This window comes from Natrinema gelatinilyticum (assembly GCF_024266705.1).
Lineage (GTDB): Archaea > Halobacteriota > Halobacteria > Halobacteriales > Natrialbaceae > Natrinema > Natrinema gelatinilyticum.
On sequence record NZ_CP100756.1, the window covers coordinates 854,648 to 910,574 of the forward strand.

General features: G+C 62.4%; 58 protein-coding genes, 1 tRNA gene and 4 pseudogenes (1 of these 63 only partly in view). 24 read left to right on the forward strand and 39 right to left on the reverse strand.

Going from position 1 to position 55,927, the window contains the following annotated elements:
- Positions 1-761 precede the first annotated feature (761 nt).
- The 4 genes from citZ to NJU76_RS04175 form a co-directional block, all read right to left on the reverse strand.
- On the reverse strand, positions 762-1,910 hold the full coding sequence (gene citZ, locus NJU76_RS04160) for a citrate synthase (protein WP_254531522.1): 1,149 nt from the start codon (positions 1,908-1,910) through the stop codon (positions 762-764).
- Between the two features lie 355 nt (positions 1,911-2,265).
- The gene (locus NJU76_RS04165) at positions 2,266-2,619 is read right to left on the reverse strand and encodes a hypothetical protein (protein WP_254531523.1); all 354 of its coding nucleotides are present in this window, start codon (positions 2,617-2,619) and stop codon (positions 2,266-2,268) included.
- A 49-nt stretch (positions 2,620-2,668) separates the two neighbouring features.
- Entirely contained in the window at positions 2,669-3,043 is a 375-nt protein-coding gene (locus NJU76_RS04170) for a VOC family protein (RefSeq protein WP_254531524.1), read from the reverse strand.
- Between the two features lie 127 nt (positions 3,044-3,170).
- Entirely contained in the window at positions 3,171-3,818 is a 648-nt protein-coding gene (locus NJU76_RS04175; RefSeq protein WP_254531525.1) for a helix-turn-helix domain-containing protein, read from the reverse strand.
- A 127-nt stretch (positions 3,819-3,945) separates the two neighbouring features.
- Here NJU76_RS04175 and NJU76_RS04180 point away from each other — a divergent pair.
- A pseudogene (locus tag NJU76_RS04180) lies at positions 3,946-4,472 on the forward strand (RNA-guided endonuclease InsQ/TnpB family protein); the annotation flags it as partial.
- Between the two features lie 97 nt (positions 4,473-4,569).
- On the opposite strand, the gene NJU76_RS04185 reads toward NJU76_RS04180, so the two are convergent.
- Both NJU76_RS04185 and NJU76_RS04190 read right to left on the reverse strand, forming a co-directional pair.
- Positions 4,570-4,932: a cell division protein SepF gene (locus NJU76_RS04185; protein WP_254531526.1), complete on the reverse strand. Its 363-nt coding sequence runs from the start codon at positions 4,930-4,932 to the stop codon at positions 4,570-4,572.
- A 502-nt stretch (positions 4,933-5,434) separates the two neighbouring features.
- The gene (locus NJU76_RS04190; RefSeq protein WP_254531527.1) at positions 5,435-5,914 is read right to left on the reverse strand and encodes an RNA-binding protein; all 480 of its coding nucleotides are present in this window, start codon (positions 5,912-5,914) and stop codon (positions 5,435-5,437) included.
- A 133-nt stretch (positions 5,915-6,047) separates the two neighbouring features.
- Here NJU76_RS04190 and NJU76_RS04195 point away from each other — a divergent pair, with 133 nt between their 5' ends.
- Both NJU76_RS04195 and NJU76_RS04200 read left to right on the forward strand, forming a co-directional pair.
- Positions 6,048-6,338, forward strand: coding sequence for a DUF7562 family protein (locus tag NJU76_RS04195; RefSeq protein WP_254531528.1), 291 nt, complete (start codon positions 6,048-6,050; stop codon positions 6,336-6,338).
- Between the two features lie 128 nt (positions 6,339-6,466).
- Positions 6,467-7,756, forward strand: coding sequence for an RNB domain-containing ribonuclease (locus NJU76_RS04200; protein WP_254531529.1), 1,290 nt, complete (start codon positions 6,467-6,469; stop codon positions 7,754-7,756).
- A gap of 55 nt (positions 7,757-7,811) precedes the next feature.
- Here the strand turns inward: NJU76_RS04200 and NJU76_RS04205 are convergent, their stop codons facing one another.
- The 3 genes from NJU76_RS04205 to kdgK1 form a co-directional block, all read right to left on the reverse strand.
- The gene (locus NJU76_RS04205; protein ID WP_254531530.1) at positions 7,812-8,369 is read right to left on the reverse strand and encodes a GNAT family N-acetyltransferase; all 558 of its coding nucleotides are present in this window, start codon (positions 8,367-8,369) and stop codon (positions 7,812-7,814) included.
- A 61-nt stretch (positions 8,370-8,430) separates the two neighbouring features.
- Positions 8,431-8,820, reverse strand: coding sequence for a hypothetical protein (locus NJU76_RS04210; protein ID WP_254531531.1), 390 nt, complete (start codon positions 8,818-8,820; stop codon positions 8,431-8,433).
- Between the two features lie 214 nt (positions 8,821-9,034).
- Positions 9,035-9,994 carry a bifunctional 2-dehydro-3-deoxygluconokinase/2-dehydro-3-deoxygalactonokinase gene (gene kdgK1 / locus NJU76_RS04215; RefSeq protein ID WP_256566158.1) on the reverse strand — a complete coding sequence of 320 codons (960 nt, stop codon included), beginning with the start codon at positions 9,992-9,994 and terminating at the stop codon, positions 9,035-9,037.
- Positions 9,995-10,226: 232 nt separating this feature from the next.
- Between kdgK1 and NJU76_RS27320 the strand changes: the two genes are divergently transcribed.
- Together NJU76_RS27320 and NJU76_RS04220 are read left to right on the forward strand one after the other, a co-directional pair.
- Positions 10,227-10,475, forward strand: a complete 249-nt coding sequence (locus tag NJU76_RS27320; RefSeq protein ID WP_486642019.1) for a hypothetical protein — start codon at positions 10,227-10,229, stop codon at positions 10,473-10,475.
- Positions 10,476-10,733: 258 nt separating this feature from the next.
- A complete protein-coding gene (locus NJU76_RS04220) occupies positions 10,734-11,171 on the forward strand; it encodes a universal stress protein (protein WP_254531532.1) in 438 nt (145 codons plus the stop codon).
- Positions 11,172-11,315: 144 nt separating this feature from the next.
- Here the strand turns inward: NJU76_RS04220 and rtcA are convergent, their stop codons facing one another.
- From rtcA to NJU76_RS04235, 3 genes are all read right to left on the reverse strand, one after another.
- Positions 11,316-12,392 carry an RNA 3'-terminal phosphate cyclase gene (gene rtcA / locus NJU76_RS04225; protein ID WP_254531533.1) on the reverse strand — a complete coding sequence of 359 codons (1,077 nt, stop codon included), beginning with the start codon at positions 12,390-12,392 and terminating at the stop codon, positions 11,316-11,318.
- Positions 12,393-12,579: 187 nt separating this feature from the next.
- The gene (mutL, locus tag NJU76_RS04230) at positions 12,580-14,778 is read right to left on the reverse strand and encodes a DNA mismatch repair endonuclease MutL (protein ID WP_254531534.1); all 2,199 of its coding nucleotides are present in this window, start codon (positions 14,776-14,778) and stop codon (positions 12,580-12,582) included.
- A gap of 170 nt (positions 14,779-14,948) precedes the next feature.
- Positions 14,949-15,749, reverse strand: a complete 801-nt coding sequence (locus NJU76_RS04235; protein ID WP_254531535.1) for an SDR family NAD(P)-dependent oxidoreductase — start codon at positions 15,747-15,749, stop codon at positions 14,949-14,951.
- Positions 15,750-15,916: 167 nt separating this feature from the next.
- On the opposite strand from NJU76_RS04235, the gene NJU76_RS04240 reads away from it, so the two are divergent.
- The 3 genes from NJU76_RS04240 (at position 15,917) to NJU76_RS04250 (ending at position 18,266) form a co-directional block, all read left to right on the forward strand.
- Positions 15,917-17,212, forward strand: a complete 1,296-nt coding sequence (locus NJU76_RS04240; protein WP_254531536.1) for an MFS transporter — start codon at positions 15,917-15,919, stop codon at positions 17,210-17,212.
- 126 nt (positions 17,213-17,338) lie between these two features.
- The gene (locus NJU76_RS04245; RefSeq protein ID WP_254531537.1) at positions 17,339-17,827 is read left to right on the forward strand and encodes an MOSC domain-containing protein; all 489 of its coding nucleotides are present in this window, start codon (positions 17,339-17,341) and stop codon (positions 17,825-17,827) included.
- Between the two features lie 238 nt (positions 17,828-18,065).
- The gene (locus NJU76_RS04250; protein WP_254531538.1) at positions 18,066-18,266 is read left to right on the forward strand and encodes a DUF7534 family protein; all 201 of its coding nucleotides are present in this window, start codon (positions 18,066-18,068) and stop codon (positions 18,264-18,266) included.
- A 163-nt stretch (positions 18,267-18,429) separates the two neighbouring features.
- On the opposite strand, the gene mutS is transcribed toward NJU76_RS04250, so the two are convergent.
- From mutS to thiD, 5 genes and pseudogenes are all read right to left on the reverse strand, one after another.
- Positions 18,430-21,141, reverse strand: a complete 2,712-nt coding sequence (gene mutS, locus NJU76_RS04255; protein ID WP_254531540.1) for a DNA mismatch repair protein MutS — start codon at positions 21,139-21,141, stop codon at positions 18,430-18,432.
- A gap of 303 nt (positions 21,142-21,444) precedes the next feature.
- Positions 21,445-23,130 carry a methyl-accepting chemotaxis protein gene (locus NJU76_RS04260; protein WP_254531541.1) on the reverse strand — a complete coding sequence of 562 codons (1,686 nt, stop codon included), beginning with the start codon at positions 23,128-23,130 and terminating at the stop codon, positions 21,445-21,447.
- A gap of 1,033 nt (positions 23,131-24,163) precedes the next feature.
- Positions 24,164-24,487, reverse strand: a complete 324-nt coding sequence (locus NJU76_RS04265) for a tRNA-binding protein (protein WP_254531542.1) — start codon at positions 24,485-24,487, stop codon at positions 24,164-24,166.
- A gap of 78 nt (positions 24,488-24,565) precedes the next feature.
- A pseudogene (locus tag NJU76_RS04270) lies at positions 24,566-24,685 on the reverse strand (LLM class F420-dependent oxidoreductase); the annotation flags it as partial.
- Entirely contained in the window at positions 24,682-26,043 is a 1,362-nt protein-coding gene (gene thiD / locus NJU76_RS04275; protein ID WP_254531543.1) for a bifunctional hydroxymethylpyrimidine kinase/phosphomethylpyrimidine kinase, read from the reverse strand. The gene thiD and the pseudogene NJU76_RS04270, both read right to left, overlap by 4 nt.
- A 163-nt stretch (positions 26,044-26,206) precedes the next feature.
- Here thiD and NJU76_RS04280 point away from each other — a divergent pair, with 163 nt between their 5' ends.
- Both NJU76_RS04280 and NJU76_RS26505 read left to right on the forward strand, forming a co-directional pair.
- Complete coding sequence (locus NJU76_RS04280) at positions 26,207-26,359, forward strand: hypothetical protein (protein WP_254531544.1); 153 nt, start codon at positions 26,207-26,209, stop codon at positions 26,357-26,359.
- A gap of 5 nt (positions 26,360-26,364) precedes the next feature.
- Entirely contained in the window at positions 26,365-26,490 is a 126-nt protein-coding gene (locus tag NJU76_RS26505; protein WP_256566161.1) for a hypothetical protein, read from the forward strand.
- Positions 26,491-26,553: 63 nt separating this feature from the next.
- Here NJU76_RS26505 and NJU76_RS04285 read toward each other — a convergent pair whose 3' ends face one another.
- Positions 26,554-27,582, reverse strand: a complete 1,029-nt coding sequence (locus tag NJU76_RS04285; RefSeq protein WP_254531545.1) for an AIR synthase family protein — start codon at positions 27,580-27,582, stop codon at positions 26,554-26,556.
- A 160-nt stretch (positions 27,583-27,742) separates the two neighbouring features.
- Here NJU76_RS04285 and NJU76_RS04290 point away from each other — a divergent pair, with 160 nt between their 5' ends.
- From NJU76_RS04290 to NJU76_RS04300, 3 genes are all read left to right on the forward strand, one after another.
- Positions 27,743-28,846, forward strand: a complete 1,104-nt coding sequence (locus tag NJU76_RS04290; protein ID WP_254531546.1) for a putative sulfate/molybdate transporter — start codon at positions 27,743-27,745, stop codon at positions 28,844-28,846.
- 283 nt (positions 28,847-29,129) lie between these two features.
- Positions 29,130-29,603, forward strand: coding sequence for a DUF7384 family protein (locus NJU76_RS04295; RefSeq protein ID WP_254531547.1), 474 nt, complete (start codon positions 29,130-29,132; stop codon positions 29,601-29,603).
- 136 nt (positions 29,604-29,739) lie between these two features.
- Positions 29,740-30,867 (forward strand): guanosine monophosphate reductase, encoded by a 1,128-nt coding sequence (locus tag NJU76_RS04300; protein WP_254531549.1) that lies wholly within the window; start codon positions 29,740-29,742, stop codon positions 30,865-30,867.
- Between the two features lie 42 nt (positions 30,868-30,909).
- Here the strand turns inward: NJU76_RS04300 and NJU76_RS04305 are convergent, their stop codons facing one another.
- Positions 30,910-31,158, reverse strand: a complete 249-nt coding sequence (locus tag NJU76_RS04305) for a hypothetical protein (RefSeq protein ID WP_254531550.1) — start codon at positions 31,156-31,158, stop codon at positions 30,910-30,912.
- A gap of 186 nt (positions 31,159-31,344) precedes the next feature.
- Here NJU76_RS04305 and NJU76_RS04310 point away from each other — a divergent pair, with 186 nt between their 5' ends.
- Positions 31,345-31,809: a universal stress protein gene (locus NJU76_RS04310; protein ID WP_254531551.1), complete on the forward strand. Its 465-nt coding sequence runs from the start codon at positions 31,345-31,347 to the stop codon at positions 31,807-31,809.
- A 256-nt stretch (positions 31,810-32,065) separates the two neighbouring features.
- Here NJU76_RS04310 and NJU76_RS04315 read toward each other — a convergent pair whose 3' ends face one another.
- Positions 32,066-32,725 carry an SOUL family heme-binding protein gene (locus NJU76_RS04315; protein WP_254531552.1) on the reverse strand — a complete coding sequence of 220 codons (660 nt, stop codon included), beginning with the start codon at positions 32,723-32,725 and terminating at the stop codon, positions 32,066-32,068.
- Between the two features lie 199 nt (positions 32,726-32,924).
- Between NJU76_RS04315 and NJU76_RS04320 the strand changes: the two genes are divergently transcribed.
- Entirely contained in the window at positions 32,925-33,917 is a 993-nt protein-coding gene (locus NJU76_RS04320; protein WP_254531553.1) for an ABC transporter ATP-binding protein, read from the forward strand.
- 134 nt (positions 33,918-34,051) lie between these two features.
- Here the strand turns inward: NJU76_RS04320 and NJU76_RS04325 are convergent, their stop codons facing one another.
- Complete coding sequence (locus NJU76_RS04325) at positions 34,052-35,248, reverse strand: COG1361 S-layer family protein (RefSeq protein WP_254531554.1); 1,197 nt, start codon at positions 35,246-35,248, stop codon at positions 34,052-34,054.
- Between the two features lie 172 nt (positions 35,249-35,420).
- Between NJU76_RS04325 and NJU76_RS04330 the strand changes: the two genes are divergently transcribed.
- Positions 35,421-36,221 (forward strand): ABC transporter permease, encoded by an 801-nt coding sequence (locus NJU76_RS04330; RefSeq protein ID WP_254531555.1) that lies wholly within the window; start codon positions 35,421-35,423, stop codon positions 36,219-36,221.
- A gap of 111 nt (positions 36,222-36,332) precedes the next feature.
- Here the strand turns inward: NJU76_RS04330 and NJU76_RS04335 are convergent, their stop codons facing one another.
- Positions 36,333-36,884, reverse strand: a complete 552-nt coding sequence (locus NJU76_RS04335) for an XTP/dITP diphosphatase (protein ID WP_254531557.1) — start codon at positions 36,882-36,884, stop codon at positions 36,333-36,335.
- Positions 36,885-37,029: 145 nt separating this feature from the next.
- Positions 37,030-37,686, reverse strand: a complete 657-nt coding sequence (locus NJU76_RS04340; RefSeq protein ID WP_254531558.1) for a helix-turn-helix domain-containing protein — start codon at positions 37,684-37,686, stop codon at positions 37,030-37,032.
- A gap of 83 nt (positions 37,687-37,769) precedes the next feature.
- Between NJU76_RS04340 and NJU76_RS04345 the strand changes: the two are divergent.
- A pseudogene (locus NJU76_RS04345) lies at positions 37,770-38,087 on the forward strand (NADH-quinone oxidoreductase subunit C); the annotation flags it as partial.
- A gap of 75 nt (positions 38,088-38,162) precedes the next feature.
- Here the strand turns inward: NJU76_RS04345 and NJU76_RS04350 are convergent.
- Positions 38,163-39,431, reverse strand: coding sequence for an RNA-guided endonuclease InsQ/TnpB family protein (locus NJU76_RS04350; protein ID WP_254531559.1), 1,269 nt, complete (start codon positions 39,429-39,431; stop codon positions 38,163-38,165).
- 53 nt (positions 39,432-39,484) lie between these two features.
- Between NJU76_RS04350 and NJU76_RS04355 the strand changes: the two genes are divergently transcribed.
- Positions 39,485-39,622, forward strand: coding sequence for a hypothetical protein (locus NJU76_RS04355; protein ID WP_254531560.1), 138 nt, complete (start codon positions 39,485-39,487; stop codon positions 39,620-39,622).
- 69 nt (positions 39,623-39,691) lie between these two features.
- Positions 39,692-41,044, forward strand: a pseudogene (locus NJU76_RS04360) (NADH-quinone oxidoreductase subunit D); the annotation flags it as partial.
- A gap of 137 nt (positions 41,045-41,181) precedes the next feature.
- Here the strand turns inward: NJU76_RS04360 and NJU76_RS04365 are convergent.
- From NJU76_RS04365 to NJU76_RS04390, 6 genes are all read right to left on the reverse strand, one after another.
- Positions 41,182-41,472, reverse strand: a complete 291-nt coding sequence (locus NJU76_RS04365) for a DUF5808 domain-containing protein (RefSeq protein WP_254525073.1) — start codon at positions 41,470-41,472, stop codon at positions 41,182-41,184.
- 135 nt (positions 41,473-41,607) lie between these two features.
- Complete coding sequence (locus NJU76_RS04370) at positions 41,608-43,317, reverse strand: bifunctional N(6)-L-threonylcarbamoyladenine synthase/serine/threonine protein kinase (RefSeq protein WP_254531561.1); 1,710 nt, start codon at positions 43,315-43,317, stop codon at positions 41,608-41,610.
- Positions 43,318-43,437: 120 nt separating this feature from the next.
- Positions 43,438-43,572 carry a 30S ribosomal protein S27ae gene (locus NJU76_RS04375; protein ID WP_254531562.1) on the reverse strand — a complete coding sequence of 45 codons (135 nt, stop codon included), beginning with the start codon at positions 43,570-43,572 and terminating at the stop codon, positions 43,438-43,440.
- Positions 43,573-43,905, reverse strand: a complete 333-nt coding sequence (locus tag NJU76_RS04380) for a 30S ribosomal protein S24e (protein WP_254531563.1) — start codon at positions 43,903-43,905, stop codon at positions 43,573-43,575.
- 432 nt (positions 43,906-44,337) lie between these two features.
- Positions 44,338-45,222, reverse strand: a complete 885-nt coding sequence (locus NJU76_RS04385; RefSeq protein ID WP_254531565.1) for a CAP domain-containing protein — start codon at positions 45,220-45,222, stop codon at positions 44,338-44,340.
- Positions 45,223-45,525: 303 nt separating this feature from the next.
- On the reverse strand, positions 45,526-46,590 hold the full coding sequence (locus tag NJU76_RS04390) for a WD40/YVTN/BNR-like repeat-containing protein (protein WP_254531566.1): 1,065 nt from the start codon (positions 46,588-46,590) through the stop codon (positions 45,526-45,528).
- 398 nt (positions 46,591-46,988) lie between these two features.
- On the opposite strand from NJU76_RS04390, the gene NJU76_RS04395 reads away from it, so the two are divergent.
- The 5 genes from NJU76_RS04395 (at position 46,989) to NJU76_RS04415 (ending at position 50,169) form a co-directional block, all read left to right on the forward strand.
- Entirely contained in the window at positions 46,989-47,468 is a 480-nt protein-coding gene (locus NJU76_RS04395) for an Lrp/AsnC family transcriptional regulator (protein WP_254531567.1), read from the forward strand.
- Positions 47,461-47,772, forward strand: a complete 312-nt coding sequence (locus NJU76_RS04400) for a HalOD1 output domain-containing protein (RefSeq protein WP_254531568.1) — start codon at positions 47,461-47,463, stop codon at positions 47,770-47,772. Before NJU76_RS04395 ends, NJU76_RS04400 begins: the two co-directional genes overlap by 8 nt.
- Before the next feature lie 418 nt (positions 47,773-48,190).
- Positions 48,191-48,556 carry a type IV pilin domain-containing protein gene (locus NJU76_RS04405; RefSeq protein ID WP_254531570.1) on the forward strand — a complete coding sequence of 122 codons (366 nt, stop codon included), beginning with the start codon at positions 48,191-48,193 and terminating at the stop codon, positions 48,554-48,556.
- A 335-nt stretch (positions 48,557-48,891) separates the two neighbouring features.
- Positions 48,892-49,209, forward strand: coding sequence for a bacteriophage holin (locus NJU76_RS04410; RefSeq protein ID WP_254531571.1), 318 nt, complete (start codon positions 48,892-48,894; stop codon positions 49,207-49,209).
- Positions 49,210-49,398: 189 nt separating this feature from the next.
- A complete protein-coding gene (locus NJU76_RS04415) occupies positions 49,399-50,169 on the forward strand; it encodes a class I SAM-dependent methyltransferase (protein ID WP_254532572.1) in 771 nt (256 codons plus the stop codon).
- A 155-nt stretch (positions 50,170-50,324) separates the two neighbouring features.
- On the opposite strand, the gene NJU76_RS04420 is transcribed toward NJU76_RS04415, so the two are convergent.
- The 9 genes from NJU76_RS04420 to NJU76_RS04460 all read right to left on the reverse strand — a co-directional run.
- Entirely contained in the window at positions 50,325-50,735 is a 411-nt protein-coding gene (locus NJU76_RS04420) for a VOC family protein (protein WP_254531572.1), read from the reverse strand.
- 74 nt (positions 50,736-50,809) lie between these two features.
- Positions 50,810-51,346 carry an IS630 family transposase gene (locus tag NJU76_RS04425; RefSeq protein ID WP_340681236.1) on the reverse strand — a complete coding sequence of 179 codons (537 nt, stop codon included), beginning with the start codon at positions 51,344-51,346 and terminating at the stop codon, positions 50,810-50,812.
- The gene (locus tag NJU76_RS04430) at positions 51,303-51,827 is read right to left on the reverse strand and encodes a helix-turn-helix domain-containing protein (protein ID WP_254531573.1); all 525 of its coding nucleotides are present in this window, start codon (positions 51,825-51,827) and stop codon (positions 51,303-51,305) included. The genes NJU76_RS04425 and NJU76_RS04430 overlap by 44 nt, the downstream gene beginning before the upstream one ends.
- 318 nt (positions 51,828-52,145) lie before the next feature.
- Positions 52,146-52,394, reverse strand: a complete 249-nt coding sequence (locus NJU76_RS04435) for a hypothetical protein (protein ID WP_254531574.1) — start codon at positions 52,392-52,394, stop codon at positions 52,146-52,148.
- Positions 52,395-52,751: 357 nt separating this feature from the next.
- Positions 52,752-52,823: transfer RNA gene (locus tag NJU76_RS04440), tRNA-Ala, on the reverse strand.
- A 225-nt stretch (positions 52,824-53,048) separates the two neighbouring features.
- Positions 53,049-53,717, reverse strand: coding sequence for a rhomboid family intramembrane serine protease (locus tag NJU76_RS04445; RefSeq protein ID WP_254531575.1), 669 nt, complete (start codon positions 53,715-53,717; stop codon positions 53,049-53,051).
- 217 nt (positions 53,718-53,934) lie between these two features.
- Entirely contained in the window at positions 53,935-54,243 is a 309-nt protein-coding gene (gene rpsJ / locus NJU76_RS04450) for a 30S ribosomal protein S10 (protein ID WP_004215311.1), read from the reverse strand.
- Complete coding sequence (tuf, locus tag NJU76_RS04455; protein ID WP_254531576.1) at positions 54,244-55,506, reverse strand: translation elongation factor EF-1 subunit alpha; 1,263 nt, start codon at positions 55,504-55,506, stop codon at positions 54,244-54,246.
- Between the two features lie 337 nt (positions 55,507-55,843).
- Positions 55,844-55,927, reverse strand: partial view of a homoserine dehydrogenase gene (locus NJU76_RS04460; protein ID WP_254531577.1) — the end only. Its footprint extends 864 nt past the window's final position; 84 of the gene's 948 nt are visible here — the last part of the coding sequence; its start codon lies beyond the right edge, outside the window; its stop codon occupies positions 55,844-55,846.

The window sequence follows — 55,927 nt, forward strand, 5'->3', positions numbered from 1 at the left end:
TTACTGTCGAGGCTGGAAAAGCCGTTGGCTCGGTGTGTTGTTGAATCACTGTCGGGGTCGGAGAGCCGAGCGAATGGCCCTACCGATGACCCCCAACAGGGAAGTGCTGCCAACTGTGGGCAGCACGACAGGGAATACAGGGAATGCACGGCGTGTGTCGTGCGAATAAAGAAGGGAACCCATAGCATATAAATCTCATGCACCTGCGGCGAAAGTGAAAACGAAAGACTGTGACGCGCCAATCCTCATGTCAGACGCAGGAATAGACGAATGACATTCGCAAATGATTGCAAAAATATTTTTTATTGAAACAAGCGTTCGATCTTGGTTTCGTTATCACCCTCTCGTAATTCATATAACCACAGTATCATGTATGGTGTAGTGGTCAAGCGTTTGCCACTTCGGGTCGTACATCGTCCGCTCTACCATAGCTGAGCCGAATCGGAGAACTATTCACGGCGCGTCCATTGATCGTCGTGCCGTATCGTGAAGAATGTCAGCCTCTCAATGATATCGTCGCACGACGTGAGCGGTATGGGACAGAAGGAATAACACTCGTCGCCGTCACGAGAGGCAGCTGGCGCCGACCCACTCGCCGTTTCTGATGGGGTTTTCACAGCCGTCTCCGGACCACCGGCTCGAGTAACCGGACGGGTACCTCGAACAGTCGGATGCATTTCTGGCAAGTGGAGAGACGAAACGGTCGGCCTGAATCGCGACGTAACCGGACGATTCCGTCGAGAGAGAAATCGGGGTACCTATTATCGGTCACCGAGCGGAACGAATTCCTGATCCTGCGGGCCAGTATATCGGGCGCGCGGGCGGATGAGACGGTTGTCTTGCTGGTATTCGAGGACGTGAGCGATCCAACCGCCGACGCGGCTCATCGCGAAGATCGGGGTGTACATGTCGATCGGGATGCCGAGCTGGTAGTAGACCGACCCCGAATAGAAGTCGACGTTCGGCGCGATCCCCTTCTCGGTGAGCCCTTTCTCTTCGGAGAGGTACTGCTCGATAGTGGTCGTGTAATCGTACCACTTGCTCTCGCCGGCTTTGGCGAGTTCTTCGCTGCGTTCCTGGAGAATCTTCGCGCGTGGGTCCTTGACGTTGTAGACGCGGTGACCGAAGCCGGGAATGCGCCGTCCCTCCTCGGTGGCTTGCTCGACCCACTCGCGGTGGTCGAGATTGCTTTCGTCGATCTCGATTAGAACTTCCATGACGTCCTGATTCGCGCCGCCGTGGAGCGGACCTGAAAGGGCGCTGATGCCGCCCGTGACCGCGCTGTAAATGTCCGCCATCGTCGATCCGATGACCATCGAGGTAAACGTCGAGGCGTTCAGACCGTGGTCCGCGTGTAGAATCAACGCCTGATCGAACGTCTCAGCCGCGATATTGTCCGGTTCCTCACCGGACAGCATGTAGAGGAAATTCGCCGCAAGTCCCAGTTCGGGGTGGGGAGCGACCGGGTCTTCGCCGAGGCGGTAGCGCTCGAATGCGGCCAGTGCCGTCGGGATCTTGGCCGTGATCCGGCGCCCCTTCCGAAGCGTCGCCTTGAGGTCCTCGGGATCGGCGTCGTCTTCGGGCTCGTAGGCGGAAAACATAGACACTGCAGTTCGCAGGGCAGCCATCGGCTGTTCGTCGGCGACCGCAAGTTTCTCCATCATCTCGAGGACATCGTCGTCGACCTCGCGTTCGTTCATGAGCGCGTCCGAAAACGGCTCGAGCTCATCGGTGGATGGGAGATGACCGTTCCAGAGCAAGTAGAGGACTTCTTCGTAGCTCGCGTTGCGAGCGAGCTCCTCGATCGTGTATCCGCGATAGATCAGGCGGCCGGCGTCGCCGTCGATCGAACTAAGTTTCGATTCGGCAACTAACACACCCTCGAGCCCTTTCTTGAGGTCGTCAGACATACTCAGGGATTTCGGACCGCAATGGAAAAGTATTATCGTTTGCCCGATGACGGTTGTCAGTCCGCCGGATGTGTATTTTTCGCCGGTTCGACTCGACTTCGGGTGCGGGAGAGCGGACCTGGTTCGAACGAACACGCTGTCAGTCGCTCCCCGAACGACCACCGTGGCCGCCTGTGCAACTGTTCGTCCAGCTATCGAATCGTTTCGGTCGCGTAGAAGAAAGGCGACCGGCGCATCCTCGAAGAACGGGATCGAGCCGGTCTCGATGGTACCGGCGCGCCGGGCCCGCTCAGGGCTGGCTGGGTCGGTTAGCGTCGGTAACCGATTCGGTCGGGTTCGACTGCCCGAACGTCATCTAAACGCCGTAGAGGACGATGACGAGTGCAAGCGCTCCGAGTTGTACGATCCGGTCGGGGTGAACCATCGCGACGATACCGGCCGCGAAAAACACGGTCCTGAGACCGATCGTGGATCCCCGATCGAACGGGAATCGATAGTTGATGCCGTGGATGATTGCGATCGGCCCCCGGAGCGCGATGACACCGGCGGGCAACGTGCACGTACCTGCGGCGCCCTTGTCACTCCGTCCGCGTTCGGCTACCTCGCCGACACGGTCGGCTACCAAACCTCCTGGTTCTTCCTCGCCGCAGTCGTCGTGGCGGTAGGCCTCCTCGTGCAGGTCGTCCGAATGCCGCCGTCCGTTGCACAATCCCCCCCTCCGAGACCTGATCGAGCCGGCGCGTCCGCGGCGGCCATTCTCACTCGAGTCGTTCGACCAGTTCGACGTCGTATCCGTCGGGATCCTCGACGAATGCGACGCGACAATCGATATCGGCCATCGTCGTCGGGTCCATCCGTACCGGCGGATCCACTCGCTCGACGAGCCGTTCGAGCGCGTCGTCTGTGCTGTCGACCGTCACCGCGACGTGTGCCATCGTTCCCGAGTCGATCGCCGGACCGCCGTCAGGATCGTACTTGAACTGAAATTCGGCATTGTCGCCGCCGAGGTAGACGTTTTCGACGCCGTCGTCCCCCGTAAACGACCAGTTCTCGCGCAGCCCGAGGGCGTCGACGTAAAAGGCACGCGTTCGATCGATGTCCGAGACCCACAGCGCCGTGTGGCTGACGTCCATGTGTACATCGAGCCGTCGCAGGACAAAGTGTTACTGCCGACGCACCGCGGAGACGGGACCAACTGTGCGATTCGACGTGGGGCTCACCGAGTGGGACCCCTCGAGCCCACTGCCGACGTCGACCGGATCACTCCTCGAGGATTTCGTCCATAAGTTTCGTCTGGGCGGCCGCCAGATGCTCAGTGAAAGTCGATCGAGCGACGCCGAGTGTCTCGGCCACGTCCGTCGCGTTCGCTCCCTTGGGATAGTCGAAGTAGCCCATCTCGTGGGCGACCTCGAGGATTTCTCGCTGTCTGGCCGTGAGCCGGTCGCGATCGACGATGACCGGATCGGCCGACCTATCCTCGTGATCCTGTGAGAGTTGTTCGACAATCACTCCGTCGAAGGTCGCCCGTAGCTCGTCGACGATTTCCGCGACTTCCGTGAGCTCGATAGTCCGAAACGAAACGAGCAGCGCACCGTCTTGTGCGCGCACCGACGAGACGGGCGTTCCCGTTCCCTCGACGACTTCGCAGGCGCAGTCGGCGCCGCCGTCGCGCTCGAATCGATAGATTACCTCACTGTCGTTGGACTGGACCGGCGTCAATTCGACGTCCGTACCGGTGTCGACCGAGGCGTCAGCAGCCACGCCGAACTCCTCGACGACCGTCCCGTCTGCCGTTTTTTGGGACGATCTCGAGACCGAATCGACTGGCTCGTCGGCGCGTGCCGAGACGTCGGCAACCGGACATTCCGCGGGATCGGCGATAACGACCGTTGCACGAAACCCCGTCATGGAATCGAGTCGGACCGCGAACGAGATAACCAACTCTAGAATTCCCGCGGGATGAAAATTCCGTGACCCGACCGAACCTCAAGAGTCGCGCGTGATACACGGCAAAATCGTAACTCACGAGGCGTGGTCGACTCGGCGAACGCACTTCTTACACATACTTCCGAAACCGATCGTTGGGGAATGTGTACTCCGTGACGTCGGCACGATCCGTCGGCGATCTCTCCGGTATCCGCGACGGTAAGAACGGTGATGCGAAAGACTGGGGCTCGAGAGGCAACCAGTCACTCCACCGTTGGGCGTTCGACCGGTTCATCACCATGCTCGAGTACAAGAGCGAAGAACGTGGAATCGCCGTCGAGACGGTCGACGAACGCAACACATCGAAAACGTGTGCGTGTTGCGGCCGCAAGGACGGAAACCAATGCGTCGAACGCGGCTTGTACGTCTGTGAGGGTGTGGCACCGTCGCCAACGCCGACGTCAACGGAGCCGAGAACATTCGACGCAAACTCGAGGACGCGAAAGTACCTCCGAGTCTGACGGACAATACGTCCGCGGATAGGGTACCGGCTGGATGGCACAGCTAGCAGTCCACCTGTTCGATCGCGAGAGCGGCCGGTTCACACCGAGAGAACGGGTCGTCGACTGCTACCCATACTATCCCAACGCTGAGCAAATCGGAGATTTTCGAGGTACGCGAATCTTCGATTCGCTTGACTCGGGAAACCCCGGCGTGAACGCCGGGGAGGATGTCATAGCTGTTGTCCCAGTTTTTCCCTGCTGATTCGGATCCCGGTCGGCGTGATGATTATTTGATCGTCACCCTTGCGGACGATATCGCCGTTCACTTCCTGGGCGACCTGTCGCAGTTCGTCGATGATGTACTCGACCGTGCTGTCGTTGGTCCGCAGGCGCGTGATGTCCGCGATGACGATGTCGCCGTCGTAGACTGCGTCTTTGATGTCGATCGCGTCGGCCTGACTGCCGATCTCCGCGATGTGTACTTGCATCGTCGCCTCTGCTGACTCCGCCGAGACGTCCTCGAGATTCAGTTCGGCGTAATCCTCGACGGTCCGCGATTGATTCCCGCCGAGAATTTTGCTCATGAGTCCCATTGGCGGTATTCACCGCCGCCGCCAGTATAGTTCTTACGTCAGACAAAGTCCGGTCAGTGAAACTATCCGCGAATTCGACGGTTCCCATTGCGACCGCAGGGTGTCCGGTCGACATGAAATTTCCGGACGGAACACCCTCGAACGCGCTCACTCAGTCGCCTGACGACCTAGCGGTCACGTCGGGTGAGTCGAGACGAAACGGCTCGTCTCGCCACTCGATCTCGAGTCGGTGACGCGGGAGGGACGGAGCCAGCGTCCGCGCCGAAAGCAGGCCGCGGAAACGGCCGTCGTTTCGATCGTGGTCGTTCCATGATACCAGCCACCACGAAATAGATTCGTCGGATAAATCACTCGCAAATACTAGTATTGCTACCACAACCCGGATGTGAAGGAGCAATTATCGGTCGTTCACAATGGATTTTTGCAGCCAGCCGTACGAACCGCGGTAACCGAGATCGTGTGACATTGCGACGAATCTCCGAAGCCGTTCACCGCGGACGGACTAGCCGGTAAACTCGAAGAGTTCGTCGCCGACGTAGTGTACCGAATCGACGACCTTTCCCTCGTCGCCGACCATATCTGTCCCGTCGACGCGAGCGCGACCGACTGCGAGTATTTTCCCGTGGGACTCCTCCGCGATCACGACAAGGTCATCCGGCGAGATATCGTCCGTCGCCTCGGTGATTCCTGGCCGCATGACGTCCGCGCCGTCGCTGACGAACGAGACGGCACCGGCATCAACGGTCACCAGCCGCTTCTCGGGCTCGTAAGCGTTTGCGCCGCGAACCGTCAGAAACGGTTCCTCGTCGAAGAACGCGACCTGAGGCTCCCCATCGATGAGGATGACTTCGCGGTCGGCCTCCTCGAACTCGACGCGCTCGTAGACGTCACCCTCGGGCGCGACGCCCAGTTTGTCCTCGAGTTCCGCCTCGAGGTCGGAGACGGCATCGCTACGGAGGTGGTGTCGAGATTTGACCTGCATATCCGGGCAAACGACCGGTCTGGAGTTAAAAGGCCCGTTCCCAAAAGCGGACAATCCGACGACCGATTCGACCGCCGTCAGGACGGGAAACGACGTGCCAATTGCTAAGTGGCCTCACACCGTCCGAGCGAGTATGTGGCCCTCTCGGAACCGCACGGAGACGGTGATCTGTCTCGCCTGTGGCACCGAGCGCCCGCGCGACGAGACCCGCGAGTACGACAAGTACGGCGACCGTTGGGATCGCGAGGACAAGACGTTCGAATACCTCTGTAAGTCCTGTCACCGCGAGCTCTGTCACCATCCGCGCGACGACCTGGAGGAGCTACTGATCGATCTCGAGGCCGGCAACGGAAGCCGTGATGCGTTTCTCGCGAGCTATCTCGCTTCGGTCGAGGAACGATACGGCCCGCTCGAGGAACGATAGCCGGCGTCCGAGCGTCGGCTCGATCGAAAAGGACCCACGGGGCGAGCGGACGTCACGTCGGTTGTCACGCGGTACCTGTCGAGGGCCATCCCGACACGACTTTCACCCTCACGTCCGTAGACGGCTGTATGAGCGACGACGCACAGGCCGATGCCGGCACGGCCGAAGGGCAGGGTCCCGTGGAGATCAGTGAGGACCTCGCGCGCCACCTCGAGAACAAGCGCGAGGAGTTGTTCGAGAAACACGGCATTCGCGACGAGTTCCCGTCAGACGTCCTCGAGGAGGCCGAATCTCGAACGGAGGACGTTCAGGCCGAGATCAGCGACGAAATCGTCGAGCGACGTGATCTGCGCGACCTGACGACGTGGACGACGGACCCGATCGACGCCCAGGACTTCGACGACGCGCTCTCGATCGAAGAGCGAGAGGACGAATACGTCCTCTGGGTTCACATCGCGGACGTGACCCACTACGTCAATCCCGAAACGTCGATGTGGGACGAAGCCGTCGAGCGGGGGAACACAGTTTACCTTCCCGGCTACACGATTCACATGCTGCCGCCGGTACTCGCCGAGACTGTCTGTTCGCTGGTTCCCAACGAGGAGCGCCTGGCCCACACCGTCGAGATGCACCTCGACAAAGAACACCTGAGCTACGAGACGATCGACATCTACAAGTCCGTCATCGAGTCCGACGAGCGACTCACCTACTCACAGGCCGAAACCCGACTCGAGGAACCGGACGCGCCGCTCCACGAGGAGAACAACCTGGTCTACGAACTCGCGGATCAGATGCACGAACAGCGCAAAGCGGACGGGTCGCTCGTCCTGAACCCGAGTCGCGACCGTGCCCACACCATCATCGAGGAGTGCATGCTGAAAGCCAACAAGGCAGTCACGCACGAACTCATGTGGAATCGGGGCGTCGAGGCCATGTACCGGGTCCACCCCCAACCGAGCCCGGACGAGTGGTCCAACGCGCTCCAGGAGATACAGGATCTCGACGGCGTCTCGATTCCCGGCAGTACTTGGGACGACCCACGAAAAGCCGTCAACGCGACGCTCGAGGAGGCCCCCGGCCGCCAGCTAGATAAGATCCAGTGGGCCGTGATGAAGGTGATGCCCCGGGCGAAATACATGAATGACCCGTTCGGCGGCCACCACGCGTTGAACTTCGAGATCTACGGCCACTTCACGAGCCCCATCAGACGGCTTTCGGACCTGATCAACCACTGGATCGTCTACCAGAACGACGTGCCGGAGAACCTCGTCGAACTCTGTGACCGCGCCAGCGACAAACAAAAAGACGCCGAACAGTGCGAGCGCGAGTACAAGACCTTCCTCCAGGAGGTCGGACTCGATCCCATGGCGGTCAACAACCGCGGGATAGAAGTCGTCGAGGAGAGCGAGGCCGAGTGAACGTTGTGAGCGAGGCCGGGAAACGGCGAGCGCAATACGACCCGCTACCGAAACGTTACGCGACCGAATCCGGCAACTGTTTCTCGTAGACGTGTTCTTCGAGCCCCGGGCCCAGATCGGATGGTCGGGTTTCAACGCGGTCGAAACCGCGGGATTCGTAGAACGAAATTCCGATCTCGTTTCTCGCCAGAACGGCCAGTCGGAGCCGATCGAACTGCCCCGACAGGTTCGTTTCGAGACGCTCGAGCAACGCGGTCCCGAAGCCATCGTTCCAGTGGTCGGGCCGGACGTAGAGGCGCGCGAGAAACGCCACTGACGTATCCTCTGGCCAGGGGACGGCGTGGATGTAGCCGCTGAGAGGATCCTCGACCCTCGATTCGCTCGTTTCGTCGTCCGCTGACGGTGCTTCGGCCACGAGGAAGACGGCGTTTTCGCGTCCGTTCGTTCCGGTGATCGCCGACTCGAGGTCCCCGATCGAGTACCAGTCGGAGACGACGTCATCGACCCTCTCGGGTCCGAGGATATCGTCGTAGGCAGCGTGCCAGCTCCTGCGGGCGACCTCGTGGATGGCCCAGACATCGTCGACCGTAGCCTGCCGGACGGGGCGAGTCACGGTGGGGCGTAAGACGGCTGCCGCCAAAAAGCGGTACCCGACAGCCACCGCATCGATACGGTCACAACGCGATGAATCGACGGCCGTTCGTCGTGTGACCCAGTCGCAAGGAAAGACGCGAACTCGGTTGGATGGTTTCGTCAGCAGTAGGACTCCGTCCGCCACGGAACAGTTCGTCGGCGGGCGGAGTCGCACGTTTTCGAGGGAGCAGCATCTGTGCGGTTCCCCCGCGGTTCCCGGTGCGCGTTATCTCCAGTCCGACCGCCGCGTCCGCTCGAGGCATCGAACACCAGTATCTCACGTCGATGCGGTAGTCGACGAGGGCGTTGCTCTCGGTGTCGAACGCGACGTGCGTGCCAGCCCGTGCGTGCCAGCCTAAACACGCGCGTCGGAACAGCCATCGGTCTGGGTCAAGCCCAGGGGCACTCAGCCTGCTCCGCCGGTAGATCACCACACTGAACCCTGGAAGGCGAGTTTACACAGCGACGCGCCCGGCAGCGATGGAGCGACGCGCCCGGCAGCGATGGAGCGACGCGCCCGGCAGCGATGGAGATTGCACTCGCGCACGCGGAAGAGCGTAACGAAACCTGCGATCCGAGCCCGTCGCCTACCCGTTCCGTATACATCCGTCCGTTCACTGGCGGGAGGTGAAAACGACGGTCGAGCTACCGGGAAATGTCTTCCGACTGATCACTGACGACCGCTTCGACCTCGTCCGCCGTCACGAGCGCGACGTCGCCGGGGATCGTCCGCTTGAGCGATGCCGTCGCGGCGGCGTACTCGAGGGCAGTCGCGATGTCATCGCCGTCGAGACGGCGGGCGATGAACGCGCCGGTGAAGGCGTCGCCAGTCCCGATCGGGTCCACGGTGTCGGTCTCGTACGCGTCGTGATCGTGGACGACGCTGTCGTGCCAGGCGACTGCGCCCTGTGCGCCGCGTGTAACGACGACCGTCGCGAAGTCGTATTGTGAGCCGAGTTTGTGCGCGAGTTGTCGCGGATCGCCCTCGAATTCCAGGACGGTTCGCGCGTCCCGGGCGGCAATAACGAGGATGTCGACATCCGAGAACAACCGAGTCAACGTGTCCCTGGCTTCATCGGGCGACCAGAGTTTGCGACGGTAGTTGAAATCGAGGGCCGTCGACGTCCCTCCTTTCTGAGCCGCTTTGAGCAGGTTTGCGGTCGTATCCCGCAGCGTCGAGGAGAGCGCGGGCGTGATACCGGTCGTAAAGAAGACCTGCGCGTTCTGGATCCGATCGACGTTTAGTTCGCGAGCTTCCACCGTCGAGACGGCGGTGTTCTCCCGGTCGTAGATCACGTTCGTTCCCCGCGGCTTCCCGGCCTGCTCGAGGTAGTACGTTCCCTGTCGGCCGCGGTGGCTCCAGACGACGTCCGTCTCGATACCGTGACCGCGGAGTTCCCCGACGACGCGCCGCCCGAGCGCCGTCTCCGGTACTTTCGACAACCAAGCCGCGGAGGCGCCCAGTCGACTCGCCGCGATGGCGACGTTACTTTCGGCCCCTGCGGCGCGAGCCTCAAATTCGTTGGCGTCCTCGAGGCGTTCGTGTCCCGGCGGCGACAGCCGGAGCATCGTCTCACCGAACGTGACGATGTCGGCCTCGCTCACGGCTCGGCACCCCAGGTCGATCTCCAGTGAACGGAAATGTCTCTGTCGGCCATACCCGTCTCAACGAACGGCTCTGGTATAAGGTATTGCGGTCTGTCATCGCACAAGTATGGTCGAACGACCACGGAAGCGGGCGTCGGATCACTCATAGAGGAGAGCCGATCGTTTCGTCGACGGTACCGTCGCTTCCGAGGCCGTCGACCTCGAGACCGAGATCTGACACCGGGAGGGGATCAACGTGAAATCCGTTCAGCTCAGGATCAGGATGCCGTCGGGGTCGGATTCTCCCGCAGAAGTCGCCGACCGTTCACCTGTGGAGGGAGAGAGTTCGCTCCGCCGTCCGTCTCGCTGTATTTTCCACGACGTGATCGCGGGAGGATACTCGAAATCGACGACGACCGGGTCGGCCGGGCGGACAAGACGATCAGTACACTCGACGTTATCGACAGGCTTCCGTCGAAGACGGCCACGAACCTCCTGACCGACGCGACGACCTCACCAGCAGTAATTGGCTCGGTAGCGGGTACACCCTCGATGGTCGATTGGGACTCGGATTTCCGGCACTCGAGTGACGGTCGCTGATTCGTCTGCGGTCGTTCATTGGAAGCCCAAATTGGAGCCCGCTGCTTCGACGAACCGTCTGGAGAACCCCATTGTCGACCATCTGTCGCCTGTCGATACGTTCACGAGAGGAATGAGAACAGGCAAGAATTACTTCCGTTCGAGTGGTGTGTTACCTATGGACGACGAAACCGAGTTCGACGATATCCTCATCCCGACCGACGGGAGCAAATCCGCTCGCGCGGGGGCCGAGCAGGCGATCAAATTCGCGCGGCGAAACGATGCCACCCTCCACGTGCTGTACGCAATGGACATGGGGGACGCGGACTACGTCGCAGTTCCGAGCGACATCGCGCAGACGCGCAAACGACTGGAAAAGAAAGGACAGACGTTCGTCGACGAGATCGAAGAACTCGCCGCGGACGCCGACGTCGCGTGCGTCACGAGCGTCAAATCGAACACGCCCGTAGAGGCCATCATCGAGTACGTCGACGAACACGACATCGACCTCGTCGTCATGGGAAAACGGGGACGCTCCGATCCCGACAAGCCCCTCGTCGGCTCGATCACGAACCGGGTTGTTGGCTCCCTCGAGATACCCGTGTTCACCGCCTGATCGATCCGCTCCTCGGTACCGTCCGATCCGCTCGAGGGCCGCTCGCCGTCTCACTCGTCCGCTCGAGCGATGCCAAGGGGTCGGAAGAACGGGACCGATCACGCGGCCGTGAGCAGGAGGTAGTGCCAGTGGCGTCTCGACGAACTAGTCGTCGGTACCGAGCGACGATGTGACGGCGACGGTCGTCCGTTCGTCTTCTCGGTCGAGATCGACTCGGACGCCGAACGACTCGAGCAACGCACACCCCGTTTCGAGGTGGTCGGTGACCGCCGGAACGCGAACCCTACCGCCGGTGAGCGCCAGAAATACCAGCAACTGGTCGGCCATGTGTCGATCGACGGGCGCCGACCCGTCGAGAAACCGGTTCGCAGCGTCCGCGGCGTCTTCGCCGACCCTCTCGGCCGGTTTGCCGCGCTCGCCGAGCGCGGTGAAACCGGCGATGCCCGAGCCGTGATCGATACGAATCACCAGTGCAGAGCCGGGAGATGGGCTGAGCGCAGTCGTCTCGCAGCGTTCTCGGAATTCGAGCGACGGCGCTCGATGTAGTCGTTCGAGCACCCCCTCGGCCTGGCGCATCGCAACGTCGCGGTCGGCAAGCGACGCCGACTCCGTCGAGTAGAGACGGACCCCCTCGAACGATCCTCGCTCGACGAGGCCGATCCGATCGAGGCGCGAAGGCGCCAGATACAGCGTCGTACGGCCGCCGCCTGCGGGGTAAAATCCCCGTTCGTCGACTTCGCAGGCGGCCGCGATGCCGAACCGACGGAGCAACGGAAGTTTCACGTATCGGAAGTAGTCGAGCGGCGGTGACCACGCGACGTCCGTTCCGCCAGTGACCGTCACCGACAGCGCCGACTCGAGGATCGTCGAAAGCGGCAGCAACGCATCGAACAGTAGCGTTGCGCTTCCAGCGGTTCCGATGTCGACGGTGTATTGCCCGCCCGCGAGTCGCTCGGGGGCTCCGACGCCTGTTTCCCTATCGAGATCTGGATCGAACTCGATCGTCTCAGAACGGAGTTCGGCGCCCGTCACGTCGGCGTCGCAGATCTCGGTCATCGTCTCGAGAACTGCCAGATGCTGGTTGGCCAGGCCAGGCGTCGGCCGATCGCCGCGGACGTTCTCGAGTCGAATCGACCGGTTCTCGACGACCGCCAGCGCGAGTGCAGTTCGAAGGAACTGTCCGCCCGCGTTCGAGCCGTCGAGTTCGAGGGTAGCGGTCATACGGGATCGTACGGTCTCGAGGGGCCTCCCGGTGTCGACTGCGCGGGAACGGACGACGATCGACTCGCTCAGCGTCGCCGGTTTCGTCGCCGCCGAGGCCCTCGGAGGCGAGTAGCGGACGCGAATACGGGCATGGAGGCGTGGACGCGGAGTCGCCGTTCATCGACTGACCGCGCTCCCGGGCGGACTATTCTCCGTGGCCCGGGTAGTCCCGCTCGAATCGGTCTTCGATCTCCGCCTCGTCGAACTGGACGATCACTGGCCGACCGTGTGGACAGGAATAGGGATTCTCGCAGTCGTCTAACGCCCCCAGCAGGTCGACGACCGATCCCTCCGTCAGCGATGTGTTCCCGGTGATCGAGGGATAACAGGCCAGGTCGCCGAGGAACTCGTCGGCCAGCGCATCGACCGTCTCGGCACCAGTTTCGCGGTCGCCCGCGATGAACGACGCGAGGACGTCACGCAACCGCGACGGCTCGAGAGTCTCGGCGAACACCGCAGGAACGGTCGTCACCGCGACGGTCCGATCGTCGATCCGATCGGCGTAGAAGCCCAGCCGCGAGAGCGCCTCGCGGTAGTGACCGAAGGCCTCGGCCTCCGCTGCGGTCAACTCGAGTTCGACGGGCGAGGCGAGCGCCTGTGCGCTCGGGTCGTCGGCGAACGCGTCCTGGAGACGCTCGTAATTAACCCGCTCATCGGCGGCGTGCTGATCGATCAACACGAGCCCGTCGGACGATTCACACACCAGATACGTCTCGTGAAGCTGGCCGAGAACGCGCAACGGTGGGAGCGAGTCGAAGTCCGTCTCGTCGCCCGTCGCTGCCTCGCCAGTCAGCGTTCGCTGGTCGGTCCCGGCCCCGAACTTCCGTTCGGTGTCGAGACTCGAGACGTGATACTCGCTCGCATCACGGTCGTCGCTCGAGGCAGTATCGGCCCTCGAATCGCGGTCGCCCCTCGAATCGGGGGTCCGTTCCCGAGGCGCGGTCGGGCTGGCGGGCTCATCAGTCGACTGCTCGGCCTCGGTCGGGTCACTCGCAGGCGACTCCGGTCGCGAGGCCGACTCGTTCGAATCGGAAATCGACCGCTTCGAGGCGGCCGACGTGTCCGCGTTCGCCGGTTCAGTGTCCGACTGTGGGCGCTCCGCCGCGGAGTCGGATCCAGCGGCCGGCGACGGGGGTTCGCCCGCGGTCGGCGGAACGGATTCGCTCGCGTCCGACTGGGTGGCGGACGATTCCGTCTCGGTACCGTGCTCGAGGCCTGTCTCACCCCCGCGTTCGCCGCCTGGTTCGACCTGCGTCTCACCCGGTGCCGACCGGCCGCGGGGCGCTCGAGACCGGAGCAGGCCATGCTCAAGCAGCGCCGATTCCACGGCTGCGTCGACCTGCCTCCGAACCGCGTCGTCGTCGTCGAAGCGCACCTCTCGCTTGCGCGGGTGGACGTTCACGTCGACAGCGTCGCCAGGTACCTCGAGAAAGATGGTCACGAAGGGATAGCGGTCACCGCCGAGTTGCGTGCCGTACGCTCCCATGATTCCCTCGCGCACCGCGTCGGCGGTCACGGCCCGGCCGTTTACGTACGTCGCGAGATAATCCCGGCTCGAGCGGTTGGTTTCGGGGTGAGAGACCAGTCCGGAGACGGCGTCGAGCGGCCCGGGCGGGAGCGGGTCGCCGTCGGCCTCGACGGGAATCATCGACGACGCGACCTCGCGTCCGTAGACGGAGAGCACGGCGGCCTGCAGGTCGCCCTGGCCGGTCGTGGCAAACACCTCCCGCCCGTCGTGGGTTAGAGAGACGGCTACCGCCGGATTCGCGAGTGCGTACCGCGTGACGACGCGGTTGACGTGAGCGAACTCGGTCGCCGTCGTTTTGAGGAACTTCCGGCGGGCTGGCGTGTTGTAGAAGAGGTCCTCGACTTCCACGATCGTTCCGTCGGGGCAGCCGATCGGATCGACGGAAACGACGTCGCCGCCCTCGTAAACGAGTTCCGTCCCCGCACCGGCCGCCTTACGCGGTCGTGAGCGAACGGTCATGTGCGACACCGATCCGATCGTATGAAGCGCCTCGCCTCGGAATCCCAGGGTAGCGACGCCGGACTCGAGATCTTCGAGGCCGTCGATCTTGCTGGTCGTGTGCTCGCGGACGGCCGCGCGGACGTCGGCCTCGGACATGCCATGGCCGTCGTCGGCGACCCGGATTCGCTCCGTGCCGCCCGCTTCGACAGTGACGTCGATGCTCGAGGCGTCCGCGTCCAGGCTGTTCTCGACGAGTTCCTTCACCGCGCTCGCGGGCCGCTCGACGACCTCGCCGGCGGCGATTCTGGCGACCGTATCGTCGTCTAGCTGGTGGATATCGGTCTCGTCGTCGGAAGGGGTACTCTCGTCACTCATGATGTGTTGGCGTCGGCACGAGGATCGGTCCCGACGCAGCAGATGTGCTGGCTATTTCTACAGAAGCTGGCTGGTTAGGTCTTCCGTCTCGGGAAACCACCTCGACGGGTTCATGAGATCGAAACGGCCCATCGAGCTGACCCGGAACGGAGACCGTCTCGTGAGTGCGGTCAGTCCTCGAGCCCAAGATCCTGCGACATCGAATTCCCCGCCCGCGGGACGCCCTTGACGGTGATCGTCTCGCCGTTCATGAACGAGGCGGCGGGACTCGAGAGGAACTGGGCGACGTCGGCGATTTCTTCGGGGTGGCCGATGCGGCGGTCGGCCCTCTCGCGGGGCGGCATGTCTTCGCTTTCGATCCCGAGCGTCTCGGCGACGCCCGGCGTCTGGATGAGACCGGGTGCGATGCAGTTGATCCGGATGCCGTATTCGGCCCACTCGGCGGCGAGCGTCTCGGTCAGACGGATGATCGCCGCCTTCGAGGCGCCATAATGGCTTTCGCCGGGGGCAGCGTGCTGGCCGTTGACGCTCGAGAGGTTGATGATGACACCGCCGTTGCCCTCGCGCATGACCTCGCCCGCGAGCTGGGTACAGTGGACGGTACTGTTGAGATTGAGGTCGACGATCGTTTTCCAGCCGTTCTCGGAGATTTCTTCGAAGGGCGCGACGAATTCGCCGCCCGCATTGTTGACCAGAACGTCGACGTCGCCGAAGGCATCGACGGTTTCGTCGACCAGGTTCTGGACCTGCTCTCGTTCGCGGACGTTACACTCGACAGCGAGTGCCTCGCCCGCGTCGTCGGCCTCGTTGATTCCCTCCGCAACCGGCCCAACGCGGTCCATCGACCGTGAGCAGATTGCGACGTTCGCGCCGCTTGCCGCGAGTGTCTCCGCGATCGCCTGTCCGATCCCCTGGCTCGCTCCGGTGACGATGGCGGTCTTTCCTGCAACGTCGTAGTCTGGTTCGTGCATCGTGCTAACGGGGACCTTTCGGTCTCAAAATTCTACCGATAACCGACGGCGGAGTGGGGACTCGAATCGAGGATACCGGAACTCGAACAGACGATACCGGCCCCGGTTTTCCCCGTTCGAGAGGTTTTTGAACCGCGTTCCATTGATAGCGTCTACCGTCGAAGCGCGTGACACGATTTACGTCAGTCGCGCTCCTGAAAGACAGGGAGTTCGCGGCACTGGCCGGGACCGCGTTCGCGAGGAGCCAGGCGTACTCGACGATCCTGATCGCGCTGGCACTGTACGCCGATCTCTTTCAGACGACCGGGGTCGTCGAGGGACTGTTCGGCGCGATGTTCGCGCTCGTCCAGTTACTCATCGTCCTGCCGCTCGGTCGGAAAGTGGATACGGGGAACGCAAAGCGCTACCTGCTAGCAGGCTTCCTGCTCAACATCGGCGTCTTCGTCGGGTTCGTTTTCGTGACCAGTCCGGCCCACGTCGTCCTCGTTCGGATGGTCCAAGGGCTCAGCGCGAGTATCCTCTGGATCACGGGCGCTGCGGTCGTCGGCGAGATCAGCCCCGACGACCAGCAGGGGCGGTGGCTCGGCGCGTACAACCAGTTCGCGTCCGTCTCGTCGCTGGCCGGCGATCTGGTCGGCGGGTACCTTCTGTTCGCCTACGGCTTCACCGCGACGTACGTCGTTCTCTCTGTGATCACGATGGGGTCGTTCGTCCTCGTCTTCACCTTCCTCCGCGACAACCCCGGCGGACGGAAGGACCCAGAGGAAGCCGGCAGCGCTGAGACGTTTCGAGCGCTGCTCGGGCTCCCGATGCTCCGGGCGCTGGTGGGCTTCAGATTCTTCTTCAGCTTCGGGAAGATGGCGGTCATTCTCTTTCTCCCCATTTACGCGCGGACGAGTTTCGGCATCTCTGCGTTCGCCATCGGCTGGATCATGGCCGGCGGGAAGCTCACGAAGGCGCTCACGCAGGGATTCGTCGGCAACCTCACGGACCGCCACGGCATGGAACACTACTTCGTCGCCACCGGCGCGACCATGTACGGACTCGGAACCGCAGCGATCCCGCTGGCCGCCTACGCCGAGGGAATGATCGATCCTATCACGGTGACAGTACACGGAGACACCCAGATCCTCGGCGGTGCCTTCATCGCGCTCTTCGCCGCCTACTCTCTGCTCGGGATCGCCGATTCCATCCGACTGCCGGCGAGCATGTCGCTGTTCGTCGACGAGGGCGAACAGTACAACTCCGTCGCGAGCGCCATGTCGCTGCGATCGATCTCCTGGAAGGTCGGTCAGGTGACGGGACCGATCCTCGTGGGGACGACGATGGACTTCGTCTCAACGGAGGCGGGATTCTTCCTCGCTGCGGGTTTCATCGTCGTCGCGACGATAGCCTTCGTCGTGACCGCCCGACGCGCCCACTCGAGACGCATCGTAACGGAGAACCCGTCACCAGGGGATTAGTAGGAGCGGAAAATCCCCGAAGCTCTCCCGCTCGACGCGCGTTCGACCCACGATCCGATGTGATCGGTTCCCGACGAACTCCGTCGACAAGAAGCTCTTTGTCGTCTGAAATGGGTATCACGTGTCATGGGCACACATACGGAAGGCAGCGTCGACGCGATTCACATCGCGCCGGAAGCCGGTGCGGAGATGCAGTCGCTGACGGACGTCCGAGCGGTCGCCGACCGCGGACTCGAGGGCGATCGGTACTTCGACCGGGCGGGGTCGTGGTCGGGAGAGAAAGGCCGGGACCTCCCGCCGGAGGATCGAGCGCTTACGCTCTTCGAGGCCGAGGCACTCGACATCGTCGAGCGGGACGCGGGCATCGAACTCGAACCGGCCGATCACCGACGAAATATCACCACCAGAAACGTCGCCGTCGATCACTTACTCGACGAGCGGTTTCAGATCGGAGGGGCAGTCTGTGAAGGGATAGAGATCTGCGAGCCGTGTGCGTACCTCGAGTCGCTCACCGAAGAGGGCGTCCTCAGCGCGCTCGTCCACCGGGGCGGGCTGAACGTCAGGATCGTCTCCTCCGGGGAGATTTCCGTCGGCGATCAAATCGCCGTTCTGTAGGCCCACTGCGAGGCGAGCGGCGGGTCACGAATCGTCTCGGCTCTACCTCGATCGCTGTGATCGTTCCACGTCGGGAACGCCGGCTTCGATATGCTGGCGCCGTGGTGCTGTGTCTCTCGGTTGTCCGACTCGAGACGACGGACGCGACCGTGACGGAAGCGTCACAGCATCTCGAGGGACCGTGTTCGTGCTAATATCATAACACAATACGCATGTGATATCGGTTCGAACTCCGTGTATGAATTCGGCGAACTTCATCCGGTTTTTGCGGTCACTGGCCGTCCTGAGTGCACTCGCGGTCCTTCTGTTGGCTATCGTTTTGCCGCCCGATCCGTTCACGCAACTACTGTACAGCGGACCGTTGCTGATCGGTGCACTCCTCCTTTCGTACGTTCACGCGTACACGAATCGCCTCGAGGCGTTCGAACGGGTGCGCTGATTCGCGTTTCGGCCGACCACCGCCGAAATCGAAAGCGAAGCGACGTCGACAGCGGCCGGGCCGTCCGAAGGCGATCCGAGCCGCGATACAATCGAGCGAACAGACGAGTACTCTCCACGACCGAATTGCAAGCGATCACACCGCAACGTCGAGCAGCGAGCGATTACTCTTCGAGTCGTTTCTGTAACTCCTGCACTTTCGAGATCAGTTCGATCGGCGGCGTCGTGTTCACGTCGATTGCCTCGAGATCCGCGAGGATGGCCTCGGTTTCGGGATCGAGCCGTTTCCCGGTCCGTTCGGCGTCCGGATCGGCCTCGGTCGCCGCACCGCCGTCCGTCGATGCGGCCTGTGACTGCGTCCGAGACTGTTCGGCGGTCTGCATCGTCCCGCTATCCAGATCGAAGACTGCCTGAACAGGCTCGCTCGAGCCGCCCTTGGCCTCGATCGCCTTCTCCTCGCGAAGGCGCTCGAGGACGTCCCTCGAGCGATCGACGACAGGGTCCGGGACCCCTGCGAGATCGGCGACGTGGATACCGTACGAGCGGTCGGTGGGCCCGTCGCGAACCGTTCGCAGGAACGTCACGTCACCGTCGCGCTCGTCCGCGGCGACGTGGACGTTCGCGACGCGAGGGAGGTTCTCCGCGAGCCCGGTCAGTTCGTGGTAGTGGGTCGCAAAGAGCGTCTTCGCTTTCACTTCGTTATGTAGGTACTCCGTCGCAGCCCAGGCGATCGAGATGCCGTCGTAGGTCGCGGTGCCCCGGCCCACCTCGTCCAGAATTACCAACGATTCGTCGGTCGCGGCGTGGAGAATATTGGAGAGTTCGCTCATCTCGACCATGAACGTCGAGCGGCCCTGTGCGAGTTCGTCCAGGGCGCCGACGCGAGTGAAGATACCGTCGACCAGCCCGATATCGGCCTCCTTTGCGGGGACGAAGCTTCCGATCTGAGCCAGCAGGACGATACAGGCGACCTGGCGCATGTACGTCGATTTACCCGACATGTTCGGGCCCGTTACCACGAGGAATCCGCGTTCGTCGTCCATTCGGACGTCGTTCGGAACGAACTCCGTCGCCTGCTCGACGACTGGGTGTCTCCCCTGTTTGATTTCGAGGCAATTCTTCCGATGCAAGTCCGGCCGGACCCACCGGTTCTCGGCCGCGTGAGTCGCCAGGCTCGCGAGCGCGTCGACCGTCGCCAGTGCCAGTCCGACATCCTGTAGTAGCTCGGCCCGCGCGGCGACGTCCTCGCGAAGCGCCTCGAAGAGTTCGTACTCGAGGTCGCCGCGCCGTTCCTCGAGTCGAAGGATTTCGCGCTCTTTCTCCTCGAGTTCGGCGGTCGTGAATCGCTTCGAGTTCTTCAGCGTCTTGATCTCCTCGTAGTGATCCGGCACGCCGTCGGCGGCGGACTTGCCGACCTGGATGTAGTAGCCATCGGTCTTGTTCCGGTCGACGGTCACGTGTGAGAGACCGTACTGTCGCTTCTCGCGTTCGGCGAGCGTGTCGAGCCACTCCTCGATCACCTCGTGGCGCTCGATTACCTCGTCGAGGTCGTCGTCGTAGCCGCGCCGAAGGAGTTCCCCCTGGGTCACCGTCGACGGTGGCTCCGGTGCGATGGCCTCCTCCAGCGTCTCTCGGAGGTCCCGCGCGGCGTCTCTATCGGGCGAATCGACGATCGTGGACAGCGGTGACTCGGTCAGTTCCGGGTCCGAGGCGACCGTTTCGGCCAACGCGGGCAAGACCGACAACGTGTTCTGTACCGCCAGCAGGTCCTGCGCATCCGCGCTGCCGTGCGTCGCTTTCGACGCGAGCCGAGCCAGATCGTACGCGTCCCCGAGTATCTCCTGGAGCTCGTCCCGCGCCAGTGCCGCCGACGAGAGCGCGGCCACGCTCTCCTGGCGGGCCTCGAGCGCCTCGATGGAGCGCCGCGGGCGCTGGAGCCACTCCTTGAGGAGGCGGCCGCCGGCGCTGGTCTCGGTGTGATCGATCGTCGCAAACAGTGACCCATCGCGGTCGCCTTGCATGGTTTCGGTCAGCTCGAGGTTGCGTTGGGTGGTCGCGTCCAGCGTGACGTGGTCGGCGCCGTGGTGGGCCTGGATGCGGGTCATCGATGCCAGGACGCCAACGCCGGTCTCCTCGACGTACGAGAGGACGGCCCCGGCAGCAGCAATCGCTGGCCCGGTGACTGACAGCCGCTCGACGGTTTCCGCCCCGAACTGCTCGTGAACCCGGTGGGTTCCCCGCTTTGGCGCGAACGCTTCGGTCTCGTGGAGCGTCAGCGTCGCATCGCTGCGTTCTCGAATCCGGTTCAGCAGGTCGTCGTCGGTTCGGACGGCGGGTCCCGGTAGAATTTCGACCGGATCGAACCGGTAGAGCTCCGTCAGCGCGTCGTCCGCGTCCGCGGCCGCCGCGACGAGAAAGCGGCCGGTCGTCACGTCCGCGAAGGCGAGTCCGTAGCCGCCGTCGGTCGACGAGTGGCTGTTCGAACCGCCGGCGCCCCCATCCGCGTCGACGACCGCCGCGAGGTACTGGGCGTCAGCGTCGCCCGTCTCGAGCAACGTCCCCGGAGTGACGACGCGGACGATTTCGCGCGCGTGGCCGGAATCGGTCTCGTACTGATCGGCGACGGCGACGCGGTAGCCGCGCTCGACGAGCGCCTTGAGGTAGGGCGTGAGGTCGTCTATCGGCACGCCGGCCATGGGATACGACGAGCCGTGTGAGGACTTCTGGGAGACTTTGAGGTCGAGTTCTGCGCTGACTGTTTCTGCGTCCTCGCCGAAAAATTCGTAGAAATCGCCACACTGCATGGCAAGCAGTTCCGCCTCGGTCTCGTCTTTGAGCGAAAAGAACTCGCCGACGATACCCGTCGCCTCGGTCATGTGCAGTGAGTATCTTCCCAGCGCAAAAACCCTGCGGGATCCACGGTGAAAGTGATCCGAAGAGACGGAGGCGGAACGCCATCCGATCGGCCGGGAGCGACGGTCCGTCCCGCGGTCGGTGCTTCGAATTGCAGGCTTCCAGACGTATTCGTCGATCAACCAGGTCACGTTCCCGATGGTCGTGGGGTTGCTGGCGCGCCCCCGGACAGGCTCGGCTTCGACGTCGATGCCGTGGGGCTGTGACCTCGATTACCGTCGGCCGTGTCGACGATGGTCTCGTGGATGTTCTCGCCGGCCGTGCGTTCAATCTCGATCGACGGCGCGCTCGTCGTTCGACGGATGCGAGTCGCCGTCGAATTCGAATTCCGGGGACGCCGCACGTTCGTCGTCTCCAGCGTCGGTTCCCTCGAGTGTCCGTTCGTCACCGTCGACGGCGAACGTGGAGTCCGTCGCACCCGACTCGGAGGAGAATCCACCTGCCCCGACGTCTCCGCTAGTCGGCGGCCACGTGGGTCGCTCGTTCGCGTCCGTCTCGAAACTGTCGAGTCTCTCTGCCAGTTGCGTCGCCTGATGAGAGAGGTCCGTGATGACCCGTGAAACTTCGGCGAGTGAACTCGTCTGCTCTTCGGCCGCTGCGGCGACAGTTTCGGCTTCCGAAACGGTTTCCTCGGATATCGCGGTCGCTTCGTCGATCATGGCGACGACCTGCTGGGTCGACGCGGCCTGCTGTTCGGTCGCGGCCGAGATTTCCTGCACCCCGTCGTTCGTGTCTTGTGTGTACATTGCGATCGACTCGAGGGCCGCAGCGGCGTTCTCGACAGCCTCGCGGTGGCTGGCGACCTCCTCGCTAGTGGCACGAACGGTATCTGCCGTCCGGTTCGTCTGTTCTTTGATGCCCTCGATACGCTCTTCTATATTTTCGGCGGCCTCTTTCGTCTCCGATGCGAGTTCCTTGACTTCGCCGGCGACCGCGCTGAACCCACCGCCTCCGGACTCGGCCGAGCGCGAGGCCTCAATGTTGGCGTTGAGCGCGAGCATATTCGTCTGATCCGCGACCGTAGAGATGAACTCGACGAGTTCGTCGATCTGATCGATCTCGGCCTGGAGCGCCTCGATATCCTCGACGGCCCGTTCGGACTCGGATTCGATCTCGTTCATTCCCTCGATCGCGTCCCGGGCGGCTTCGCGTCCCTCTTCGCCGGTCCGTGCGGTTTGCGCTGCGAGGTCCGCCACCCGGTTCGACGAGGAAGCGATCTCCTCGATCGTACTCGAGAGACCGTTCATTTCGGCGTCGACGGATTGAAAGCTCTCGTATTGGCGCTCCGCACCACTGGAGATGTCCTGAATAGAACCGGCCACTTGCTGGGAGGCCGATTGCACTTCCTCCGAACTGGCCGTCGCTTCCTCGGATGCAGCAGCGACGTCCACAGCGAATTGCGAGAGGAACTCCGTCGTCGACTCGAGTTCGGCGATCATCTCGTTGAACTCGGTCGCGACCGTTCGTATCGCCTCGTTCTCGCTTTCGGGATCCATCCGTCGGGTCAAGTCGCCGGCCGCACACGCCTGCATTACGTCGGCGTACTCGTCGGCCTTCGCTATGAGATGCTGGTTGGCCCGTTCAGCTTCTTTTCGAAGCGCAACGGCCTCACGACGCGCTTCCTCTGCTTCGTTCATCTTGCGTTGGATCGCCTCGCCTTTGTCCTGTAGGTCCTCGATTGTCAGGATCCCAGTATTCACTACCAGCGAGACGAACACTGCCCCGAAAAGGAAGACGAAGCCCGTGAGCAGTCGAAACAGCTCCACGGAACCGTTGACCGTAACCCAGAGAGCGGCGACGTATCCGACCAGGAAAAACGCCATCAATCCGAACAGTCCGATCCACCGTTGGCGGTAGTCGGAGTCATCGAGTCGCTGTACTAATCGCCTCGTATAGAGAATCGACCCGCCCATCACGATCGCCCCGCCCACTATTAATAACTGTACTATCATATATGTGTTAATGAGTTTTATTCGAGAACATTTTTATTTCAGAAATTGATTGATCGACGTACGATATTTCGGTCCGGTTTCACCGCTAACCGGGCGGTTACGAGGCAAGAGACGACCGTTCTCGGTGTCATCTCTGGTTCCGATACGGAATGTGTTCCCAGTATATCGTGACCGGGTATCACCGTGGATGTGGAAGCCATTTCACGTATGTCGGAGTCCTACAATCCCACATATAATGCTATTGAATGCCCTTTAGAAGTTACTAATTCATATAATGTACTTTTTTCCTATATATTCTGTCATAACAGACGAGGGGTCGAACAGTGAATCGATGCTGCTGGCTCGACAAACGACCGACGACTCGCAGCGCTCGACGGTGGTTCGTTACTCGAGGCAGTCATCCCATACGGTGACCGCTCCGCAAGTCTGGCGACGTGCCGTCGACACCCGCTCCAGGAGACATGCCCGACACGATAGCTAGTGATCCGTTCAGGGCCAGGGCCGTCCGATTCTACTGTCGCGATATCAGGAATAGCATACCTGATTCGACAATCGTGTCAGCGTCCGACGGTCGGTCTCGCCGGCGTTTAGCGGGGACCCCTCCATTGTCCCGAAAACGCCGGCGGATGCCGACGCCGGAGCGGAACTCCGAATGATGTGTCAGTGATGGGTAGGGGAGGATCGGATTCGTCACCGCATGGCCTGATGTTGGAACGATATCCGATCACGGCGAGGGTCACGATGATGTCTCGGATAGCCGAACGGTCAGTCTGGCAACGACCGAAGTCGTTTCCTCGCCGATCGTTTCTTTGGGACCCCTATGAAAAATTATTTTCAAGTTAAAACCGTGTTAACTACCACAATCGGACAGAGAAGACAAATTAGAGGGTGAAACCGAAGCCGGGACCGGTCCACAGTGAAAATGACAGAGGCGGCCGCTCACAGGGAACCTCCCGCGCTGGGAGTGCCGATCGAACGCGGCGGCTGACCTCGGTGGCCGCTCGTCACAGAGCAAGTTGCTCGGACACTCGAGTTAGTACAACGGTCCACCGAGGGGCACCGACTCGTCCGGCGACACCAGCACGGGATACCCCTCCTCGCTGGGGACGCCGACGGTGAGGGCTTCGGATTTGAATCCGGCGATCCGAACTGAACCGATGTTCGTCGCACACAGAACCTGCCGACCGACGAGGTCGGCGGCGTCGTAGTGGTGGTCCAGTTGGCCAGCCGACTGTATTTCCTCGTCACCCAGGTCGATCCAGAGTTTGGTCATTTCCGGCTTTTCGGCCTCGGGAAACGGTTCCGCGTCGATCACTTCGCCGACTACGATCACCACGTCGAACGGACTTTCGACCATGAGACGACATCTCGGCGCCAACGAAAATTAGGTGTCGATCCGCGATTCGGGCCCCACGATCGGCTCTCGAGGCGATTATTCGAGCCAGATCGCGTCGTAGCCCCGCCGGTCCGCCTCGAGAGCGATGTCTCGAACGGTTCCGACGTCGGTGCCATACTGCGGGAGAATCATCCCGACGTCGAGGGTTTTCGCGCTCATTCGGCCACCTCCGCGTCCAACGCAAGCGTCCGATCGGCGAGCGTCGTCGCGTCCTCGGCGACCAGCTTTACGATCGCTTCTTTCCCCACGTCGCCACGGTCGACGACTGCAATCGGGGGCGACTCTCGATCGGCGAACGCCTGTCTGGCACCCCACCCCATCGTACTCCCTTCCGTCTCGGCGACTGTATCGGGCTCGCTGCCGCGATCGTACTCCGCGACCGGCCAGTCGATCACCCCGAGGGCCGCCTCAACGTCCTCGTCGAATCGGCAATTGACCGCGAATCGTAGCGGGGGGAAAAACTCCCGCGCCGAGAGCAGGAAGCGAGCGACGTGACTCGAGGCCCCGTATCTGACGCCGCGGTTCGGCTGGACGCCGGAGAGGGTCCGCGTGATTCGGCCCTCGACGGCGGCGGTCTCGCCAACCGATTCGGCGAACGGCGTCGCGCCGACGACGTTCATGCCGACCTCGGGGACGAGCAGGGACACGTCGGCCTCGACGAACCGGTCGACGACCGCCTGGACGTCCTCGGCGGTCACCTCCCGCATGGCTTCGTTTCGGAGCGCTACCATGTGGTTGACCGCGCCGGGGCCGCTGCCTACGTCGTAGTGGTAGCGCACCGCGCGTGCGAGGAAGTCGGTCGCACCGTCGACGGCGGTCTCCAGCGGCTCGTCTTTTGCGAGACGCGCTGCGATTGCGGCTGCAAGCGCGCAGCCTGAGCCGTGGGTCGCGCCCGTGTCGACGCGTGGGTGTTCGAACGTCCGGGTGGTATCGTCAGTGATCAGTACGTCCCGAACGTGCTCACCGGGAACGTGACCACCCTTTATCAACACGGCGTCGACGCCGGTCTCGAGGATCGCCTCGCCGGCCTCGCGGGCAGTTTGGTCGTCGGTGACAGCGATTTCGGTCAGCACCTCGGCCTCGTCCGCGTTGGGCGTTGCTAGCCTCGCTTCGCCGAGCAGGTCCTCATACGCGCGTTCGGCGGCGGGTTCGAGCAGTCGATCCCCCGAGGTCGCCACCATCACCGGATCCACCACCAGCGGGAAGTCGAAGTCGCTCGCCAAGTCCGCAACGATTTCGATGACGTCGGTGGTCGCCAGCATCCCGGTCTTCGCGCCGCCGATGTCGAAGTCGTCGGTTACGGCCTCGAGTTGGGCTTCGACCTCGTCGGTCGGCAAGACGTACGAGGACTCGACGCCACGAGTGTGCTGTGCGGTAACGGCGGTGATCGCCGACGTGCCGAAGACGCCGTGGGCGGCCATCGTCGCGAGGTCGGCCTGGATCCCAGCGCCGCCGCCGGAGTCGCTGCCCGCGATCGTCAGCGCGGTCGGTCGACTATCGGGTGCGGGTGTTCGCATGGCCTATCGTATTCTCCGGTTATACAAAGCGGTGATGGTCGGCAAGACGGACTGGAACGCGAGCGGGAATTCTATCGCGGTCGGATCGACGACTGTCGCTGCGACGCTCTCTGCGCCCGCAGCGGATATATGATATTGGCGAGCACTTGCAACCGAAGCCTCGGTGATCACGGCGACACGCCGATCGTTGACCGAGCAGGGGTACGCGATCACCGAACAGCGAGCGACGATCGGAACGATTTCGATCGACGTCACTGAGTGGACGCGAAGCAGCCCCGTCGACGAGCGCGGAAGAAACGAGATCGTCGACGGCTGAGAGACGTGATTCGTTCGACGAAACAAACGGGCCGGACCACCCCTGGACGGGAGCGCCTCGGCGGCATCCTCGAGATGGGGACGTATATGCAGGCGGGGACGGTCACCTGGAGCGGTCGAAGCGGCCACTGACGAGCGATGGTCACTGTCCCCTTCGACATCGCATCGCACGACGATCGCCGCACGACTCCGACGTCAGGGGTCCGACCCGTCAGCGAGATCCGCGTAGACTTCCCACGACGGGTCCACGTGCGGATGCTCGAGCCGCTCGCCGTCGACAGTAACCATTCCGTCGCCGGTAGCGACAGCCTCGACGGGGCCGATTTCTGCGACCGGCGTGTCGCGCTCCTCGAGTGCACGTCTGACGTCGTCGACGCCGTCAGGATCGATGGCGATCACGAGTGAACCGCAGCTGGTCGCCGCCCAGGGGTCGATTTCGAGGACGTCACACACCTCACGGACCCCAGGGCGCATCGGGACGGCCGACCGATCGATCGCGAACCGAACGCCCGCCCCCTCGGCCATCTCGGTGAGCGCACCGGCGAGGCCGCCTTCGGTGACGTCGTGCATCGCCGTTACCGGTCCCGCGGCTGCCGCAGTGACGGCATCCCGAACGGAGAACACCTCTTCGAGTCGATTTCGTGCGGTCTCAAGTACGTCGTCCGGGAGCGCTAACTGCTCGCCGAAGAGGGTACTCAACAATCCGACCGATTCGACGGCGGGGCCGTTCGTCAGGAGTAGCCGGTCGCCCTCGCGAGCACCGTCGGGGCGGACGATATCGTCGTGGTCGCCGACGCCCATCGCGGTCGCACCGCCGACCCACGGATACGACAGGTCAGCGTAGCGAGCCGTGTGGCCCGTAACGACCGCAACCCCGTGGTCGGTACACTCGGCGTCTATCGTCTTCCAGACCGTCGCGAACTCGTCGTCGGTCATCCGTTCGGGAAGCGTAAAACTGATCGAGAGGTGAGACGGAGCCACGCCGCTTACGGCAACGTCCGCGAGAACGAGGTCGAGGGCGAATCGAGCTGCCCACTCGAGACCCAGATCGGGGAGGATCGAGAGTGGATCGGTTGCTGTGACCAGCGCCGCATCGCCGATATTCAGTACTCCGAAATCGACGCCGTGAGTCGGCCCGATCGCGACATCCTCGCGGTCGGCCCCGAGGTTCGGCGCGATGTGGCAGTCGAAGAACGTCCGGTCGATTTTTCCGAGATCGGTCACGAGTGATCGGTTCCGACGGGGTGCCTTATCCGTGGCGGTCTAGCAGCGTCGCCGAGAACTCGCGCCGATATGTAACTATATTAGGTTACTCAAATTGTCTCAGACAACCGTGAGTAGTTACCGGCAAGAGTGAAGTCGATTCCCGGTTTAGCGGGTGTAGATGGCGTACTCGTTCCGATCGGAAGCCCACGCGAATCTCGAGTTCTCCGCCAGCGAGCTGACGGGTGCGCTAGGTGATTCGGTTACCGTTCTACCGCTGCTGGTCGCATTGGCTGCGACGACCAGTGTCTCGCTTCCGCACGTCCTCGTGGGGTTCGGCGTCTTTCAGATCCTCTGGGGGATCTACTATGGATTGCCGCTCTCCGTCGAACCGATGAAAGCCCTGATCGGCCTGGCGATCGTCGGTGCGCTCACCTATACCGAACTCGCCGCAGCCGGATTAGTCGTCGGCGGCGTCTTGCTGCTGGTCGGCCACCTCGGGTTCGTCGGCCGGCTCCAGCGGGTCGTCGGCGAGCCGGTCGTCCGCGGCGTCCAGTTCGCGGTCGCCCTGCTCCTGCTCGAGGCAGCCGTCGACCTCTCGATCGGGAATCCTCCGATCGCAGTCGCCGGGTTGGCTGTCGTCGGCCTGCTGGCCCTCGCGGGGTACCGAGGAGGCAGCGCCCTCGTCGTCCTCGGGCTCGGCGGGATCGCAGCCGTCGCGACGGCCGGGCTCCCGACGCCAGGAGTTCCCGGACTCGCGCTCTTTCCGGCGGGAGCACCGACCGTGAGTACGGCGGCGATCGAAGGAACCGTCGCTCAGCTCGGCATGACGGTCGGAAACGCGGCCATTGCAACAGCCCTGCTCTGTGACGACCTCTACGATCGAGACGTCTCGGCGGACGCGCTCTCTATGAGCATGGGGGTGACCTGCCTCGCGGCGATTCCGCTCGGCGGTGTCCCGATGTGTCACGGCAGCGGCGGCCTCGCCGGCAAGTACGCCTTCGGCGCGCGAACCGGCGGCGCGAACGTGCTGCTCGGCGTAGGCTATCTCGCGCTCGCGCTCGTCGCCGGCGGTGCCGTTCTCGCCGCCTTTCCGATGGCCATCCTCGGCGTTCTGCTCGCCGCCGTCGCGCTCCAACTCGCTCGAGCCGCGTACGATCCCGTCTCCGACGTCCGATCGCTCGCGTTCGTCGTCGGTGTCGGCGTCGTCGGAGCGGTCGTGAACGTCGGCGTCGCATTCGGCCTCGGGGCCGTCGTCTACGTTGGCCTTCGGCAGCGTCGATGAAACGAACGCCCGGCGCAGTTGGGTACCGAGGAGATGGAATTCGTTCGCCTGACGTCTCCTGCAGATAACGTCCGGGGCTTTCGCGCCGGGCTCGAGCCGAACGAGTGAACGGCCCGCCCCGAACGACTGGCGGGCTCGCCTCGAGTCGGACGACCTTTTACTCCGGCGGGCCAAGCACGAGCGATGACCGCGAGCTGGGCCGACCTGTTCGACCGCGGAGCGGAATACGACGTCGACCTGGACCGAATTCGAACGGAACTCGAGTCGATTCGGGAGGACGAGAATGCCTGAGGAGCCGGATCCCGCCCGCGTCGTCGCCGACGCGGACGTTCTCGCGACGGACCTTCTCCTCGGCGGTGACGCCCGCAACGCACTGGATCACGTCCGACGACATTCCTGGGTCGACCTCGTTGCGAGCGATCCGCTGCTCGATGTGACCGAACGACTCGTGGCGACCCTCACCGATCAGGATCTGGCCGCCGACCACCGCACGCGACTCGAGGCCGACCGTGTCCGCGTCGAACACCCCGAGGGCGACCATCCAGCGCTTGCGTCGGCCTATCGGGGGAAGGCGGCGCACGTACTGTCGTACGACGAGCGGCTCCGTTCAGCCAAAGCGGGTCTCGCGCTGCAGCCTCGTATTTCTGTCAGCGTTCGTCCGCCCGATGCGTTCGCCAGCCTGTTCGACGCCGCAAGCCTCTACGAGGTCGTCGAGGGGGGCGAGTATCCGGGACCCGACCGAGATCCTCGCGAATGACCGTCCGTCGAAGACGGCGGTGACACTCTTCAGCGAGGACCCGGCGGAGCATGCGGAGGCGGGACAGTATCGAGTTGCGTTTCGTGACCGACCTCCGGGACCCTTATGTGACGAGAGCACTGAATAGGGAGGGGTCATGAACGATCTCCGTACCGGTCTGAGCTACGGTGACGTCCTCCTCGTCCCGAACCGCTCGTCAGTCGATAGCCGCAGCGACGTGAGCCTCTCGACGGCGTTTACGCCGGCTCTCGAGCTAGAGTCGCCCCTCGTCTCCGCCGCGATGGACACCGTGACGGAGGCTGAACTGGCGATCGAACTCGCGCGCGCCGGTGGAATCGGCGTTCTCCATCGGTTTCTCACACCGGACGAGCAGGCAGACCAGATAACACAGGTGAACGCAGCCGACGAGCGGGTCGCCGCCGCCGTCGGAATCAACGAGGACTACATCGCCCGCAGCGACGTCCTGGTCGCGGCCGGCGTCGACGCACTCGTCGTCGACGTTGCTCACGGTCACCTCGAAGGCGCGCTCGAGGCCGTCGAGCGTCTCCACGAGGAGTTTCCGGGGACCGATCTGGTCGCCGGCAACGTCGCGACGCCCGCCGGCGTCGAGGATCTCGCGGCCGCCGGCGCCGACTGCGTGAAAGTCGGGATCGGTCCCGGGTCCCACTGTACGACTCGAAAAGTCGCCGGCGCGGGCGTCCCGCAGCTGACCGCCGTCGACGACTGCGCGTCGGCCGCCGAGGACCTGGACGTGACGATCTGTGCGGACGGCGGAATTCGCACCTCCGGCGACGCGGTGAAGGCGTTGATGGCCGGGGCGGACACCGTGATGCTGGGAAGTCTCTTCGCTGGCACCGAGGAGGCGCCCGGTGCCGTCGTCGAGGTCGACGGGACGCGATACAAGCGCTCGCGCGGGATGGCGACGACGACCGCAGCCGAAAAGCGCGACGACAAGGACGCCGAGGTTCGTGCCGACGAAGGCGTCGAGGCGCTGACGCCGTACAAAGGGCCGGTCGCGGACGTCGTCGACGAGTTTCGCGCCGGTATCCAGTCAGGTCTCTCCTACTGCGGCGGTCACACAATCGTGGAGGCACGAGAGAAGGCCGAATTCATCCGCGTCGCACCCAGCGCCAAAGAGCGCGAAGGGTACCACGCGGACCAGGACTGGGAGGGCGTCAGCGTCGATAGCGAAGTCCCGGCCGTCAGCGAATCGATGCTCTCGGACGGTGAGCGACCGAACGACGCCGCCGAAAGCGACGACTAGGGTCGGCCCGTCGCTCGTCGGGTCTGCCGTCCACCGATCAACTCACTCCCCGAAATCGGATTCGAGGGACAGCCACCAGAGTCGATTCCAGCCCTCGATTTCGTGACACTCCAGCGTGCCCGCCTCGGCCATCGCCTCGAGTCGTTCGGCCATTTCGTCGAGCGGGACGGCGTGCTCGTTAGCCAGGTATCGAGTATTTACGACCGGCATGGGGGCGGCCCGTATCGATTCGACGATCGCTTCGGCGCGTACCCGATCGCGATCGGAATCCGAGTCGCTATCGTTCGGCATACAGAACCGACTCCCCGCCCTCAATTGAATCCCCGGTGACGTCGCGATGGCGACTTCGACGGCCGTCCGCGACGGAATTGACGACCGCACTCGAACCGCCACATCGATTTTCGACGGCTCGTGCTGGATGGCACCCGGCGGGAGGTGCCTCTAATGATTTTAAGAGTGGTTGCCGACTGGATACGTATGGCACCCACGATTCTGGTCGCGTACGACGAATCGCCGCAGGCGACCGCCGCGTTACGGCACGCGCTTTCGACCTACGAGGACGCCGATATTCACGTCCTCCACGTGAACGATCCGCGAGAGTGGTCCTCCGGGGACGGCATCGACGGCTTCTTTTACTCCGAGGTCGCGTTCGAGCGGTCACAGGAGTCCGCCGAAGCGCTGCTCGAGGAGGCAGAGGAAACGGCTCGAGAGTACGATACGACGGTGACGACGGCGTCCGAGATTGGAATGGTCGCAGAAACGATCGTCGAGTACGCCGAAGACAACGATGTCGACCACATCGTCCTCGGGAGCCACGGACGACACGGAATCTCGCGGTTCCTCCTCGGCAGCGTCGCAGAGCGAGTCGCCCGACGGTCGCCGAGCTCCGTGACGATGATCCGGGAGAAGACTCCTCATGACGAAAATTCGAGCGACGAGTAGGAGACGTGGCAAGTGGGATAGAGACGACAAAGCAAGGTGGCAGAAAGGGAGAGATGTGAGGTGGCCAGTAAATCTCCCGGAGGTCGACGATCAGCACTCAATCGTCGGACGGAACCAGAGCCGGGGCTACCGCGGTCCCGACGGTCCACCGTCACTCGAGACTTCGTACTGGAGCGGTGAGAATCCACGAACGTGACTCGGTCCGATTGCGCCTGCGCCCTGTTTGCGTTTCCGACTGATCGAACGTGACGCGTCGCTACTCGATAGCGATACGCTGCCCCCCGTCACGAGGTCGACTATCGGATTCCTCGATGGCCACTTCGACTTCGTTCGTTCGAAGGAACGGCGGGGTCCACGGGTCGTTGTACTGAAGCAGCACCGGCTGGCCGCGAATCTCGATGTCCCGTTCCGAAAGCTGCTCGAGCAGCCGTGTACGCTGGCGGTCGACCCGACCGTCGGTCGCGTACCACGAGAATCGCCGCACCGCGGCCGTTTGCGGTGGTTCGACGACGAGTCGAACGTCCGGATCGGTCGGAGTCGGGGCCCGCTCCGGTGTGTACGTCGAGGGAAGGTAGAACGCCATCGTGACGGTGTCCCCATCGGCGTCCGTTCGAACGGGAACGGTCATCGAAATCGACTCGCTTCGAGTCGCCACCGGTGCCGTCATCGCGACATCCTCGTTTTGTGCGTTCGAACCCGATATATAGCGAAACAGGCGCTGGAACGCGGTTCGTTCGGTTTCCGCCGTCGTCTCGACGAGAACGAGTTGCGGATATCGCCGAATCTCGATGCCGTCGAATCGGTCGATCGTCTTCGAGGGCACGCGTTCGGTCGTCCGGGACACGTAGACGCCCCAGCCGACCCACGCCGCAACCAGGGCGCCGATTCCGACCAGAATTCGCCGTATCGATTGCATACGCATCGTACTGGGACGACAGCCAAAGTCGTGCAGGGAACGTTCAGCCAAACCAGAGGGCCATTCAGAACGATAGATCCGGGGACAGTCCGTTTGGACGGTCCGGGTACCATGCACGGGCCGAACATGTATATCTTCATACAAATAGCGAGGACAGCACCCAATCACCTATAAGCATCGAGCCGCCGTCAAACCGACCGTGCCCGACGCGTTGCCACACCCCGTGGCTGTCGACGGTCTGACGAAGTATTACGGAGACGTCCGTGGTGTGGAGGACCTCACGTTCGCCGTCGAACGCGGGGAGATATTCGGCTTTCTCGGACCGAACGGGGCGGGCAAGTCGACGGCAATTCGCATCCTGCTCGGCCTGTTGAAACCCACTGACGGCAACGCCACTGTACTCGGACGCGACGTGACCGTCCGAGAGGAACTCCACGATATGAAACACCACATCGGCTACCTGCCGAGCGACGTGACCTTCTACGACCGTGTGACGGGCGCAGAGATCCTCGAGTACTTCGGGCGGCTGCGGGGCGACGAGCGCCGCGCGGAACTCCTCGATCGTTTTCCAGTTCCCCTCGATCGGAACGTGAAGGCCTACTCGAGCGGAAACAAACAGAAACTCGCCATCGTCGCGACGTTCATGCACGACCCCGAACTGGCGATCATGGACGAACCGACGTCGGGGCTCGATCCGCTGGTCCAGAACGAGTTCTACGAACTGCTCGAGGAACGGGAAGAACGGGGACAGACGAGTTTCTTCTCCTCGCACGTCCTGAGCGAGGTCCGCCGCGTTTGCGACCGCGTCGGGATTATCAGAAAGGGGCGGTTGATCGAACTCGATAGCGTCGAGAACATTCTCGCGGAGGGTGGGACGGTCGTCACCGTCCGTCTGGCCGAGGAGCCGCCGGCCGCCGACCTCGAGTTCCCCGGGGCCGCACGCGTCGAGCGGCGGAACGGCAGCTATCGACTCGTACTGTCACGGGAGTTCGATTCGCTGATCGACCGCCTCCAGGAGTACACGGTGCTCGACCTGGAGGTCCGCGAGGCGTCCATCGAAGACGTGTTCATGCATTTCTACGGTGACACCGAGGATACCGACGGAGAAACCGACGATACTCAGCGGGGGACCGACGACGCTGAACGGACCGCCGGGAGGGGTGATTCCGAGCCAGCCGGGGACGTGTCCTGATCGACGTGTTCAGATTCGGACGGCCTGAACGCCGAGCGGTCCGGACGCGCAGCCGACTCCGATCAATGATGGCCGATGGGTGGAACCGACTCCGACCGAAACGGACCGTCGCTCGAGGGCGCGTGGACGCCGGCTCAGCGCCGACGAATCCACCAGACTGCCGCGAGGATGAGAACTACCCCCACGAAAGCGAACGGAGCGAGCGAGTCCACGTCGGCCTCCTCCTCGGCGTCGACGATCGAAACCGGGAGCGGCATCGGATCAGTGCTCGTTCTGTCGCCGGTACCCGTGTCGTACGTAATAGCTAGCGTCGCGCTGGCGGTGGTCTCGATCGCGTCAGTCGACGACTCGAGGGGGAAGCGAACCGTTTTCGACTCGCCCGGGTCGAGGGTTCCGATATAGGCCGTCGGAGACTCGCTCGTCAGCGGCGGGGTGACGTTCATCACCGCGACGGCGTCCGTGACCGTCTCGTTGCCGTCGTTGGTAATTCGCACCTCGTAGATTCCCTCCCCGTCGACGGGGATGTCGCCGTTCACGGGCGTAACATCGAACGACTGCGACTCGATGACCGCGATGCCGAGCACGGAGGGCCCACCGGTTTCTACGGTTTCGTTGGCGTCGTCATCGTCCTCATCGTCATCGTCGGTGTCGTCACCCGACCCGTTTCCGTTATCGTCCTCCCCATCATCACCGTCGTCATCGTCGTCTTCCCCATCATCACCGTCGTCATCGTCGTCTTCGTCGATGGTGTACTGGACGCGAGCATACAACGGATACGTTCCAGGTTCGACCTCGGCCGCGGCGATATCGACGTCGATGGTCTCGGTATCGCCGGGCCAGATGTCCTCCAGGTAAACCGATTGGGTCGCTCGTGGCGCGGTGGGCGAACCGAGGGTCAACGCGCCAGCTGGCGACTGCAACGTCACGACGATGTCGGTCACCTCCTCGTCGCCGTCGTTCGTCACTTCGAGGACGACGGTCGCGACGCCACCCGCACGGACTGACTGGTTGTCGGCGACTGATACGGTGAGATTGTCGTCAGAGGGGCGCACTCTCACCGTTCCCGTCGCCGACGCGTTCGTCCCCGCAACGGCCTGTTCCTCCCCGGTCGGGACTCGAGGAGCGGTTTCGACGTCGGCCCCGGGAGCCGTCTCGTTGACTCGTGTGTCGTTTCCGGTCTGTTCGTTCTGTAGTGCCGCGGCCGCAGTGTCGCTGGAAACGGGAGCAACACCGCCGCCGAAGAGAAGCAGTGCGACGAGCAAACAGCCGGCGAGGGTAACGCGAGCCTGTGAGGACCGACTCGAGCCACCGCCACCTGCCTGCCCCGTCATGTCCGCTCCGAGACGGACGAAAACGGAATAAAGAACCGCCCCTGTTCCGCCCTCAAACCACCCGCTTACCAGGAGCGATGCCGAGGCAACCGGTAGTTACCTCGAACGGTCTTCTCGGGTTACACTCCACCTATAAGTGACAGGCCCCCGTCGGACGGCAGCGACGAATCGAATGCTCGAGATCACGTCGTTCGAGGCCGGTCGTCGGCTCCGAGGTGCCCTGTTACTCTCGGGTGCACTGATCGCGCTGATCGCGCTCACCGTCGGGCTCTTTCCGTCGATCCAGGAGACCGGTGTCGATTTCGACGCCTACCTCGAGTCGTTGCCGCCGGAAGCGAGGCGCGCGTTCGTCGGCAACGTGACGACGCTGACGACGATCGAGGGATACCTCGTCTCACAGCTCTACCAGTTCGGCTGGGTGTTGCTACTCGCGATCTACTACGCCTACGCCGCCGCCTCGACGATCGCTTCGGAGGTAGAGCGGGGCACGGTGGGCATGATGCTCTCGTTGCCGGTGACGAGAACGCGCTTCGTCGTCGGAAAGTTCCTCTCGCTCGTCCCGGGACTCGTCCTGGTCAATGCGATCACGTTCCTCGCGGTCTATCTCGGCGTCAGGTTCGTCGACGAGTCGATCGACGTGACCTACTTGTTCGCCGTCCACGTCTATTCGATCCCCTATCTACTCGCCTGTGCCGGCGTGGGGCTGCTGGCTTCCGTCGCGTTCGACTCCGTTCGACGAGCGCAGACCGTCGGCGCCGGGACAGTTTTCGGACTGTTCTTGCTCGATACGTTCACCTTCGATACCGACTACGAGTGGCTCGGCGACATCGCTGTCTCCCGGTACTTCGACCCTGGGGCGATACTCGTCGACGGTGAGATTTCTGTGTCCGACCTCACGCTCCTCGTGATCGTGGCCGTCGTCCTCCTCGTCGTCAGTAGCGAGTACTTCGAACGACGAGACGTCTCCGGGTGACATCGAGACCGTTCGTGACGGATTGGTCGGCGGCACAGTCGCGTGCCGGATCGTGGGCTCGGACGGCTCCGTCCAGATCGCGTGTCGAATCCTCACCGACCGCCCCCTCGATCATGCATCCCGCTCTGCGTACCACTCCGCGAATTTCGCCAGCGCTCGACCGCGATGGGAGATCGCGTTCTTCTCGTCGGTATTCATCTCGGCGAAGGTCTGCCCGTTGTATTCGAAGATTGGATCGTACCCGAATCCGCCGTCCCCACGGGGCGCGACCAGCGTCCCGGCGACCGCCCCCTCGAAGGTCTCGGTCCCGTCACCGTCCGCGTACGCGAGGACAGTTCGAAAGTGGACGCGACGGTTCTCTTCGCCCTTCGCGAGCCGCCAGAGTCGCTCGACGCCGACGGTGTCCTCGACGTACGCCGAGTACGGCCCGGGAAATCCGCCCAGCGCGTCGACGAACAGCCCGCCGTCGTCGACGAGGACCGGTTCGTCACTCCCCAGTTCCGCGAACGCTTCCCGTGCGCCGTAGGTCGCGATCGCTGCGAGCGAGTCGCTCTGCACCTCCGTGTAGTCGTACTCGAGTTGCTCGACGGGTTCGACTCCCTCGAGGTACGCTCGCGCTTCGCGGACCTTGCCCTCGTTCCCGGTGACGAATCGAATGGCCATATACGAGGCGGCGTTCCCGGTGGGAAAATAGGCGTCGGTGCGTCGGTATCGAACGCCCGATTTCGAACGGACGGTTGCGTGGCGGCTGTCTCGTGCCCACTTGACGAGACAGCGTCGTGTAGCGAGTTCGACCCTCGAGCGGGCGCTACAGATCCAGGGCCTCCATAACGGCCGACTCGGCTTTCCGAAGGTGTTCGGCGGCCGTCCCGGGTGCACAGTCGAGTACCCCGGCGACGTCCTCGACGCTCGCCGACCGGGGGACGTCGAAATAGCCGAGGTCCCGGGCGACCCGGAGCGCCTCGCGCTGGCGGGCGGTCAGCGCACCGGCCGCGGCGTCGCTCCCGTCGTACTCACGGACGCGACCGACGGTCGTCTCGATCCCGTCCGGGACGTCCGCTAACGCCCGCCGGATGTCCTCGGGTTCACCGACGACGAAGAATCGGACCGTCCAGTCGGACCGGTACTCGAGGGGCGGCAGGGCGACGAGACTCCCGCGCGTGAAGCTTTCGAGCAGTCGATCGTCGACGTTCGCGGGGATGTCTCGCACGTGCACGGTAAACGACCGATCGCCGGTCGGCGTGAGTTCGTACTCGCTCACTCGGCCGGTTTCGTCGAGGGCGGCCTCGTAGACGTCCGGATCGCCGACCACGTGAAAAATAAAGGCGTTGTCGTCTCCGTCGTCGCCGGTGAAGTTTCCGTGAACCATCCGATACTCGTCGAACGCGTCGCTATCGGCGACGAACCGGTGCATCGGATGGATCGTCTCGGCGTCGTACCGGAGGATGAGCCGAACGGTCTTCATGCCCTGGCAGTCAGGCGTCGATATATAAATAGCCTAGTAGCTGTCGCACCATCGACTCGTCCGCGCCGTGAGAACGGTCGCGTATGTCGTCACGTTCGACGTTCGAGTCCGGGACGGCGGAATCGGACCCGTGTCCCGACCTCGAGAGACTCCTCGGCGACGTCGTCCGGGCTCGCGACGACCACCTGAACGCCCCGGGCGTCGTGATTCGGCCGGACGAGGTACAGTCCGTCCTCGCGACGCTCCGGGACGACGCGGGGTTCGATCACTGTTCCTGCGTCACCGCCCAGCAGTACCCGGATCGATTCGAGACCATCGATCACCTGAAGTCCTACGACGATCCGACTCGCGAGGTGAGCGTCGTCGTCCCGACGTCGGTCGACGACCCGTTGACATCCTCCACGCGCCTAAAGGCGCGGGAATCCTCACGTTGGGGGTCTCGGCTCATGCCGAACCACCACACGAGCGACTTTCTCCTACGTGTGTAGGATACTCTGGTTCGTGCGCGCTTCTTTGGGACGTTCGTGAGAGTGTGGTATCTCCGACCAGTCGTGGTCGTCCCACTCGAATCGCACGGGCCGTGCCATCGGCCGTGGTACATTTGTTTCGTGCCGTCTCAAGAACGTCTCCGACGCGGTGAGGTCTGCGTGTCCCTCGAAGTCGCACGAACACGTGAGCGTGTCTTGGTATCGAGTCGTGTCCTCCGTCGAACCGCACTGCGGACACTCTTGGCTGGTCCACGCTTCGGAGCGGACTTCGACGGTGATCCCGTACTCTTCGGCCGTACACGCCAGTCGGTCGATGAACGCCCGGAACGCCCAGAAGTTGTGTGTCTTCGCGTTCGTCCGAACCGACCAGTGCGTCTCGAGTACGTCGGTTAAGTCGCCGACGTACACCGTCGAGACACCTTGGTCGTACAGTCGTTCGATCAAGTCGCGGGCCAGCGCGTCCATCGCGTGGTCGCGCCGTCGCGTCCGGCGCCGGTACAGCCGCCGAATCCGATTCGACGAGTATCGGCCGTCGCGGAGTTTCGACTGTAGCCGGGCTATCTCCCGCGTCGTTTCGCGGAACCGCTCGAACAGGTCGCGGCCTTCGTACAGGTACTGCTCGCCGGACGTAGTCGTACAGGCGACGATGTTGTTCGCACCAATATCCAGAGCGGCGGTTTCGTCCGCCAGTGGTGAATCCTGTCGGGAATTGTCTACCGTGACAGGCTGAAAGGCCCTGAATTGGTCCGAAAATTCGTCGTAGTACAGTTCCAGCCGACCCTGTTTGCCGTCCCACTTCGGATCGCCAGCGACTTCGAGGCGAAGCCGTTCGGTGTAGCCGAGATCGTACTTCTCCTTGAGTTCCTTCCCGACGGGGATCTCGAGGCGGGAACGGTTTCCGAGTTCGAGTGTGTACAGGTCGTTGCGGATGTAGGTCCGCAACGTTCGACCGTCCTCCTCGTTGCCCCAGTAGCCGGGTGGGGAACACTTCTCGCCCTCTTCTTTGAGCGAGAAGAACGAGTTCCACGCGTTCTTGCTCTTTCGAATGAGCTGTTGGGCGGTGGCACTTCCGAGAACACCGACGTACTGTTTGCGGTAGTCGGCGGTGTCCCAGACGCTTTCGCCGTCGATGTACTGCTGGCGTCGTTCGTAGGTGAGTTCGTTCCAGAGACAGGCAGAAGCGTCCAACAGTTCGTGCAGTAGCTCCCGGTCCTGTTCGGATCGGGGGCGAACGACGAACTGGTTGGCCCGCTTCATCACTCCCTTCTACATCCCGAACATACACAAGTGTATGTGATTTGTAGGTGAGTATGGGACGGACCCTGCACATCAAGGTTGACGATGAACAGTACGAGTGGCTCTCTGACGTGAAAGAGAAGCGTGGACTGACGTGGCGAGGGATGCTTATCCACGCTGCCGAGGACTTGGAGACCCCAGATGGGTCGTAGTCGGTGGTTGGCCGGTAGTGCCTGCCGCTCGACCCCCGCCTGAAGGCGAGGGCATGCGCTTGATCATCTGTCAGCGAATCCGCCGAACCCGTCTTTCGAACCGCGGAGTGGCACGAGCGCGAGGCCTTCGATCTCGTCGGGATCGAGTACGACGGCCACCCTGACCTCCGGCGGATCCTCCTTCCCGAGACCTGGCAGGGCCACCCCCTCTCGCCGTCGTACGACCGGGAACAGACCCAGATCGTGACTCTCTCCGAACACGCGAATCCGATCGCGGACGACGAACACGACGACGTCACCGACACGATGTTTCTCAACATCGGCCCGCATCACCCGTCGACCCACGGCGTCATGCACGTCAAAGCCGTCCTGGACGGCGAGACGGTCGTCGACGTCGATCCCGACGTCGGCTACATCCACCGCTGCGAGGAACAGGTGTGTCAACAGGGGACCTACCGCCACCAGATCATGCCCTATCCCGACCGCTGGGACTGGATGGCGGGGCTGTGCAACGAGTGGGCCTACGCGCGCGCCGCCGAGGACCTGGCCGACCTCAACGTCCCCGACTACGCCCGGATCATCAGAACGATGGGTGCCGAACTCTCGCGACTGGCCTCCCACTTCATCTCGCTCGGAACGTACGCACTCGACATCTTCGGCGAGTTCACCGCCACCTTCCAGTACGCGATCCGCGATCACGAACTCGTCCTCGACCTGCTAGAGGATCTGACCGGCCAGCGAATGATGTACAATTACTTCCGGCTCGGCGGGGTCGCCTGGGACCTGCCCGAACCCCGCGAGGAGTTCGTCGAGCAGTGTCGCGACTTCCTCGACGGCCTCCCGACAAAGATAGACGAGTACCACGACCTGCTGGTCACGAACGAGATCTTCCAGCGTCGGTGTATCGACACCGGCATCCTGGAACCGGCGGTCGCCAAACAGTACGGCTGTACCGGTCCGGTCGCGCGGGGCTCCGGCATCGACTACGATCTTCGGCGCGACGATCCCTACGGCTACTACGAGAACATAGAGTGGGACGTCGTCACGGAGTCCGCCGGCGACAACTTCGCTCGCGTACTCGTTCGGCTGCGGGAAGTCGAAGAATCCGTGAAGATCGTCGAACAGTGTCTCGACCTGCTCGCGGAGTGGCCCGAAGACGAGCGAACGGTCCAGAGCAACGTTCCCCGGACGCTCAAACCCGATCCCGGCACCGAAACGTACCGCGCCGTCGAGGGAGCGAAGGGAGAACTCGGCATCTACGTTCGCTCGGACGGCACCGACACGCCGGCGCGATTCAAGATTCGCAGTCCGTGTTTCTCGAACCTCTCCGTGTTACCGGCGGTTACGGACGGCGAATACGTCGCCGACCTGGTCGCCGCCATCGGGAGCCTCGACTGCATCATGGGCGAAATCGGCCCGTAACCGAGGCGTCGCAGGTCGACTCGAGAAATCCGTCGGAAAACACCCTCCAGCCGACCGATTCGGTTCGTCGGGAATCGGGTCACGTCTCGCTGTCACCGGTTCCGATCGTCGTACGGCGGTCGACGCTGGGCCGTCGATCAGTCGTCGGTTTCGCTGTCGTCGACGATGACCTCGACCGGTTCGTCAGCGCGGTCTTCGCCCCCTTCCGTCGACCCTTTCTCCTGTTGCCATAGGAGCCCACCCGCGACCAGGACGACGACCCAGGAGCGCCAGTTGGCGAGATTCAGGGTATAGCCGACCCCGAACGGTTTCTCGACGAGCATTCCCTCACCGGGCTGCCAGTACGACGAGAGCATACGGCCGATGCTCGGTCGTTCGAAATTGTACGGTACCCCGAGAATTTCACCGGAAGTCGGCTTCTCTGCCATGGCCGGTGATACGTTCTCCCCTGATAAGAGTATTGTGTGCTATGACGATCGATGCAATCGATCGGCCGCAAACGGGCGAGAACGGTCGGGAAAAGCTTCCAAGGGGCAGGGTGGCTTCCGAGGGTCGGCGGTGACTCACGATTGGTACCGACCGCGTTCCTCGACGGCCCGCAAGCGCTCGAGGACCCGTCCGTCGCCGGTCTCGCGGTACCCCGAACGGACTGCCTCGCGGAGCGGATCGGGGTCGTCGGCTGTGCCGACGAGGCTCTGGTCGAAGACGTGCAAATCCATCGCGTAATCCTCGACGTGGTCGGTGTGGTAGCCGAGACCGAAGTCGATGAGGTACGTCCGTTCACCGGTACGCTCGCTTTCCACTGCCGCTCCGTCCTGCTCGCCGACACGAGCCTCACGATCAGTGCAGGCCTCGTCGCCGTCCGGGCGGCCCACGCGGACGTTTCGAGTCGTCGGATCGCCGTGGACGAATCCCGCAGCGTGGAGGCGCGCGAGGTGCCGGCCAACCTCGCGAACTCGCTCGGCGGAAAGCCCGTCCCGCAGGTCGCGGTCACCGACGTATTCGAACTCGAGGCGCGCCTCGTGGGGATCGACGTCGGACAGGACCGGCGTCGGGACCCCTTCGCGGCGGGCCAGACTGGTGAGACGGGCCTCCAGCGTCGTCCGCTCCCTGCGGAGGCGGTCGTCGAGTCGAGGGGCTCGATAGTGCTTTGGCTTGCGGCGCTTGGTCACGCGGCCCGCTTCTCGATCGATATCGACGAGTGCTTCGGCGCCGCGAACGTGCATCTCGTCGACGCCACGCCCGACTTCGAGTTCGGGCTCGTCCGTCCGCCACGTCACCGGAACCTGATCCGGGCGGAAATCGGGGTCGACTCGCGATTCCTCGAGCGCGAGTGTATCGCCTGCGTCGTACATCTTCGCGCCGAGGACGGCGATCATTCCCGCGTTATCCCGCAGAAACCGGGGATCAGGTGCGTGGAACTGTGCGCCCCGCTGGTCGCACATCGCCGACAGCATCTCCCGAAGGCGTGCGTTCTGCCCGACGCCGCCGCCGAGGACGAGTTCGTCGCTCCCGGTCAGTGACAGGGCTCGCTCGGAGACTTCGGTCAGCATCCCGAAGATGTTCTCTTGGAGCGAATCGCAGATGTCCTCGACCGGCACTCCGTCATCGGACGCCTGCTTTGCGGCGCTCATGATCCCGGAAAACGAGAAGTCCATCCCCTTGACGACGTACGGGAGGTCGACGTATTCGCCGTCTTTCGCGGCCACCTCGACCTTCGGGCCGCCGGGATGGGACCAGCCGACGTGACGTGTGAACTTGTCGATCGCGTTCCCGACGCCCGTGTCCATCGTCTCCCCGAGGACCCGGTAGCGCCCGTTGCGGTAGGCCAGCAGGTGTGCGTTCGCGCCACTCGCGTTGAGACAGACCGGTGCCTCGAACCCGGACGTGTGGCGACCGATCTCGAGATGGGCGACCATGTGGTTCACGCCGACTAGTGGCACCTCGAGGACCTGGCTCAGCGCCCGGGCGGCGGTACCGACGACGCGCAGACAGGGGCCCAGACCGGGACCGCGCGAAAACGCGACCGCGTCGACTGGGGACGCCGTCGCCGGGCCGTCGTGCGTCTCGCGAGCGTACTCGAGGGCCCGTTCGACGACCGCCGGAATGGCATCGTGCATATGTTCGGCAGCCTCACGAGGGTGAATCCCGCCGCTTTCGGGCTGGTAGGCATCGGTCTCGATGAAGACGTCGTCGCACTCGGCGTCGAAAAGGGCCGCACTGGCGGCCCAGGCAGTCCCTTCGATCCCCAGGATACGAGCGGTAGTCGTCACGGGTGGGAACGATTTCGGTTACGCTGGGAAACAGTCAGTGTCTCCTTGAATCGGCGGTTACGGGTCGATTCTCCTCGCGTCCGGGTCTACCGTGCCTCGTTTGCGGTCAGCACAACACCGTTATTCCCACTCGGTGTAGCTGCACTTCCCGCAGTGTTTGCGGTCGCCGTGGTCCGCCAAGAAGACATCGCCACAGCGGGGACAGAGTTCGCCTTCGGTACTGCCGTCGTCGGCGTAGAGATCGTAGCGCGCCATCTATGCTTGCTCCGCCTCGGCCTCGGCTTCCGCCTCCGACTCGTCCGCGTCTTCGGCGCCGATCTTGTTTCGCTCGAGCATGTGGTCCTGTTCGACCTCACGGGCGAAGTCGGCGGTGTCGTAGACCTTGGCCTGTCCGACGGTCTTTCGCATTCCGAACTTGGTGCCAAGTTTGCGGATGACGACCTCGTCGGCATCCTTGTTCAGTTTCGCGGCGAGGCTGTCGCGAACCTGCAGACGAGAGGGCGTGGCGTCCTCGTGGACCAGTTCGAAGGTCACGTCGGTTCGATGCAACATGGGGTTCTCCTCCTCGGAGATGATGTTGACGTCCATGATATCACTCAGTTACCCTACTATCCCCGTGTAGCGCCTAAAAGGATTTCGAAGCGACCACCCGCTCGCAGACGGCGCTCGTCGCCCGCTCGGCCGCAAATCGAGTCGCTCGAGGATGCGTGAATGGCGATACCGTTCTCGTGATCGAACGGGCCGATTCCGACGGAGAGCTGTGGATTCACCTCGCGGCTGCCATCACGCGAGTCGTTCCGTCCCGAGGACCGAAGAACTGTCCGTCAGCGAACTCCGTCGGCGTGTGCGTGACAACGACTCGTGAGACGCCGACCGCGACGGTGTCTCCGCCAAAAATCGACTGCGACGTCGAGATATCGGATCGTGACGGCGTCCACGCAAAAATATTGGAGTGCAACCCCCACGTGCCGCGAACCGATACCGGTCCGATCGTCTCACAACCTCACCAATTGCGGTCGGTTAGCACCCGAGGTCGAAGTTCTGCGTCGCATAGAGCCGGCCGGCTTCGTCGACGACGACGCCGAGTCCTTCGCTGTCCCACCGCTCGTCGAGTATGTTTCGACGGTGCCCGCTACTCCCCATCCAGCTCTCGACGCACGCTTTCGCCGCGGTCACCGGGTCCGCTGTGGCGGGCCGATAGAGGATGTTTTCGGCCATCGACTTGCAGACGAGGCCCGCATCTTCGAATCGGTCACGGACGGTTTCGCCGTCGGGTGTCACGTGGCTGAAGAAGTCGTTCTCGGCCATATCTCTGCTATGTCCGCGAGCCACCTGGGCGACTTGCTCGTCGAACGCGATCCGATCCAGTCCCTCTCGAGCGCGGACCGCGTTCACCTCGTCGTGGATCGCGGCTTCGACCTGCGCACTGTACGTCGAGTCGCTCGAGTCGCTCGTGTCCGTCTCGGTGACGTCGGAGACGGTGAGAGAAATCGAATCCTTGTCGTACTCACCGTGTACGTCACGAACGGCGAGCACGGTGGTGTACTCTCCCGGCTCCGCGTACGTGTGAGCGACGTGGTCGTCCGTCGTCGATATCGGATCGGTCGCATCGCCGAACTCCCACGCGTACACCTCGATGTCACCCGTGGTGCCAGTCGCGTCGAAGGTGACCTCGGTGCCGGCTTCGACGGTCGTTTCGCTCGCCCCGATGTCCGCGACCGGCCCCCGTGATCGGGGTTCCGTCGCGCGGTCCGCTGGTGCAGGCGGTTCGTCACGATCGGTTCGTGGGCAGAACCGTTCAGGGCTGTCAAGCGTCTGTCCTTCTGCTGATACAGCAGCTGTAGTAACGGTGTATCCAGTGACTCCTGTTGCGGTATAGAGTATCCCGCGTCGGGTTCGTTTCATTCGTCGTTGGTGGTGGTTGTCGCAGTTGTCATACGGTTCGCGGAGCAACGATCTGTTACTCCGTAGCCGACATCGACGGACGGATTTAACCTTATTTCTCAGCTAACGATGGTGCAACCGTTCGGACGTGCACAATTATCGCGGGACGGAATCGATCGGTCCACGCCGTCCGATACTGTCGCTATGTCAGCACCGATCCGTCTCGCCGGTTTGCTCCTCACCGAGCAAGTCAGAACCCGACGAAATCCTCTGGAAAGAGTGGAGAGACGGGTATCGATGTCCGAAAGCGACGACCGATCGCCCTCAGACGGTCGTCAGCCCGCGCGGCGTCTGGGCCTCGAGTTCGCTTTCCCAGTCGATAGCCAGGCGACTCCACGAGTCGCCGAAATCAGGAGTACGGAACACCCCGCGGTTGTTGACGGCGTAGACGATTTCCGGCTCACCGGTGGTCGCGAACACAGTCCGGACGACCCCGTCGCCGGTCGGGAGACCACGATCCTCGAGCCGTTGCCACGAGTCGCCGCGTTTCCGATACACGTACGAATCAGCCCTGCTCGCGGTATGAGCCGTCCGTGGACCATGCGCGCTCGAGAGCAAGACGCGGTCCGGATCTCCGGGGTCGGGAGCGACCGACCAGCAGTATCGGTGCTCGAGGCCGTCCTGCGGCCGTCGCCACGACCGACCACCGTCGTCGCTCTCGGCGTAGCCGTCGCCGGCCGCAGCGTAGACTCGACCGTCTTTCTTCGGATGGGTCGCGAGGGAGTGATTATCCCGACGGGAATTTGGGGGTCGCTCGTGCCAGGTTTCGCCGCCGTCGGGCGTGTAGACGAACGCACCGGCTTCGATTCCGACGTAGAGTCGCTCGGGATCGAACGGATCGACCGAGAGCCAGCGAACGTGGTGCGTGTACGGCCGCGGCGGGAAGAACCACTCGCCGGCCGACGGGAGGTCGGTCAAGCCCTCGAGCTGAGACCAGGAGTCGCCGCCGTCGCTCGACCTGTAGATCCGACTCGGTTCGGTCCCGGCGTAGACGACTCGCGGGTCGTGCGGACTGATCGTCACCGCCATGACGGCATCGTCCTCGCGCCCGGTCTCGTTCGCGCCCGCCCCGGCCGTCGGATCGGGCGGCAGGTCCACTGCGCCGAACTCCGGTCCGAGACGCTCGAACGTCTCGCCGCCGTCGCTACTTCGAACGAGCCCCCGCTCGAAGGTTCCGACGAAGACGCGGTTCGGTGCGTCGGGACTGGCGGCGACACACTCAAGGTTGTCTTCCTCGAGTCTGGTTTCTGTCGTCCACTCGTCGGGGTCGGATCCCTCGCCGGTACAGACGAGAAGTCGGTCACGGAGCGCAACGATCGCGGCTGTCATGTCGTATGCAACGCGGCCGATTCGGATACGTGTCGTGGTGTGCCAGCACATCGACTCGACGAGCGGGTCATCTGGCCGAGATGGAACCGTACTCGCGACGCGTCATCTGCCGTATTCGAACGGTCGCACCGGTTGTTCGACCGTGATCTGGATGTCACTGTCGGACCGCCCGCGGGGCGGTGCAAAACCGATGCTGTCATCGCGTCCGTGGAGCGTTCGAGACGGTGACCGACCACCGACGACCGGTCTCTGTCGGAGCCGGGGTGAGACGAATTGCTTATTCCACAATCGCGATATCGGAAAATGTCCGTTTCGTGCCCTATGTTCCGATATCAACATTTATTCTGATTTAAGGTACGAAAAAGACAAGAAGAGGGCAGTCATTTGCGAAATCGAGAATGGATCTAGACGAGACGAACAAAGCCGTCCTGTATCTACTCCAACGGGATGCACGGCGAATTACTACCAGGGAGATGGCCGACCGAATCGGGGTGTCGGCCAGCACGGTGCGAAACCGAATCGAACAACTCGAATCGGAGGGAATCATCTCCGGATATCACCCGGTCGTCGACTACGACAAAGCTGGACTGCAACTACACGTCCTCTTTATCTGTACGGCACCGAATCCGCAACGCGAGCAGTTGGCAGTGGCAGCACGCAACGTCAGCGGCGTCGTTACGATCCAGGAGGTCCTCAACGGAAAAGAGAACGTTCAGGTCGAAGCCGTCGGAACAGAAACCGACGATATCGCCCGAATTAGCGACGAACTCTGTGATCTCGGGCTCGAAATTGTCAACTCGAAAATACTCAAGAGCTCATACAAGCAGCCGTTCGATCACTTCGGGAAACACGTTATCGATGACGAAGCCAATGAGTAAAAGAGTTGGACCGATCGAATTCGACGTCGAGACGAACACCTACCGCATTCGATACGATCCGCAGACGATTTCGCCGAGCGTGGCCGTCATCTCCGCGCTCGAGGAGATCACCGCGAGCGACGCGACCGACCTTCCCCCGCTCTATGGGGCAATCGACCCACAGGGACTCGATCGGCTCGTACGGACCACGCGGTACGACGCGGGCGCTCGAGACATACGAATCAGCTTTCAGTATCAGCAATGGTCGATATCCGTCTTTAGTGCCGGCCGCATCGAAATCCAGGCGACCGACCGACCCGAGTGAAGAGACCTTTCGTAGTCGTCGGTCCGCCCGTGTGAGCAATCGCGCTGCCAATGAATGGCACAGCCACCGAACGCCACCCTCGAATTGCGTATCCTGCCAGTTCGAAAATACGTTCGACGGATCGATCGCTACACTTTAAATAGCATTCCGAGGGTAAACAGCGGCCCAAGGTCAGGAACCCGTCGGCCAGTCACTGGGATCGGAATAGCGACCATTGAGTGACCACCCCCTTTCCGAACCGGAAAATTTAATTTTGGATTGTATAAATTTATACTGTTATGTGTAGGTATAATTATTAGCATCGGTGAGCGAACTCGAGGAACCGAGTGCGAGTCGACGCACATCCGACGAACCGTCCAATCCGGAACAACGAGAGCATGGACTGATCCTCGTCGTTCGCGACCGGTGTGGCAATACCATGAATGGAAAATCGATCCAGTGGAAACTGGGAGGATCAGCCGACGAACGTGCCGTCTCACCCGTTATTGGTGTTATCCTGATGGTTGCAATTACAGTGATTCTCGCAGCCGTGATTGCAGCATTCGTACTGGACATGGGGAGCAATCAGAGCGCTCCGGCTCAGGCCGGCGTTACGGTCAATCAAACTGCCACCCCACACGAAGTGACGATTACACAACTCGGCGAGAATACAGACACGGTCAGATGTTCGAATGGAGGTGGTTCGGCTGGAGCTGTTGGCGAAACGTTCACCTGCGCAGACGGCGATAATATTGTCGCGGTTACTGGCGAAGGCACGGAAACCGTTATTCAGACGGCCATTTGACTGACCGGAACGATACGACGGTCCGATCGACCGAATTTTTGGGATTGTATTTTCGTGATCACCAATATCGACTACTCCCGACGAATCGCCGTGGCTGTGACGTTCGGAGACACGAGTCGCATGCTCGAGCAGCAACCGCGCCGACGAGCCACGGCTACCGTGGACTGATCCTGGCAGTCGGATCGATTGTGCGGTTCGATCACTAGAGCAGACCGTTCTTCGATCAGTATTGTGAGCGGCAGTATCGTCACGGGTTTATTACGGGTACCATCGTACGCCAGTGTACGTCGGTCGGCACCGTTCTGTCGGGCCGAATGTAAACGGAGTGATCACCCATGAGTCAAGAAACAGAACAACAGATGGCGGAACCGATTTCCGAACCGACAGTGGGCCACGAATCAACGCCACTCGAACCAGAGGCGCTCGGTCTGGCGTGTGGACTCTTCTGGGCCAGCGGGGTGGCACTCCTCGGTGTCACGGCCCGATTCGGATGGGGCAAACGGTGGGAGCGGCTTCTCGCAGACATGTATCGCGGTTTCAGCGAATCGCTACCTGGACTCACTATCGGGGCCGCCTGGGCGTTCGTCGACGCGTTTACCAGCGGATACATCGTCGCCTCGTTGTACAATCGCTTCCTCGAGAATCGGCGTTGAGAACCCCCGTCGCATTCCGTTCTCGGCGAGTTCCCCCGGAAGGAATTCGTGATCCGAGACGATCGGGTGCAGTATCGCGACGGCGGCGACGATGCGACCGAACACGTCTCTGGCTGTGAATCGACCGGGACCGAACACGACTCTCTCATTTGGGCAGGTAGAAGTAACCCCGCAGAGTACGCGGCCCACATGACCGACCCGGACGAGGAGTCGACTAACGAATGGGATACAGAGAGTTACGACGAGGGCCACTCCTTCGTCTTCGAGTACGGTGAGGGCGTCGTTGATCTCCTGGAGCCCGAACGGGGAGAACGGATACTCGACCTGGGTTGTGGGACCGGCCATCTTACAGCACGGATATCCGATTCGGGAGCGAATACGGTCGGTCTCGACGCTTCGAAAGCGATGATTTCGAACGCTCGCGATAGCTATCCCGAGTGCGAATTCGTTCGCGAGGACGCCCGCGACTTCTCGTTCGACGAGCCGTTCGACGCAGTGTTCTCCAACGCAGTACTCCACTGGATACCGGACCAGGACGCCGTTCTAGAATCGGTCGCCGACGCGCTCGGTCCCGGTGGCCGGTTCGTCGCCGAACTCGGCGGGGCGGGAAACGTCGCTGCAATCGTCGACGCAGTTCGTATCGAAGCGGCCGAACGCGGCTACGGGGTCGAGGGCCCGTGGTACTTCCCGAGCGTCGGCGACTACGCCTCGAAACTGGAATTACACGGGCTCGAAACGCGGTACGCGACGCTCTTCGACCGGCCGACCAAACTCGAGAACGGGACGGACGGACTCGCTGACTGGCTCGAGATGTTCGGTGATAGTCTCCTCTCTCCCATTCCCGCTGACGAACGGCAATCGGTGATTTCGGGGGTTGAGGACCGCCTCCGCGAGGACTATCTGGAGGATGGTACGTGGACCGCGGATTACCGACGACTTCGCGTCGTGGCCGCGACGTAGCGCGGCGCAACGAGGTCAACGGGCAAGATCGGTCCTGTTCCGATCGGACCTATCTTCCGTAATGGTCTGGCGTGCGAGAGACAACGCGCGAATCGGTCCTATGAACTGTCCACAATTGAATCAAAGCGCCAAGTGCAAGGGAAGTATGAAGCGGTCTATTCAGGCCCAACGATTTCCACCTTAATTCCTTCCGGGTCTTCACAATAGAGTGCGTAATAGCCACCAGCATAGGGATGTTTCTCGTCGTAAAGAACGGTAGAATCGTCTCGTTCACGGATACTGTCGGTCAGTTCATCCACCTGTTTGTGGGAACGTGCATGGAATGCGAGATGATTCAATCCTGCCGACTGCCGGTCGAAGGAACCAGAGTTAGTTGCTCGTTTGAGAACGAGATACGTTGAGCCTTTGATCCAGTATCGACCACCGTCCCATTCGTTCTTCGGCTCGTAACCGAGTTCACCTAGTAACCACTTCCAAAAATCAACCGACGCATCAAGGTCAGATGTGCAAAGTTCGATATGGTGGAGGTGACCGGAATGATCGGGATTACCGTGAGTATAACCCATATTTGACAATAGAAAATCAGTTGCCAAAAGCGTACCTCTCAGACGGGAATCCAGACGCGCTTTTGCTATAGTGATTAGCAGAGATACTCATAGATTTGCGGTGAGTTGAGTGCTGGCAAAGCCATTGAGAGATATTCGTTGACGTCATCGAGTGTTCGAAAGAGGTGGTTGGCTCGGCCCTCACGGAGCTGTCGCCAACAGTTTTCGAGCGGGTTCATTTCCGGCGAATGCGCCGGCAAGAATTCCAGAAGCAGGCCGTCTGCGGCGGCCTGCTTCTTCAGCGTCTTCGCGATGAAGTAGCTCGCATTGTCCAAGACAATGGCGAGCTTCTTGCCGAACTCGTGCTGTATCGCCCGAAGAAAGTGCTTTGCGATTTCAGCGTTGAACCGATTCGACGTCAGAGCAACAAAGCGCTCACGGTCGTCGGTGACTGCTCCGAGCATGTTCACCTTCTCACGAGCGCCCGAGACCGGCAGTCTCGGGCGCGAATTCACCGGGAACCAATCGGGTTTTTGCTCGGTTGCGACTTTCTGCGTGTGTTGGTCGATGGCGACGATTCGATACCCTTCAGCCTTCAGCGTCGGCCACTTTTTTTGAACTCCGCACGCCAGCGTCGCTGTTCTTCTGGGTCAGCCTGGTAGTGAATCGGCCGGGCTGTCTGGACCGACAGCCCGCCTTTTTCATCAGGCGGTACATGTGCGCGAGAGAATACTTAACGCCGAAGTTCTCGGCGATGTATTCACGGACGAGGGATGGTCTCCAGGCTGGTGCGTCGATGCCAGCTTCTGACGGCGGCGCCTGAAGCGTCGCCGTCAGTTCGTCCCACTGGTCGTCGGTAAGGCGAGGACGGCTCCCGCCACGAGGGAGGTCGCCGAGCGCGACGCCCTCGCGCTCGGCGACAGTGTCGATCCAGTCGTAAACGGTCTGTGCGGGGATCCCAAGGAGACGTTCGATCTCGTATGGAGAAGAGCCATCGGCGTAGAGCAGTGCAACGGTCAGACGTTTGACTGCCTTTGGATCAGTTTCCGTGCGCAGTTGCTGGCGCAACTGCTCCTCATCGACATCAGCCAGCTTCTTTCCCCATCCGGTCATACCCGTCTCTACGCACCGTGAAGATATGAACCAGAGTGCTGATCCCTATAGAGACGTATCAGAGTGGGTGTAGATGCCATAATCGATGCACCCCCTACATCGGTCACTGTGATTCCATTATGACCGCACTTTGCCACGTGAGACAGTATGAAAACGTACGCCAATCACTATCAGAATCTGTCGATACCACCTGAAACGATCGGTTTGCCCAGATTCGGATCGTTCTCAATTGACACGACGGGGCGAGGACCGGGTTACGGAAAACGGATCCCATGCCACACCACAATATCGTTGTTCCCCAGCACCCCCGCGACCACGCTATATCGAGAGGCGATTCTTACACGACGGGCACGACATCAGTCCCTTCTTGATGAGCATATACGACTGGCCACATTTCGGGCACGGGCTGCCGATGGAGATATCGGATTCATGTGCCAGCCCAGAGAGCGTATTCCGGAGGAGTTCCTGGTCCTCCTGAATCCTCGAGAGCCGCCTGTGGAGGGACTCGACCTCGGCGAACAGGCTCCGTCTATGACGGTTCTTGGACTTTCGTAGTGGTGGCTCCATAAGTGGTAGTATATCTCACGGAGAGAAAAGCACTCCCCCAACGTATCATGGGCATTCGAAGCCAAACCCTCGAAACAGTAGTCAAGCCGCCATCGTGAACGTGAAGGCGACGGGGGGCACCCGACTCGCTTTGCGACGACACAGCGTCGATCGTCACCGATTTCCAGTGGGACAGCGTTCGACTCATACCATCTCGATCAGACTCGTCGGCGACGTCGCTCTTCGCGCTTCAAACCCGTAACTAGTCGTTCCTGCTAGATCGATGCACTCACGTCGCAGACTGCGACTTACAGGGCTTCAAATCCGGGCGTCGCCGATAATGTGAGCCGCTCGCGAATTTGCTCGCGGCGAAAATTATGGACTCGCCGGGATTTGAACCCGGGGCCTCTTCCTTGCGAAGGAAGCGATCTGCCACTGATCTACGAGCCCTCGCACGTTCATACCCACGGTTTCTATTTGAGGCTTGTGTTTCGGGACCAGATCGACACACCGCACCACTCATCCGCCGACCGGCGAATCCACCTCGAGTCATACGGTCTGCTGTAACGATGTACCGGTGCAACCGCGACCGTCCTGCGGTTGCACCGGTCATGACTTACAGTAGTCCGTATCAGTCCGGTTCTCCACGTCTTGTCGGTGCCTTCAGCCCGAAAATCAATTGCTGGAACTGCGAGATGAGACGGCGAGGACGCCGGCACGGCCGGCGAGGAGACCGACGAGAAGGCCCGTGAAGTGTGCGATCAGGGCAACGCCCGGCGAGGCCGTCGCGAAGGTAAGAGCGATCGCGAGGACGACGAATGCCAGTATCGACACCCAGCGCGGGACGTCGACGATCGAAGCGAGGCCGGTCGAGAGCCGATTCGAGGCGACGAGGTAACCGAGCAGGGCGAAGACGGCGCCGCTCGCACCGAGAACTCCCGATTTCGGTACGAACAGTCCGGTGACGACGACCTGGGAGACGCCCGCGATCGAACCGGTCGCGACAAAAAAGGCGTGAAAGCGGAGCCGCGTCGTCGCTCGAGCGACCGGCCAGCCGAAGACGATCAGCGCGAGGCTGTTCGAGACGAGGTGGCCGAGCCCGTTGTGGGCGTAGACGCTCGTGACGATTGTCCACGGATCGGTGGTCAACGGCGATGTGAGGACGAATAGCCCAGTCATCACGCCCGCGAAATAGGTGAGACCCTGAATAACGAACACGAGAACGAAGACGACGAGCAACTCGAGGATCGGGCTTCCTGTCCCGGGGTCCGAGCCGTCGGTTCGCCCCGAATCGGACCGCAAGTAGGAATTCGACTGTGACCGTGACCGCGAGCGCCACGCCATACGGATGATGAGACGTGGAGCGACAAAAATCCCGGCACGGACTGGCCATGCTGCCGAGAAATCGAACGGTCCGCGCATATGGCTACTGATGTCCGTGACCGTGACGGTGGCGTGGCTGTGGGGCGGTCGACAGACGTAGCTGTCGCTGACGGATCACCACTCGCGACCGCAAGACGACGAAAACTCCTCTTCGTACTCGAGTCCGATCGAACGGGTCTCAGTCTTCGAGGACGATCTCGATCGAGACGTCGTTCGGCACCTGAATGCGCATGAGCTGTCGGAGTGCGCGTTCGTCGGCGTCCAGATCGATCAGGCGCTTGTGGACGCGCATCTCCCAGTGCTCCCACGTTGCGGTGCCCTCACCGTCGGGCGATTTCCGGGTCGGCACCTCGAGGGTCTTCGTCGGCAGCGGGATCGGACCGCTCAGGTTGACGCCGGTGTTGTTCGCGATCTCGCGGACGTCGTCGCAGATGTCGTCCAGGTCGTCGGGACTGGTGCCCGCGAGTCGAACGCGTGCTTGCTGCATTTATTTCTCGTTGACGTCGAGGACCTTACCTGCCGCGATGGTCTGACCCATGTCACGGATGGCGAAGCTCCCGAGTTCGGGAATCTCGCTGGACGGCTCGATGCTGAGGGGCTTCTGCGGTCGGATGGTGACCACAGCAGCGTCACCCGACTGGATGAAGTCGGGGTTCTCCTCGGCGACCTCGCCGCTCGAGGGGTCCATTTTCTTGTCGATGGATTCGATCGTACAGGCGACCTGCGCCGTGTGGGCGTGGAAGACCGGCGTGTAGCCGGCGGTGATCACGGACGGGTGCTGCATGACGACGATCTGGGCCTGGAACGTCTCGGCGACGCTCGGCGGATCGTCGGCAGGACCACAGACGTCACCGCGGCGGATGTCGTCTTTGCCGATGCCGCGGACGTTGAATCCGACGTTGTCACCGGGTTCGGCTTTGGGCACCTCTTCGTGGTGCATCTCGATCGTCTTGACCTCGCCGCCCACGTCGCTGGGCTGGAAGGAGACGTTGTCGCCCGTGTTCATGACACCGGTCTCGATACGTCCGACTGGGACGGTACCGATACCCGAAATCGTGTAGACGTCCTGGATCGGGAGTCGCAGCGGCGCGTCCGTCGGCGGCTCCGGCTCCGGCAGGTCGTTCAGTGCCTCGAGCAGGATTTCGCCGTCGTACCACGGCGTGTTGTCGCTTTCCTCGGCGATGTTGTCGCCTTCGAACGCCGAGATTGGGATGAACGACGCGTCGTCGGTGTTGAACTGGACCTGCTTGAGTAGCTGGGTGACTTCGTCGACGACCTCGTCGTACGTCGACTCCTCGTAGTCGACGATGTCCATCTTGTTGATGCCGATGATGAGTTCGTCGATACCGAGGGTGCGGGCCAGGAAGACGTGCTCCTGAGTCTGGGGCGCGACACCGTCGTCAGCGGCGACGACGAGGACGGCGTTGTCCGCCTGGGATGCGCCCGTGATCATGTTCTTGACGAAGTCACGGTGACCAGGACAGTCGACGATCGTGAAGTCGTACTCGTCGGTCGAGAACTCCTGGTGGGCGATGTCGATGGTGACACCGCGTTCGCGCTCTTCGGCGAGGTTGTCCATGACGTAGGCGAACTCGAAGCCGCCTTTGCCTTTCTCTTCGGCTTCCTCGCGGTGCTGTTCGATGACGTGCTCGGGTACGCTCCCTGTCTCGTAGAGGAGTCGTCCCACGAGCGTACTCTTCCCGTGGTCAACGTGACCGATGATGGCCAGGTTCTGGTGTCGTTCGCTCATTGTTGTAGCTCACGCGCAGAGGCGCTTATATCGGTGTCCTTGGCCCGTTGCGGTTAAAACCATTTCGAAAGCGTATTCAGGAGAACCCGCCGCCGTCTTGCGGTTTGCCTAGTATTCACACGGCAGGGAAGGGCCGACTGACGGATATCGCCCGCACGGAATTCGGGCGACGGTCGCGCGAGTGGACCCAACGTGACTCGAGTAGATGCCTGCTCGTGGACGCTTCCTCGCTCGGCGTTACGGCCGCTGAGTGCTCGGTGCGCCGACACGACCGAATCGGATACGAAATCGATACGAAGGGACGGAAGACGGCGGAAAATGGAAGAACGGGCACGGGTTACAGTGACGGGAGACGGCCGATATCCGAGAGCACCGCGGTCGCCGTCTCCGGACCTCCAGCACCGCGACCGCTCGAGTGGAG

Coding starts and splice junctions, on each gene's coding strand:
- rtcA (WP_254531533.1), bottom strand. CDS start 12,392: ATGACCGCTACCCTCGAACTCGACGGCTCGAACGCGGGCGGACAGTTC.
- NJU76_RS04245 (WP_254531537.1), top strand. CDS start 17,339: ATGGGCACACATACGGAAGGCAGCGTCGACGCGATTCACATCGCGCCG.
- NJU76_RS04260 (WP_254531541.1), bottom strand. CDS start 23,130: ATGATAGTACAGTTATTAATAGTGGGCGGGGCGATCGTGATGGGCGGG.
- NJU76_RS04325 (WP_254531554.1), bottom strand. CDS start 35,248: ATGACGGGGCAGGCAGGTGGCGGTGGCTCGAGTCGGTCCTCACAGGCT.
- NJU76_RS04185 (WP_254531526.1), bottom strand. CDS start 4,932: ATGGGACTCATGAGCAAAATTCTCGGCGGGAATCAATCGCGGACCGTC.
- NJU76_RS04250 (WP_254531538.1), top strand. CDS start 18,066: ATGAATTCGGCGAACTTCATCCGGTTTTTGCGGTCACTGGCCGTCCTG.
- NJU76_RS04390 (WP_254531566.1), bottom strand. CDS start 46,590: ATGACAGCCGCGATCGTTGCGCTCCGTGACCGACTTCTCGTCTGTACC.
- NJU76_RS04395 (WP_254531567.1), top strand. CDS start 46,989: ATGGATCTAGACGAGACGAACAAAGCCGTCCTGTATCTACTCCAACGG.
- rpsJ (WP_004215311.1), bottom strand. CDS start 54,243: ATGCAGCAAGCACGCGTTCGACTCGCGGGCACCAGTCCCGACGACCTG.
- NJU76_RS04375 (WP_254531562.1), bottom strand. CDS start 43,572: ATGGCGCGCTACGATCTCTACGCCGACGACGGCAGTACCGAAGGCGAA.
- mutL (WP_254531534.1), bottom strand. CDS start 14,778: ATGAGTGACGAGAGTACCCCTTCCGACGACGAGACCGATATCCACCAG.
- NJU76_RS04380 (WP_254531563.1), bottom strand. CDS start 43,905: ATGGACGTCAACATCATCTCCGAGGAGGAGAACCCCATGTTGCATCGA.
- NJU76_RS04385 (WP_254531565.1), bottom strand. CDS start 45,222: ATGAAACGAACCCGACGCGGGATACTCTATACCGCAACAGGAGTCACT.
- NJU76_RS04400 (WP_254531568.1), top strand. CDS start 47,461: ATGAGTAAAAGAGTTGGACCGATCGAATTCGACGTCGAGACGAACACC.
- NJU76_RS04295 (WP_254531547.1), top strand. CDS start 29,130: ATGCCTGAGGAGCCGGATCCCGCCCGCGTCGTCGCCGACGCGGACGTT.
- NJU76_RS04415 (WP_254532572.1), top strand. CDS start 49,399: ATGACCGACCCGGACGAGGAGTCGACTAACGAATGGGATACAGAGAGT.
- NJU76_RS04200 (WP_254531529.1), top strand. CDS start 6,467: ATGAGCGACGACGCACAGGCCGATGCCGGCACGGCCGAAGGGCAGGGT.
- NJU76_RS04220 (WP_254531532.1), top strand. CDS start 10,734: ATGGACGACGAAACCGAGTTCGACGATATCCTCATCCCGACCGACGGG.
- NJU76_RS04420 (WP_254531572.1), bottom strand. CDS start 50,735: ATGGGTTATACTCACGGTAATCCCGATCATTCCGGTCACCTCCACCAT.
- NJU76_RS04175 (WP_254531525.1), bottom strand. CDS start 3,818: ATGACGGGGTTTCGTGCAACGGTCGTTATCGCCGATCCCGCGGAATGT.
- NJU76_RS04405 (WP_254531570.1), top strand. CDS start 48,191: ATGAATGGAAAATCGATCCAGTGGAAACTGGGAGGATCAGCCGACGAA.
- NJU76_RS04335 (WP_254531557.1), bottom strand. CDS start 36,884: ATGGCCATTCGATTCGTCACCGGGAACGAGGGCAAGGTCCGCGAAGCG.
- NJU76_RS04190 (WP_254531527.1), bottom strand. CDS start 5,914: ATGCAGGTCAAATCTCGACACCACCTCCGTAGCGATGCCGTCTCCGAC.
- NJU76_RS04265 (WP_254531542.1), bottom strand. CDS start 24,487: ATGGTCGAAAGTCCGTTCGACGTGGTGATCGTAGTCGGCGAAGTGATC.
- NJU76_RS04365 (WP_254525073.1), bottom strand. CDS start 41,472: ATGGCAGAGAAGCCGACTTCCGGTGAAATTCTCGGGGTACCGTACAAT.
- NJU76_RS04310 (WP_254531551.1), top strand. CDS start 31,345: ATGGCACCCACGATTCTGGTCGCGTACGACGAATCGCCGCAGGCGACC.
- mutS (WP_254531540.1), bottom strand. CDS start 21,141: ATGACCGAGGCGACGGGTATCGTCGGCGAGTTCTTTTCGCTCAAAGAC.
- citZ (WP_254531522.1), bottom strand. CDS start 1,910: ATGTCTGACGACCTCAAGAAAGGGCTCGAGGGTGTGTTAGTTGCCGAA.
- NJU76_RS04350 (WP_254531559.1), bottom strand. CDS start 39,431: ATGAAGCGGGCCAACCAGTTCGTCGTTCGCCCCCGATCCGAACAGGAC.
- NJU76_RS04340 (WP_254531558.1), bottom strand. CDS start 37,686: ATGAAGACCGTTCGGCTCATCCTCCGGTACGACGCCGAGACGATCCAT.
- NJU76_RS04195 (WP_254531528.1), top strand. CDS start 6,048: ATGTGGCCCTCTCGGAACCGCACGGAGACGGTGATCTGTCTCGCCTGT.
- NJU76_RS04290 (WP_254531546.1), top strand. CDS start 27,743: ATGGCGTACTCGTTCCGATCGGAAGCCCACGCGAATCTCGAGTTCTCC.
- NJU76_RS04235 (WP_254531535.1), bottom strand. CDS start 15,749: ATGCACGAACCAGACTACGACGTTGCAGGAAAGACCGCCATCGTCACC.
- NJU76_RS04300 (WP_254531549.1), top strand. CDS start 29,740: ATGAACGATCTCCGTACCGGTCTGAGCTACGGTGACGTCCTCCTCGTC.
- NJU76_RS04410 (WP_254531571.1), top strand. CDS start 48,892: ATGAGTCAAGAAACAGAACAACAGATGGCGGAACCGATTTCCGAACCG.
- NJU76_RS04170 (WP_254531524.1), bottom strand. CDS start 3,043: ATGGACGTCAGCCACACGGCGCTGTGGGTCTCGGACATCGATCGAACG.
- NJU76_RS04445 (WP_254531575.1), bottom strand. CDS start 53,717: ATGGCGTGGCGCTCGCGGTCACGGTCACAGTCGAATTCCTACTTGCGG.
- NJU76_RS04430 (WP_254531573.1), bottom strand. CDS start 51,827: ATGACCGGATGGGGAAAGAAGCTGGCTGATGTCGATGAGGAGCAGTTG.
- NJU76_RS04435 (WP_254531574.1), bottom strand. CDS start 52,394: ATGGAGCCACCACTACGAAAGTCCAAGAACCGTCATAGACGGAGCCTG.
- thiD (WP_254531543.1), bottom strand. CDS start 26,043: ATGCGAACACCCGCACCCGATAGTCGACCGACCGCGCTGACGATCGCG.
- tuf (WP_254531576.1), bottom strand. CDS start 55,506: ATGAGCGAACGACACCAGAACCTGGCCATCATCGGTCACGTTGACCAC.
- NJU76_RS04330 (WP_254531555.1), top strand. CDS start 35,421: ATGCTCGAGATCACGTCGTTCGAGGCCGGTCGTCGGCTCCGAGGTGCC.
- NJU76_RS04355 (WP_254531560.1), top strand. CDS start 39,485: ATGGGACGGACCCTGCACATCAAGGTTGACGATGAACAGTACGAGTGG.
- NJU76_RS04315 (WP_254531552.1), bottom strand. CDS start 32,725: ATGCAATCGATACGGCGAATTCTGGTCGGAATCGGCGCCCTGGTTGCG.
- NJU76_RS04305 (WP_254531550.1), bottom strand. CDS start 31,158: ATGCCGAACGATAGCGACTCGGATTCCGATCGCGATCGGGTACGCGCC.